Raw genomic sequence first — 57,671 nt, forward strand, 5'->3', positions numbered from 1 at the left:
CCACCTACTCCACCTACTCTGCCATTATTCTCTGGTTACTCCTGCCACACAAGCTCCCTTTCCATTTCCCCCCTCCCTACCGACCAAATAGCAAAAGCCTCCAATCTGCCTAAGCAGATTGAAGGCTTTTCTCAAGGCTTCACCCCATGTGCCTCTGTTGAACCGCTGGCAGTTGCACCTGATTCTCCCGGTACAGCTCACCGGTCTTGCGCGGTGCCTGCGGCACCGTAATAGACGCCTCGCCATCCTCCGTCCGGATCGACGCTGTGACCCACGCACCGCTTGTCTGAATGTCGACCGTCGGCAGCGGACGATCCTCACCGAGCGAAAAGGCAAACACCCAGACCGCTTTCTCCAGCGCGTGGAAATCGAAATCCCGCTCCTCACCCGTTGCGATGACGTAATCGAGGCTAAGCCCCGCCTCGTCTCGCGCCTGCTCGAGCTGGAGCGCGCCGTAATCCGAGCGGTCCAGCACCGCATCCACCTGAAGCGCCGTTTCCCCGATCAGGGTCACAAAACGAGTGCCCGTCTGCGCCGCCGACAGTTCCAGACCCGATGCATCCCCGCCAAGTTGAAGCCGGATTCGCAAGTCTTGGGCCCTGAACCTGCCGTTAATGATGTCCAGGTCCTGGTGCCATCCGCCGTTATCCGTCGCAAGGTTAAAGCTGAACAGCACCTGCTTGCGCGACTGCACTCCGGTGAAGATGGCCGAGCAGAAGTCCTTGCCGTCCTTCAGAAATTGCAGCTGGATCGAGACACTTTTCCCGCTGCCAGCATCCACATACGCTAGTAAATTGCGGCGCTGATTCCACATGCTTCCCGACGTATAGCTGCCGAGCGTCAGCCGCTCATTTTGGTATGTCGTCGCGTAGTTCTGGAAGCCCGCTTCCTCCGCCATCAGCGTCGGTTCGGAATAATACCGCTCGTCCGTCGAACGGAACAAATCGTGGTACTTCTCAGGGCAACGAATATAAGCCGGATCCGATTTCAACCCATTTCCCAGGAAATCTTTTTCATTCGGCCGCAGCTGTGTGCTGTAAGTTCGGCTGTGCGGGCCGCCCCATGCCCCCGTTGCGGGATGGTAGTGCTTCGCAATCATATGCCACGCCAAATCCAGCAGTTGCTCGGCATCGGCGACTGCGCCAGGCGTGCTCGACTCCGTATAAATGGCGTGCAGCTCTTCAATCGCAATCGGCGTGTAACAAGGGCTGTTATATTCCGTGAATGTGCCGATCGCCATGGTGTAATCACGGAACTTCCTTAGCCGCTGCTCGCCATAGGCGCGCAGTTCTTCATTCTCCAACAGCTCGCCGCCAAGCAGCGTAACGAGCGCCCCCATAATGGCAATGTTCGTGTAGTGCGGGCCGACATTGCGAATCATGATCGCCCGACAAGCGTGATACACAGCGCCCCGAAGCTTGTCGACGAGCGCTGGCGGGAGCAGATCCCCATAATTTTTGACAATCAGCACCAGCTTCTTGCCGTGAAAATCCGCCATATTCCAATCCGGCCGATCCATCTCATCCAGTGATTCCTCATAGAAGTACGGCCATATGCCGTAGGTCGAACGGGAAGGATCCTGGTCCTGACGCGATACGATGACCTCCAGGATGTCCGCCGCTCTCCGCGCATAAAGCTCCCCACCGTACTGCAATAGCTCGTAAGCGAAAACAGTCGATGGATATAGCCCATAAACGAAGGGATGCTTATCGGGCTTAAGCGCCGTATGATACGTTGCCGTCAGCGGGGTGCGAACCAGCTTTACGTCACTATTGTAGTTTTTTTCCGTTGCTTGAATCGATGTCAAGAGTTCTGCATTACGCATGCGAGATTTGCTCCTTTTGTAGGTTTTTCGAGAGCAGCATCAGTGCCAGGCCTTGCCCGTACAAAGTCGGATACGTTGGAATATCATCCTGATACGCCTGAACCGACGGCATCACCGGGGTTCCGCCGGATACGCCCGTTACGATGCCGTCTTCCGTAATGTAAGGCACAATGGCCTTAAACGCACGCTCCGCCCGGATTGCATAAACCTCTTCATCCTCCAGCAGCTGTGTGTCCACCGCTTTCAAAAGGCCATAGGCAATGCCCGCGCTGCCCGATACTTCTCTATAAAAATCTGGATGATCCATCACCGTACTCCATAAACCGTCCTGCTGCTGAAAAGCGAGCAGCCCGTTCATCAAGCGGCCGTACCGCTCTTTCAGTTCGTCCGGAACGTCGACCAGTCCGCCAATTTCCTCCACAATCATCGGCACGCCTGCGGCAATCCAGGCATTCGCCCGCGTCCAGCGCGCTGATGACATATGGTCGCCTGAAGCGCAGTTCCAGCCGTGGAACAACACATCCGTCTGCGGGTCCTGCAGTAACCGTAGATGAATCAGCACTTGCTTCAGTGCCTCCTCCGCGTAGGCCCTGCTGCCGATAAGGGAAGCGGTTCGCGCCAGGAACAGCACCGCCATGAAAATGGTGTCCGCCCATACTTGCTCGGAGAATTCCGCATTTTCCGTCACCGTATGTTCAAATGCTTCCTCGCGGGTACGCGGTGTCTCGTGAAGCAGCCATTCCGCGATCCGGACCGCCTCATCTTTATAATGCACATCGCCTGTCAGCCTGTGCAAAGCAGGGAAGATCGCATATGGCGCAATCGCGTTGATGACCAATTTATGTTTCGCTTTCGCCTCGTTCCGCCTCACCCACTCCTGTAAGTACACGATCACTTGCTCATCGCGCGCCGCCTTATAGTATTCCAACAGCGCAATCACGCCAACGCCCGGGACCCAATCCCAGTGATGAATGTCCATTCCCCAATTTCCCGTATGGTCTGCAATCATTTGCCGCCACACTTTTTCAGCACTAGCCCCAACCATGGATGCTCACAGCCCTTCCTATTTTGTCGCTTCTTCTTCTCTAAAGGTAGCATCTTCAAGGCGGTTCAGGCTTGGGGAACTGTCCCGAAAATATGGGGAATCGTCCAGACATTCTGCTCGAATCGCCTGTAAAACTTTCCCACCCACAATGCAACTGCTATACTGGAACAGAAATCATAGACAAGAGGTGGATGCCTGGATGAATTGGTCCGAACTGCAACGCGTGCCCCATGAGTATAGTGATAAGCTGCATCAAATCGACGAAAACCTGATTCGTCTGCTGAATGAGCGCCAGTCCCTTGCACAGGGAAAACGCTGCATGCCGGAACAGGACGTGGTCCAAGCTTGGGCGGCACAGTACGGCATCGACGTCCCGCAAATCAATTGGCTGCTGAGTTGTCTGAATCATTCGCTGCACCCATTCATGCCAAGCGAGCCCGGAGAACTGCTTCAGGTGCTGCCCATTATGAAAAAGACCGTGCTGGCCGGCTACGAATACGCCATTACGCATAGTATGCAGCATGAGAACGGCAGCATGGTGCATCTCGAAATCAAGCAATTGACGACGGAGGAAGCCGTCGCTCACTTTCGCCCTCAGCTCCAGCTCGATATCATTAGCGAAACGCCCTACGCCGTTTTCAGGCACGGAGCAAGCGGAGGCGGAGGGCGTTCCAAGCTGCAATTTCTCGTCACACCGCGGCTGCCGGAGCCGCTTGCGCATGTGCATTTTGCACTGATCCCGTTTGCCGCACCGATGGAACTGCCGCCGAAAGAGATTATCCTCGATCAGGAAGTGCGATTTGATTAAAAAAAGAAAACCTCTCTCTCCTTCGATCGGTTCGACCCAGCGAGGAGGCGGAGGTTTTTATTTCGTTCTGGGGGATCGGCGGCCCTTTTTATCGTTATGGATTACGAATTTCCGCGCTCCACGGCATTTCGGGTTCACTCAATCCGTTTGTGTTGGCAGATGGCTTCTGCTTCACCAGGCCGACACGATTGGCATAGTCGTCCAGCATCTCAAACACCGTAAAGCGATGAAGCTGCGCGTTAAACGAAGGCTCGTTTCTCTCATCCGCCCGGATTGGCCGGAGCGTGACGACAGCGCTGACAACCCCATCGTCATACTGGTTGACGGGGACATCGAACGTCACATTCTCATTATAGCCATCCGCCACCGTGACCAGCGTCACCATCCCCATGTTTTTCTTCGCAAAACGAAGGTCTCTGGGAACAGCAATGTCAGCTTGCCATTCGCCTTGATGATCCGTTAAGCCCTGTGCGAGAATCGCCCCTTCCGCATCGATTGCAATAACCCGGGCCCCTGCAATCGACGCTCTTGCCTCGTCGCTGTAAGGTTTTTCCGGCGTGCCGTAGCCGTCTTTCACATACCCGACCTTCACCTGCAGCGCAGCAGCTACCTGATCGCCGGTTGGCGTCGCTTCGACGGCCTGCTCGGAGCCCGCAAACAGGATCAGCAGCAGAACGCTCATCATTTTCAATATAGGCTGCATGTTCCGTAACGTCCTCCCCTAGAAAAATTCATCCATCAGCTGATAAAAGCTGACTTTCGCTTCATCCAGTTTATCCAGCCCGTACGCCTCCACAAACGTCTGCACGTGCGCGTCGCCAAAGTTATAGCGGATGCTGCGGATCGCCAAAGCCAAGTCCTGATACCGGTCGGCGATGCCGGCGCGTCCCACGTCAATGAAGCCGCTGAGCTCTCCCTCGCTCAGCATAATAATATTCGGCATGCAATAGTCGCCGTGGGTGAACACCAGGTCTTCCTCCGCCGGCACGCTGCCGAGCAGCTGCTCCAGAACCTCCTCCGCACGCAGCCCGAGCCGGCTCTCATCAAAATCCTCCTCATCAACGAGGCCTTGCCGAACGCGTAACATCGCCTCTTCCATTTTTACAGCCAACCGCTGATCGAAAGGACAATCGTCAATCGGCACCTGATGAATCTGCTTCAACCCGCGAGCAAGCGCCCGCAACAATTCAGGCAGTTGATCCTTCCACAAGTCATCCGACGCATTGACACCCGGAAGCTCGGTCACCAATAGAAATTCATGCGCCTCATCCGTGCCATAATAGACAACCTCCGGCACAGGCAGGCGCCCCTTCAGCCAGAGCAGCCTTTCCTTTTCTTCCACCAAGCTTTCAACCGCTTGCAACGACTGGATTTTCAAAAAATACCGGCCCGCTGCCCCGCAAACCTGGTACGTCTGAGAAGCCGAATGGCCAATCGTCTCTCTGCGCCATACGCACCCGGCAAGCAGCGACTCCAAAGGAGCCGGCAGCGGGATAGCGGGAACGCCGTGTGCGTTCTGTGTCATGCTGGATCCCCCGTTCTTTTTTCACAGCTCATTCCGTAAATCATTCCCATTTAATTGTACATACTACAGACGAAATACGACAGCAAGGAGTTGAACGCATGGAAAAAAAGCTGGAAGATGCGCTCGTACAGCACATCGGGCAGCGAGCCCTCCCCCTGAACGGCCCGGATGACCTAGACGTCCTCGTACAAGCGATCGGAGACCGCAAATATGTCCTGCTCGGCGAAGCGTCGCACGGAACATCGGAGTTCTACCAATTGCGCACGGCGCTGACCCGCAAGCTGATCGAGCAAAAAGGCTTTTCGCTGATCGCCGTGGAAGGCGACTGGCCTTCGTGCTTCGAGGTTAACCGCTATGTCAAACGGCTTCCCCAAGCCAAATCGACCGCTCGCGACGTCTTGGCCGACTTTGATCGCTGGCCTTCCTGGATGTGGGCGAACGAAGAAGTCGAGGAGCTCGTCCACTGGCTCCGGGAGCATAATGAGGGAAAAAGCGACGCAGGGCAAGTCGGCTTTTACGGGCTCGACCTGTACAGCCTATGGGAGTCGCTGGAAGCGATCGAGCGCTACTTGCGCGAAGAGGGGACCCCGGAGCAGCTTGCGCTGGCGCAGCAAGCTTTTGCCTGCTTTGACGCCTACGACCGGGAGGGGCAAAATTACGGCGTTTCCGCAGCTTTCTACGGCGAAAGCTGCCAGGATGACGTCGTGAAGCTGCTGAAGGCGCTTCACGACGACCGCGCCCGCCGCGGCGGCGCGAGCGGCGAAGAGGCGTTGAGCGCGGAGCTGAACGCGCTCGCGGCTGTCGGTGCGGAGGACTACTACCGCACCATGGTCCGGCACGACGCGGAATCGTGGAATATCCGCGATCGCCACATGGCCGAGGTGCTGCGCCGCCTCGCCGACCATCACGGCCCAGACGCGAAAATCATCGTCTGGGCACACAACACGCACATCGGCGATGCGCGTGCAACGGATATGGCGGCCGACGGCATGGTCAACGTCGGGCAGCTCGTGCGCGAAGCGCACGGCGAAGCCGATGTGTTCGCCATCGGCTTCGGCACGTACCGCGGCACGGTCATTGCCGCGAGCCGCTGGGGCGCGCCGCTCGCGGCGATGCCCGTTCCCGCTGCCCAGCCGGGCAGCTGGGAGGCGCTCGTGCACCGCGCCGGCGCGCGGGACCAGATCCTCCTGCTCAGCCAGGAGGATCCGGTGCTCGGGCACGAGGTGCTGGGGCACCGTGCCATCGGGGTCGTGTACCGCCCTAGCTATGAACGGGGGAACTACGTTCCCTCCGTGATGGCGCGGCGGTACGACGCTTTTGTGCATGTGGACGAGAGCCATGCGCTCCGTCCGCTGACCATCCAGAGCGCCGCGCCTGAAGCGGAGGCGGCGCCTCAATTTTAAAAAGCGTTCCCTCTAGGTGCACCGCATGATTTCCGACGGAATGGAAATGGTAACAATGAGGCGGAATCATCCGCACATCGGAAAAGGAGGTTCAGCCTATGGATACGCCCCGTGCAGCCGCGATTGCCGCATCGCCGGTCATGGCCAACGTCACTTGCGACGGCGTTCAGGTATATATTCAAAGCGTCGATGAAGAGCGAGGAACATGCCGCATTTTCCCGCTTGATCAGCCCGAACAGGAACAAGTCGTTGCAGCCAGCCAGCTAATGGAGCATTAGAGTCACGTCTAGGATATTCTTGCTGATTTGTATACAAAGAGGAGCCTCCATTCGGAAACTCCTCTCTTCATTCCCCTTATTGAATTCCTTCCAAAAAGTCCCGCAAGCGTCCCGGGTAATCCGTAATGATGCCGCTCACACCGGCCTCTGTCAGCCGCGCGAAATCTTCTTCTTGGTTCACCGTATACGGATAAGTCGCCAGGCCGGCAGTTGCAGCACCTTTCACATCGGAAGCGGCTATCGTCTGATAGTACGGATGCAGCGAGAAGATATCGATGTCCGCCTGACGGGCATAGGCCGCATGATCGAACAGATTGGCCGCATACAGCAGGCCAACCTTCACGTCCGGCTCAGCCAGTTTCAATCGGCGGATGCACTGGTGGTCAAAAGACGAAATCACAACGTCCTCCATCCGACCGCTCTCGCGCAAATAAGCCAGCAGCGCTTGCTCCTGGCGCCCTTCATAGGAATACTTAACCTCCACATTAACCAAGAAGCCTTTCGGCAGCATTTCAAAAACTTCACGAAGCAGCGGCACCCGCTCCCCGCGATAGTTGTCTGCGAACCAAGCCCCCGCATCCAGCTGCCGAATGTCTTGCCAATTGTGCTCGCAGATCAGCCCCGAGCCGTTCGTCGTCCGATCCAGCGTCGGATCGTGACAGACGACAATCTCACCATCCTTCGAGATATGTATATCCAGCTCGATGCCCTCCGCGCCTTGCTCTGCCGCAAGCGCAAAAGAAGCCAGCGTATTCTCAGGCGCTTCGCCCGCCGCTCCGCGGTGTCCGATAATCATAGGTTTTCTTTGATTCACTGTCAGCACTCCTTTAGTAATATTCAGCTACTCCACACATTATAGAGGCAGCCTTCCGCCTTGCCCAGTGCAAGAATGACCAACCCTTTTAAAAATTCCGTAAAGGTCCGGAGCGTCTCAACAAAACAATCACATGAATTTAACACAGGTCAAATAAAAGAGCTATATGCTTGTAAACGTCACAAGGTTCATATTGAAAGATGGAGGTTATCAATGAATACGCTGGACCAAGATTTGCCGCTTGTCCCCGCCGCTGAGCCCGCTGCTGCCATTCGGCGGAACCTGAAGACGAAGTCTACTCAGCTTTGGAAAGAGACGCTGCTTGGCTACTTCTTCTTAGCTCCTTCTTTGGCGCTATTCCTTGTATTTCTCTTTTATCCGCTTCTGCAATCGCTCTATCTAAGCGTGCATGAGACGGATCCGCGCGGCCGGGTGGCCGGCTATGTCGGCTTCGATAACTTTATCGATATATTCACATCGGCGAAGTTTTATAAAAGCCTGGAAGTCACAGGGCTGTTCACGCTGCTGACCGTCCCTACCGGCATCGCGCTTTCCCTGCTGCTTGCGGCCCTGACGCATAACCGACTGCGCGGCATGCGCGTATTTCAATTCATTTTCTCCTTGCCTGTCGTCCTGTCGGTCAGTACTTCCGCCGTCATCTGGATGATGCTCTACCATCCGAGCGTCGGGATGATCAACTACCTGCTCAGCCTGATCGGCATGCAGCCCGTCGCCTGGCTGACCGATCCGAAATGGGCGCTACTCTCCGTGTCCGTCATGACGATTTGGATGAATCTCGGCTTTACGTACATCGTCCTGCTCAGCGGGCTGCAAAATATCTCCGACGATATGTACGACAGTGCTAAAATCGATGGCGCCGGGCCTTTCCGCACCTTCGTGCAGGTCGTGATGCCTTTGCTGTCGCCGACGGTTTTCTTCGTCACGATCGTTTCCATGATCAACGCCTTTCAATCGTTCGGCCAAATTAACATTTTGACCAAGGGCGGTCCGGTTGACGCAACGAATGTACTCGTCTATTCGATCTATCAGGATGCCTTCATCAACTTCCGGTTCGGCACAGGCAGCGCGCAGGCTCTCGTGCTATTCACCTTGATTCTGATCCTAACCTTCGTTCAATTCAAAGCATTTGAAAGGAATGTCCATTACCAATGATCACTCGACTGCAAAATACGGTTATCTATGTGGTGTTGACGATTTTTGCGGCCTTGATTCTTTATCCGCTCTTCTATGCGTTCTCGGCCTCCTTCATGACGCCGGCGGAAGCGTCTGTGTATCCGCCGCGCTTTTGGCCAAGCAGTCTTTATCTCGGCAGTTTTGAGGCCGTATTTAAGCTCGTTCCGATCGAAACGTTCATCAAAAACAGCTTGGTCGTTTCGCTCATCATCATGGTCGGACAACTGATCACCGCCAGCATGGCGGCTTATGCTTTTGCGAATATTCGGTTTAAAGGCAAAGCGCTGTTCTTCGCCCTGTTCATGGCGACGATGATGATTCCGTGGGAAGTTACAATGATTCCAAACTACTTGACCGTTCGCAAATGGGGCTGGCTTGACAGCCTGCAAGGTCTAACTGTGCCGTTCCTGGCCTCGGCGTTCGGCACTTTCTTGCTGCGCCAGTTTTTCCTGCAGCTGCCCCGCGAGCTGTTCGAAGCGTCGAAAATCGACGGCTGCGGTCATATCCGCTATTTTATCCGCATCGTCCTGCCGCTGTCGCGTCCGGCGCTCGCCACCCTTGCCGTCTATGCGTTCTTAAATTCGTGGAACATGTACCTATGGCCGCTGCTGATTACGAACAGCGAGAATATGCGAACCGTCCAAATCGGGATTGCTATGCTGCAATTTGAAGAGCTTACGGTGTGGAACCTCGTTCTGGCCGGGGTCACCCTCGTGCTGCTGCCTTCGCTCCTGCTTTTAGTGCTAGGCCTCAAACAGCTTGTTCGCGGACTCACCGCAGGCAGCGTCAAAGGCTGATCTACCTGTTGGCGCCTTGTTCCGAGCTTCGTATCGGAGCAGTTGACCATATAAATTTTATAGAAAACAAGGGAGAGAAACCAAGCAATGAAAACGTTGAAAATGAGAAGTTCGGCCATCGCCATGACCGCTCTTGCCCTCCTGCTGACCTCCGCATGCGGGAAAGCCGATACAACGGCCACATCGACTTCCGCCTCCACAGCTCCGGCTGCCAGCCCTGCAGCTGCGTCCACGAAGCCGGCCGAGCCTGTGAAAGTGATTTGGTGGCACTCCATGAGCGGTGAGCTCGGCAAAGCCATCGACAAGCTCGTTGCCGACTTCAATGCATCCCATAAAGATGTGCAGGTTGAAGCCGTTTTCCAAGGCACCTATGACGAGAGCTTGAATAAAATGAAAGCCTCCATGGATACGAAAAACGGCCCTTCCCTCATCCAAGTGTATGAGATCGGCAGCCGTTTCATGATCGACTCTAAAGCGATCACCCCGATGCAAACCTTTATCGATGCGGATAAATACGATGTTTCTCAGCTTGAAGAGAATATTCTGAACTACTACCGTGTCGACAATAAGCTTTACTCGATGCCGTTCAACACGTCCAACCCGATCCTTTACTACAACAAGGATATGTTCAAAGCTGCAGGCCTTGATCCCGAGAAACCGCCGACGACGTATGACGAAGTCGCCAAAGCGGCGCAAGCGCTTAGCAAAGACGGCAAGTCCGGCGCGTCCTTCGCCATCTACGGCTGGTTCATGGAGCAATTCTTTGCGAACCAAGGTGCAGAATACTTGAACAACGGTAACGGCCGCACGTCCCCTGCGACGGAATCCCAGGTTAATGCTGATGCTGGCGTCAAAACACTCGAGTGGTGGAAGCAGATGGTGGACAACAAATCCGCAGCCAACCTTGGCCGTAAAACAGATGATACGAAAAAAGCGTTCCTCGCCGGCCAAGTCGCGATGACGCTGGATTCCACCGCTTCCCTGCGCGGCATCGTCAGCGGCGCGGAAGGCAAATTCCAAGTCGGCACCGCCTACCTGCCGAAGCCTGCAGGTGCCGGAGAGGGCGGCGTTGTTGTCGGCGGCGCGAGCTTGTACATCCTGAACAACAAAACCGAAGCGGAGCAAAAAGGCGCTTGGGAATTTATCAAGTACCTGACAACGCCGGACGTGCAAGCTTACTGGTCCGTCAACACGGGCTACTTCCCGATCACGAAAAAAGCGTATGACGAGCAGTTGATGAAAGACAACCTTGTGAAGTATCCGCAATTCAAAACAGCGATTGATCAACTGCACGCTACCAAAGCGAACAAAGCGACGCAAGGCGCGGTTATGGGCGTATTCCCGGAAGCTCGCCAAATCGTTGAAGGCGCAATTGAAGAAACGCTGGCCGGCAAGAAAGCGCCGAAAGATGCGCTGGACGCCGCAGCGAAAAGCATTTCCGAGAAATTGGCAACGTACAATAAGACGGTGAAATAATTTACTTTCCGATATCCGAATAAAAGGTGTCTCCAGCCATGTGCATGGCCTGGGGACACCTTTTTCATTGACACAGCCTGGTCCAGTTCCTGGATAACTTTGCTTCCTACCGGCACCCCGTTCGAAAGCCCTGATGCCTACTGCTCCTCAATCAAACGGGATAGGGTGAGATGCGCTCTCTACTTCTTATTCAGCTTCTCGTAAATCGCTTTCCCTTCCTTCTCAAACCAATCCTGCGAGGCTTTCAGGACATCCTGCCTGCCAGCGGCATCCGCCTTCTTGAAATACTCATCCACAGCGGTAAGCGGCAGCGCGCCGTTAATGATTTTGGCTACGTACTCATTGCGCAGGTCGATGAGGGCTCTGCCTTTGGCAAGCTCAGCATCCGTTTGCGGGCGATACTGGTTAATGTTGAAGGCCGTCATCTGCGGTCCTGCCTGCGCATAGCTTTTCATCGCCGGCTCATATCCGCCTAAGATCGCATTCGGGAGCCAGATATCCGGGGAGTTCCACATTCTGTAGTACAGTTTATAAATGATTTGGTCATAGGCGGGCTTCTTAGGCGTCAATACGTTATTGACCATCTCATAGTGGACACCTTCTTTGCCGTAATTCACAAATTTCTGCAACTCTTTATCTTTTAAGTAAGCATTCAATAAATCAACGGCTTCGTTTGCATTTTTAGCGTTTTTCGGAATGATGTAGAAGTTGGATACCGGCGCCGGCATGGAGTATCCTTTCAGTCCGTTAGCGCCTTCCACAATAGGCAGATAGCTAAGCTTGGCATTCGGATCGGTTTTGTTCAAGCTTGCCAGATAGGTAACCGGATCCCAGTACCCCGTGTAGGTCGAAGCGGCCTTGCCCGACGTTATTTTTTCCGTGACCTGCTGCGATTTATTAAACAAATACTCGTTATCGATGAGGCCCTCTTTATAAAGCTTGTTCAAGTAGGTGAGCATATCCTTGAGATAGACGTCCTGGGCATCCACCAGCTTGCCGTCCTTCACAATAAAGGGCACAGCCAAATTCGTGATGCCGGACATGCCGAATGCTGCTGTAATGACATCCAAACCGTCTAACGGATTGCCATTATTTCCTGCCGCAGCAACGTAAGGAATCGTTCCTTTCCCGCTGGGATCTTTCTCCTTCATGGTTTTAAGAAAGGTGTACAGCTCATCCAGGTTTTTCGGCGCCTTGAGTCCCAGCTTATCCATCCAATCTTGACGGGCCAAGAACCCGGAGCCGAGGTCTACATTTTCATACTTGGAATACGGGGGAACCGGGATCGCCATCTTTTTGCCTTCCACAGTCACCGCCGTCCAGGCATTATCTGTGGTTGCTTTACTGACCTCACTGCCGTATTGCTGGATCAGCGAATCAACCGGCATGAGCGCACCTTGTGCACTGAATCTTTTAAAAATCGTCAAATCGTTCGTATAAATGAGATCATAGACCTCCCCCGAAGCGAACATCAAGTTGTAGGTGTCGAGCTGATTGGCCGCGGGAATGACGTTCCATTCAATATTCGTGTACCCGGTTTTCTCTTTAATCGCATTCAGGAATTGATTCTCATTCGCACTAGCCCCCTGCTCGAAGCCTTTGACACCGGCATTATCGGGCACTGCGATTCGAATCTTAGCCGCCTTATTCAGCTTAGCCCCTTGCGCTGGCGCCGCTGTCCCTGCTGCACTCTGCGCCGGCTTCTCCGTTTCCTTGCTGCATCCGGCTAGTATCATGCTAGCTGTAATCGCTACGATTAAGCCGGACGTCATCCCTACTTTTAATCTCTTCTGCATCTTTTTCCCCTCCATATATTGAGCTATTGCTTAACAGCACCTAGCGTCAAGCCGGTAACAAAGTACTTTTGTAAAAATGGATACACAAGTAAAATCGGAATCGCAGATACGAAAATGGCTGCAGCGCGGAACGTCTCCGAAGCAATGTTGGCTAGCTGCTCGGGATTTTCCATGTTATTTTTATTTGCTGCGGCAACGACGTTTTGTAAAAATAAGGGCAGCACCTGGACATCCTTTTTCGTTAAATACATCAAAGGCTCCATATAATTATTCCAAATGCTTACGGCGCTGAAAATCGCGATTGTCGCCAACAGCGGCTTGGAAATCGGCAGCATGATGCGAAAGAGAACGGTGAGGTTGCCGGCGCCGTCGATTCTGGCGGATTCTTCTAAACTGTGCGGCAGCGACTCGAAATAATTGCGAACAAGTATCAGATTGAATGCGCTTACCATTCCAGGAATAACTAGCACGCCCAGATGATTGATTAATCCTGTTTCTTTCATGACCAGATAGGTCGGAATCATGCCGCCGTTAAACAACATGGTGAACACATACAGAACATTGATGGTCTTGCGTCCCACTAAATCGCCCTTGGCAATCGCATAGCCTACACAAGCCGTGAAAAAGACCTGAACCGCGGTGCCGCAGGCGGCAACCATGACGCTATTTCGGAAGGCTGTACGAAAATCCGCACCTGACAGCAACACTTGATACGCTTTGAGTTGAAAGCCCTTCGGCCATAAGCTCACTTGCCCGCTCACGACATAAGCCTCCTCGCTCACGGATTTTGCCAGCAAGGTCAGGAAAGGCAGCAGGCACAGCAGGCCAATCGCCAGCAAGATGATGTAATTACACACCGTAAACACTTTTTCCCCGGTTGACAGCCTATGATAAGACAATTTTCATTCCTCCTCTGCGCCGTTACCAGATGCCTCTGTCTGAGTATTTTCGGCTTACTTTGTTCGCGATTATCATCAGGGTAAATCCTATGGAGGATATGAACAGCCCGACCGCCGTTGTATAGCTGTAACTGCCGTTTTGAATCCCTTCGCGATACACATAAGTACCGATAATATCTCCAACGCCGTACACCAGCGGATTATAGAGTAACAGCACCTGCTCCGTATCACTGCCCAGTAGACTGGATACGCGAAGAATAATAATGAAGACGATCGTACTTGAAATACCCGGAAGCGTGATGTGCCACGTTTGCCGCCATTTCCCTGCGCCGTCCACACTGGAGGCCGCATACAGATCCGGATCAATGGATGTCAAAGCCGCTAAGTAGATGATGGCGCTCCATCCGGTTTCCTTCCAAGCGGTTGAAGCCACAAGCACACTTCGGAAGTAGCTGTCGTCCCCCAGGAAGGTGATCGGGGAAAACCCCGCAGCTTTAATGACGGTGTTAACGACACCAGTGCTAGGCGAGAGAATATCGACGAAAATGCCGGCGATCACAACCCAGGATAGAAAATGCGGAAGGTACGTGAGCGTTTGCGTCAATCGCTTGACGAAGCCTTTGCGAACTTCATTCAGCAGCAGCGCCAGAATAATCGGCAGCGGAAACTGAAACAAAAACTTGAACAAATTGATCAGAAGGGTATTGCTTAGAACGCTGAAAAACTTTGGATCGGACAACAAAGTTCGAAAATGAGCCAACCCCACCCACTTACTGTCCAGAATGCCGTCAAACACCCGGTAGTTCTTAAATGCAATGATGATCCCGAGCATCGGGACATAACTATAAATCAGAAGCACCAATAGCGGAATCGAGATCAGTACATAAATATCCCAATTACGAACGATTCTGCGCCATAAGCGATTTTTTTGCTTCGGGATCACCTCTGCATCCAAAGACCTGGCCGTGTAGGGTGTCGTTATCTGTGCCATGCCATCACCTCAGCTCCTTGTTGGTATATTCTAATATTACGAAAAGGAGCCTTTCAGCCACAACTGGACAGAAGTAAGATATCTCTGACAATCATACGGATTCTAGGCTTTTTGCCGTCACTTTCAAGCGGGCAACTGCCCGGCACCCCAATCCTGGTTTACTGTCAAAATAAAGACCGCAATCCTTGCCATAATACACTTGGATACGTTGATGAACGTTCTTGACCCCGTAGCCTCTCGTCTCCATCTCAAACAACCGCTGCAATTTGTCTTCGGCTATGCCGACACCGTCGTCAACCACCTCAAACAGCAGATAGCTTTCCTCGCGATAGGCGCGAATCCTAATCGTCCCAGCTTTCCCCGGCTTAGGCCTAATCCCGTGCACAACTGCATTTTCAACGAGCGGCTGTAAAATCATCTTAATAATCGGGAATTCTTCAATGCCTTCCTCGATCTCCGTGATAACCTGTATCGCCCCGCGATAGCGGACGTTGATGATTTCCATATACTTGCTGACTTCCAGCACTTCCTCAGCCACCCGGATATGCTCTTTGCCTTCGTTCAAGCTAAGCCGTAAGAACTTGGCCAAGGCTTCCGTTACCTCAGCGATCTCCTTGGCCTCTATGCGCAGAGCGCTCCAATGAATAATATCTAATGTGTTATACAAAAAATGCGGATTAATTTGCGCATACAGCAGCTTCATTTCCGTCTCTTGCTTGGAAATCTGGGCTTGATACACCTCTTCAATGAGGGCCTTAATCTGCCTGCTCATCTTATTAAAGGAGCGCTGGAGCCTGGCATATTCGTCGTTCCCGCGAATATTATTTTCTGTTTCGAAGCTTCCCATCTCGGCGCGTTTGATCAATTGTACGAGCTTTTTCAACCGTTTCGTAATGCTTCCCGAAATAAAGAAGGCCGTTATAATGGCAATAATGGACACCACACCCGCCAACGCGAGCATGAAATTCTGAATCCATCGGCTGTTCATCCCCAAATGCTTCTTGGTCATCAGCAGCGCAATCTGCCAATTCAGCCCGCTTACTTTGCTATATGCAGCATAATTCGAGCCGCTCCCCGGGCCAAAGCTGACAATGCCTTCTTCATTCGAGGGCGGAGATTTGATATACAAGTCGGATAAACTTGTGCTATTTGTTGTCAATTGATGGATGCCTATGCGCCCGTCTGGCGACATCACGACTTTCTCCGCGCCGGCTGGAAGCTGAATATCGTTGAGAATGTTCCAAATGAACTTTGCGTCCAGTTCCACCATAATGTAGCCGAGAACCGATTGAAATCGGTTAATATCTTTGATCTCTTTGATAAAGACTACCTCATCCGGCTGAACCAGGCTTAATTGACGGCCCTCCCCGCCATAGAACCAAGCTTCCTTTTTCTCTCCGGCCAGAAGCGGCTGTAGACCCGCCTCAAGCTGAAGCTGGTCTACACCGAAGAAATTGGGATTCGCCGCAACAAAAGCCGGATTGCCTTTCATATAGTAGCTCACCTTGAGTACATTGTTGATACCTACGTAGTTATTGACGTTTCGATTTAAAAGGTTGAAAAAATCAATGACTTCCGCAGAGGTCAGCGGGCGTTCCGATACCGTTCTCAGTATTTGCTGCACATCATAGTTACTTTGGGCCAAATTCGCAATGTTATAAGCCGATTCAATGCCGAAGGCGATATTTTTCTCGGCTTGCTTTAATGTTTCCAGATACGCCTTGCCGGTTTGCTCTACCACAGACTTGTGAATGGTGCTATAGGAGAAGTACACGAGAACAACAACCGGAATAATAATTAATATTAAATAGGAGATCACCAGCTTGGTGCGCAAATTAATATTGTAATAGAGGGCGCTCAGCTTACCGATCCATTGGCTCATCGCAATCTCTCCCGATATTCCATGGGATTCATACCCACCATTTTTTTGAAAATTTTCGTAAAATAATACGTGTCCTGATAGCCTACCTGATTCGCCACTTCATAAATTTTGATCCCAGGCTCCTGAAGCAGCTGCTGCGCTTTCTCCAGCCTTACATACGTAATATAATCGTTAATCGTTTGCCCGGTCTCTTTTTTGAACAGCGTCTGGAGATGGCCGGGAGACAGGAATACGTCGGCAGCCAGCTGTTGAATCGTCAAATTCTGATGAAACGTCTTCTGAATGATCCCTTCTACATCCCGAATAATTCTTCTCGATTTGCTGTGACGCGAATCATTCGAGGCCTGCTCCATGAGGAGCAGCTTGTCCAACACGAAGGTTTCCATTTCTTGCGGGCTACGCAAGTGCCTGAACTGCTGAATCGACACTTTTACCTCCTGCACAATCTGGGCTTCAATATGGGCTGAGGCGCTTTTCACCGCTTTAATCAGCAACTCGCTGCACATCGCCGTCAGGAACAGCATGCTGGCCATATTCAACTCCCGGATCACTGCGAATAGCCCTCTCACCTCAGCGATCAACACTTCCGTTTGGCCGGTGCTGCACATGCTGGCGATTTTCTCTACGTTTTCCACAATAACGGGCAAGCCTGCCGAGGAAATACTATCCGAGTAGTAGTGGCTGATCTCGTCCTTCAGCTGCTTTTCCGCTTTTTCCTTGTCCAGCTTAGCCACTGCTTTACTGACGACCTGCTTCAATTCTTCCCGGTTAAACGGCTTCAGAATATAATCAATGGCCTCCAATTTCATGGATGCCTTCACGTATTGAATATCCTGATGCGCGCTGATCATAATGACCATGACTTCAGAGTGTTCCTGCCTCAGCTGTTCGACCAGCTGCATGCCGTCCATCACAGGCATCACCACATCGGTAATGACAATATCCGGCTTAAGCTCGCGGGCAGCCAGCAGTGCCTCAGCGCCATCTTCCGCCTCTCCGATGATTTCGATCTCCAGACTGTCCCAATCAATCAGATCGCGCAGCCCTTCCCTCGAAATGTAATCGTCATCTACCAACAGCATTGTGTACATCGGCAGGCCCCCCTCGGCAGTCTCGTAATCTTATCTACAGCATAACAAAGTCCATGGAAATGACAATGGGAGAAAGGGCGGCTGCGCCCTCTCTCCCCGACAAACCTAGATCTGTTTCTTACAATTTCAAAGCGATAGCTATCAGATCCTGTAAATCAATGATCCCGTCCTGATTCACGTCGCATACTTCGACACTGGGCCAATCCGGACTTGCAGCGGTTTGGCCGTAATGGGCGGCAACCAGGCCCAAATCGCCAACGCTGATGCGGTTATCGCCATTCACATCTTCCGGTTTGCGCGTGATGACAGCTTCCTGGAAGCTGACTATTGCCGTCAGCAAGGTAGCAGTGGCAGCATCCACCCCCGATTGATTCGCACCGCCATCCGACTGCACAAGCTTTGCAGCGGTAATCGCCGTCTGCAGCGCCGCTCGAGCAGTGGCTGGATATTGGCCGATCCCGCTGCCCTCCACGGAGCTCGTGTAGATCGCTTCAGCGCTAGTGATGGCGGTATTCAGCTGCGTTTTGTCAACAAACTGCACATTCACGGTGTACGTGTCTGTGGCCAACGTGGTTTCCGTTCCCTGTCCATCGGAGGTTACGGAAACCGCTTGGATCGCGGCACCGCCTCCGCTGCCGCCTGGCTTGGCTTGGAACGTCAGCGCCAGCACATCGCCTGAAGAAGAGATTGCAGCGGTCGAACCTTGACTAGCCGCAATGATGCGGATTTGTCCCGGCACGTTTGCCTGCGTGGAAACAATGGCAATCCCCGTCTTCAACGGCGCCGCTGAAATAAAATCCAGCAGCTCCGGATCAAACGTCAGTGTCGTATCCAACGCATACACGCTGTCAGTGACGGAGGCAAGGCCATAATGGACGATGAAGTTTTCTCCACTACTTACCGAAGCAGGTCCAGTCAGCTTATGACTCATCGGCTGATGCTGTGCGGGAGGCGCCGGATCGAAGGAAACTTGATCAAACACGACCTTGCCCACGCCGGAAAGAATACCCACATTGACAATTAACGTCTTCGGGGCGGTAACGTCATACATGAACGAATATTTGGCATATTGATTCGTTAGTGTAACAGGAGCGAGCTGATGATCGCTCGTGCCGTCCCATAAATTCAATTCAGGCTGAACATCCGTTCCTTCCAGCTTCTTGATCTGCGCCGAAAGGACGTAAGTTCCCGGCACCGTGACCGTAAACTGTTGGGACATAAACGTTCGATTCCCCGGTGCTCCCGCAGAATTGAATTCCAAAGATTTGTCGCCCTCATAAGGAGCCGTCAGGTTCACATGGGCATTGGTACCATATTCGCCCCGCTGCCAGCCCATGTTCCAATAGGACACAAGCAGGCCCGATGGTCCGCCGGCCGTATCGCCGGTCGTCAATTCAAAATCTCCGTTTTTAATCATAGCCGGATTCACATCGCCCGACACCTTCGTAATTTGTAAGGGTACCTGGCTCACGACAAACAAGCTGTTCGCTTTCAGCAAGCGCTTCGTGCCTGCAAAGTCTTCTACATGCACAGGATTCCCATAAGCATCCTCTGCACTGAGAATTTGCTCGCTATTGGCAATCGTTACGTAGAGCGGCATTTCTTCCTCGCTGGCCAAAATACTCAAATAGTTGTTATCCGCCCGTTTTAAATAATGATTGACCGTCAGTAAATTTCCGTTCTGAATACCCGAATAGGCACCGATATAGGTCTCTGCTTTGCGCAAATGATGCTGCAAGGTAGCCATCGCTTGATAGACTTCGGTAGGCGACTGTGAATGCCGTGTAACGAACATGTCATCCGCCGGCGTTCCCATATTGAAGTATTTGCTCGTGCCTGCAGCCAGGAAATCCATATAGTTCCATACCGTCTGATACACACGCCGAGGGTTCTGGCTGATCTGCAGCGGATACATCTCTGACTGCCATAATTGCAAATTCGGATGCAGCGCCTTAGCTGCGTTATAGGCAGTCAAAACATCCTGAATCCCCTCTGTGCCGGCATAGCCATGAATATTATAATAATCATAATAATTCGGGTTATCTCCGTTCAGCATATCTACGGCGAGCTGCCGATCGGCAGCCGGGGTAGGCGCAGCAAAGCCGCTCGTTGTGACATACAGCTCAAGATCGTGTCCTGTGGCTTCTTTATACTCCGTCTTCACACGCTGCGCTTGCTCATAGGCCAGCTTCTGCATAAGCATATATTCGTCTTTCGTGCCTGAGAATGCAGCGAGTGTAGCCGGCGGGTGAAAGTTTACCTCATTGACGACCTCCCAATACTTCACTTTTCCTGCGTATCGTTTCATCGTCTGGTACACATAATTGGACCAATCCTCACCTGTGCCAGGCACACCGTTTGAAAATTGAATATCCTTCGGTACCCAACGCTCTGCCCGATAGGCAAGGTCATTCATACCAGAAGCGATATCCTGCGGTGAAGGACGTGTTGACGCCCAATCGGATGGATATCCGAGAACAGCAAGCACGTCTAACCCCGCTTCTTGCGCTTTTTCGACATACTCGTCGCTTTTATCCCATACAAAATGGCCTTTGGTTGGCTCTACGACGTTCCACAAAAACTCCATCGCGCCTTCCCATCCCCGCGTAGCGCTTGCATGAATTTTGGTCCACGCGGACATATCATAGTCATAGTTGGCATGCTGGCCATAATAATTGGCATATTTGCCGTCGGCTGCGCCCCCTTCGTCGGCAGGCACTTTGGAAATTCCGCTTTTGTACACAATCGGATCCGATCCAGGGGTGCTAACCGTTGTTTCCAGGTACCAGAAGCCTACTTTATTCATCAACACGGGAAGCGGCAGCTCGACCACATGGTAAACCCCGCCTGGAGCGACTTGGACGGTCGGACTCTCCGTGAATGTCACATGGCCATAGGGATCTGTAGCTTTTATCGAAACGGTGTAGCTCTTTGTACTAGTCCCATAGTTCACAGTCATCACCGGATACACGGCTTCCTCTCCGGCGTAGAACACCTGCTTCTCATTGCGGAACGCCGGTTTGACGACGCTATATTGCGAGGCCGTGTGCCATGGCGTCACAAATTTTTGCGTCTGAATGTCTTGGCCGTAGGTGATGTTCGCAAGCAAGGCCGTGTCTGTGCCAGCCGTGAACGACTCGGCCGTATGCTCCAATTCAGCTGCGCTTAACGCTTTGGTTGAAACCTTCACTTCACTAATATTGTAGGGGTTGCCCCGTTCCACCATAAATTCATAAGGCATAAATTTTTCTAAAATGGCTGCGGCGTTGGTCGGCGAAGAGGCCGAGATTTGAACGCCGTTCATATAAATGGCAGCATAGCCTCCTGCTCCCATCTTCCAGGAAAATGCCAAATTAAACGGCTGCCCGATTGTATATTGCACTTGTTCAGGCTTGGCCGTGGTGTACGCCCCAGAGGATCCCACACCGTTTCGTGCAAAAAACGTTAATGGCTGCTCAAACACCGGATTAGCGCCTGACGGCTTGGCCGTTGGCGGAGGGATATGGGCTTGGATCAGCGTATTTCCGGGGCCGCTTTGCGCTGGAATTAATTTGAATAAAAAGTCCCAGTTGTTGCCGAACTCTTTGTACGGTTTATCTATGCGCAGCTTCAGCTCGATGGTTCCTTCATTGGGATTGAAGATGCCGGGGGCATACTCCCGGTACCACGTTGGTGTATCAGTAAAGTAAACATCCCCTTCTTCTTGTGCGACAGGACTGGGGAGAATCGTCACTGCAATCGGAATGATCGCCGATGACTCTCCGACGCTTAATTTCATGGCAACGTTTTCAACAACACTTGCAGCCGTCTGATTTCGCGCTTTGAGCAGCAGCTTTCCATCTACAACGTGTAAATAGGTTCCATCCTCCGGTGTGAGCGCCGTCACTTGAATCGCGGGATTGCTCACATTGCCCGGTTTTAATTGCAGCACTTGCGCGTACACGTTGGTCCCGACCGTCGTGCTTCCTGAAATCGTGGCTTCAGCCTGATACTTCACCTTCTCCAGATCAACCGCCCACTTGTTCATCGCTGCCGTCATCACCGCATCATTCCCAAGCTTCAGTGCATCGAGCCCCGCTTGATCCGGCAGCGCAGCGACCTTGACCAGCTTGATGCCATCGACAGCTGCAGCGATGGAGCCGTTCGTCCCCGGTGCTGCCGGAGGAAAGAACTGATAGCCTGCACCGCCTGCCATAACCGCATACGTTTGACCGCTTCGAAAAGGAAATGTGCCGTATTTCACCCATTGTTCAGTCCCATTGCCGGCGCTCGGGTTATTTATAACGTTCTCACCGGATGCATGCGTAATCGTATAAGGCACATTCCCGTTATACCAGCGCGTTGTACCCGGCTTACGAACATAGAAATCATATAAGCCGTCTTCCGGCACTTGAGGCGAAAATGTCATGCTTTGAGGGGCGCTTTTGTTCACATTAAAGTACGTAAATTTTTCCTTATAAGCACCGCTTGCGTTCTGAATGAAATTTTGCGTGCTGGGCAGCGGCAAGAGTCCGGTATACGTCACGCCTGGATCCTGGTCATCCATGATGACGCCAATCTCCTGCGCACCGAGCTCATCCCCTGCAGCAGCCAGAACCGATGTCATGCCGAGCGGCAGCATGCTGATAAACAGAACAAGCACCATCAGACCGACTAGGACAGGACGACTCCACCATCTTCCACTTCTTAACCTGTACATGAAATCACTCCTCCATATAGATGAACAACCCCTGCATGAATACGATCATCACCTCAGCTGTATTGGGTTATACACCTATTCTAAGAAAAGAATGATTGCGCTTACAACCAGACAGAAATAAGATAACTCTGACAGAAATACGGAAAATCCTATGGCTTCCGAATGTCGGCATTCATCGCCATAAACAAACTGGGCATGACGCCAACATGCGCTTTGAAAGATCGGCTGAATAAATAGATGCTCGAAAACCCGACCTGGTCTGCAATCGCCGTTAAGGTCAGATCACCGGCCATCATTCGGATTTTGGCTTGTTCAATGCGGGTGTGCGTCAAATATTTGTGAATCGTCATCCCTAATTGATCCTTAAACAAAAAGGAAAGATGATTCGTCGAAATCCCCACGTGACGGCTGATGGTCCCATTACTCAACTCGATATTGGCATAGTTTTCATGCATATAAGTAATTGCCTTTTCAATAAACACCCAGCCCTTGGTGACCCTGCCCTCTCTCACAGCCGCTCCCGCTTGTCCCCGCAGAAAAAACACCAACAACTCTAAACAAATTGCTTTAGTAAGCAAGGTAAACCCAGGCTTCTGGTCGAGAAATTCCTTATGCAGAATCAGAAATCGTCGCTTCAGTTCGATCTGTTCCGGTAAGGCGACATGGACAACGGGAGAAAGGGAGGAGAACTTCATTTCCATCGGCGCTGGACTACGTCGTGCAGCCGTCATCCCTTGGTCGTGCCAGCGGCTCCGCTCGTTCTCATAAAACAAATCAAAATGAACAATATATTGGATCAACGGAGCGTCGGAAGTCGCGCGAATCAAATGCGTCAAAAAAGGGGGCATCAGGATGACGTCCCCTTCCTTGACTTGGTACGTAATGCCGCCCATAAAAAACTCCGCTTCGCCCTGCTCGATATACGTGTACACATGGTCATAGTCCAACCATTCTCCAGCCAACGAAACGGATTTGTGAATCTTGACCACCCTGACCCAAGGGGATAGTTCATTCATCCAATCCTCCATGCCCCTATTCCTGCCTCCCCTCGATCATACTGTCTTACAACGCGTGCTTGTCCTTCGTACAAGAAGTATTGCTCACACGCTATACTGTGCTCCAATCAAATAATACGCCGCTATATCGGTCCTTGTTCTCTTTCAGTCCCCGGTAGGCCTCTTTTGCTTGGCCAGGCTCCAGTACATGGCTGATCAGCGGAGCAATCTGGAGCCGGTTCGTCTTCATCATCTCGAAGACAATCTTCGAATTTCGCACCAAAGAATGCTTCACAAACTCGTTGGGCTCCGTTGGAAATCGCCACTCGTGTGCGCCTTTAAATGTAATACATCCTCGGTTGTACAGATGACAGTAGTTGAGGATATCCGTGACATCCCCATTATACGCCCCGCGAGGGCTTCCCAGGAAAATAATTTCGCCAAGTTTGGCAATATACGCCAGACTCTGTACAGCAACTTGAGGCACGCCCGTCGCCTCGATATGCGTAGAGACGCCTGCGCCGCCGGTGATCTCGGCAAGCTGCTCCTTCACCGCCGTGCCTCCCTGAAGCCGATAAGGCACACCGCATTGCTCGGCAATACGAAGCCGTTCCTCCGACAAATCAAGGCCAATCACGGTCGCTCCTTGCGCCCCAGCCAGCTGGGCTGCCATATTGCCGATGAGCCCCAGCCCCGTTACGCTGACATAATCGCCAAACTCAATCGCCGAGACACGGATCGCCGTCGCCGCCACCGTCGCCATCCGTGTGAAAGGCACCCATTGCCTGTTCAACTCAGCTGGAACCTTCAAAAAAGTTCCGTTTGTCGATACGACCTCATACTGTGCATGGTTCCCATAATGAAACACAATGTCACCCGCCTGAAAATCCTTTACGCCTCTCCCTGCTTTCACAATTTCGCTCACCGCCGCGTACCCCGGAATGCCCGGCATAGCAAACCAAGCCTCATTCCCTGACAGCATGGCCAGCTCCGTCCCTGGGCTAATCAGCGTGTACAGCTTCTTCACCAGGACCTCCTGATCACCAATGTCTTGCGAAAATGACGCCTGAACCGTTTCTACTTGCCATGGTCCTTGAAATACGATCTTTGTATGTTTCACCGCTGCTCAGCTCTCCTTTAAATCCGTCTTTCTTTAACTATAGACGGATACGCCGGTGGGTGTCTTTGACGCAGAGAATGAGTTTTTATCTAAAAGTATGATTTGGGCTGCAACCCTTTTTCTTCCGTAAAACAAAAAAGAGACCCAGCCAACGGGGCCGGGTCTAAAAGTTATATTAAAAAGGGGGTCTTGTTTATTATATTACCCGAGGTACATTATGGAACCATAACAGGAATATTTCATTTGTGTTACAAAATTTAAAGCGCTTTTATTCATGAGCAATTTGCCGACCTACCATGTTTTTTCCAAAAAGCAGTTGCGCTTCCTTATCCATTGGCATATACTGAAGATAACTTAATTAGAATTATTATAAATAAGGAGGTGCCCGATGAGCGTCCAATACGACTACCATCATCTGCATCATGTTAAACAACAAACCACGTCCAAAAAGACATTGTGGGTAACCCTCATACTGACTTCCTTCTTTACACTTGTCGAAATTATCGGCGGGGTGATGTCCAACTCGCTTGCTCTGCTTTCGGATTCCGCGCATATGATTTCCGACGTCATCGCGCTCGGCCTCAGCATGATTGCCCTGCATTTGGCGACACGCGAACCCAATGCCCGCTTTACGTTCGGCTTTCTGCGATTTGAAATTATCGCCTCGTTCTTGAACGGCCTGGCGCTGTGTATCATCGCGATTGGCATTTTCATCGAAGGCGTTCAGCGGATTATTCATCCGCAGCCCATCCAGCTTGGCATGATGCTCGGCATCGCGGTCATCGGTTTCATTGTCAACCTTGTACTGACGCTGGTGCTCCACCACAGTGTCAAAGAAGAAGAAAACCTCAACGTGCAGAGTGCGCTTTGGCACTTCTTCGGGGATCTGCTCAGCTCGGTTGGCGTTATTGTGTCCTCCATTATCATTTTTTATACAGGACTGCTTTGGTTCGACCCCGTCATCTCTATGGTCATCGGAGGCATTATTTTCATCGGCGGGAGCAGAATCATTCGGGAATCGTTCATGATTCTGATGGAATCGGTCCCGGACAAATTCAACCTGGATGAGATTCGCGCAGTCATCGCGCGTGTTGAAGGCGTCGAAGACGTCCACGAGATGCATCTGTGGGCCGTCTCTACCGACCATTACTCGCTAACCGCACATGTATTCATCCGCCAAAATATCCAACCCTTCTGTGTCATTCTGGCGATCAATGAGACGCTGAAAACTCATTTTGGCATCGAGCATGCGACGATTCAAATCGAGCACGCCGAAATCAATCCGCACGGCGAATATGGCAAGGATTTCCTCAGAGGTCGCAAGCAGCTCTCCCACGGCCACTGAGCAAATAACTGGCAAGCGGCAGTCTGCGAAGGATTTATTATCCTGCAGGCTGCCGCTCTTTGTCTTTATGGATGAGAATGAAACGCTCCCTTTTGCGTCGAATTCCGCACAACCATCGTCATCGGAATCAACAGCTCATGGCCCACCGTTTGTGCCAAATACTGCTCCAGCAACGCCTCGTCAGCCTCGTCCAATGCCTCCCCCAACTGCTTGATGAGAAAAGCGGCAACCAGGCTCGTCTGCAAATCCACCGGCATCTCAAACGACGTCAGCGACGGAAAAGCCGCCTTGGCGAACGGCTCATTGTCCATCCCGATCAGCTGCACCTCGTCCGGTACGCGAATGCCGCGCTCGTGGCATTCCGCCAGCAGCTCCAGGGCGAGCGCGTCATTGAACGTGTAAATCCCGACCGGGCCCGCCGAAGCTGAACCGCCAACCGACAGGGCTGCTTCCAGCACCCCCGCCACGCCTAGCTCGCCCGCATCCAACAGTGCGTGAGCGACCTCCGTCCCATGCTCTCCTACGCCGGCGAGAAAGCCCGCAATCCGCTGCTCATTGGCGCCCATGCCGTGACGGCGACCAGCATATACCACGGTGCGGCAACCCCGCGCAAGCAGATATCCGGCAGCTTCCCTGGAAGCTCCGGCAAAATCCAGATTTACGGCCCACTTGACCACATCGCCTGGCCAATTCCAGCCATTGAAAATCACAAGCGGCGTCCCTTCTCCAGCAAGCTGCATCGTCGAAGGGATGCTCATCGCGAGCCCATGCGAGACGAGGCCGTCTACGCGCCGCTGCAGCAAATGCTCCAGGTGGCGCCGTTCGATTTCGGGGTCCATCCCCGCCGCCGAAAAAACAGACAGATGGTAGCCATAGCCATGCACCTTCTGCTCCAGCTTCTCGGCGAATCGGCCGTAATAGCCGCCGAAATGCGGTAAAATCAAGCCGAGCTCATGCGAGCGGCGGCGGCTCAAATTCGTCGCCATCACGTTGCGGCGATAGCCCAGTCGCGTGATGGCCTCCTCGACTCGGCGAATCGTCTCCGGCGACATCGGCACTTTCCGGCGGTTAATCACATTCGATACGGTTGCAATGGACACGCCGGCTTCCGCAGCAACATCAACAATCGTTGGTGGTTTCTCTCTTTTCATGCCATACCTCAATCCCGTTCAATCCTGCTGTGCATCAGCTACATTTCATTGTAGCGGGGACATGACCTCATCGTCAAATGGCAAACGTACGCAGCCTGCGGGCTAAAAAAGAAAAGCCCGACCGCCGCAGCGGCCAAGCTCGCTATTCCTCCTGATGTCCGATCAAGGAGACGATCTGCTTTTTCAACTTCACGAACGCCTCCGAGTCCTTCACATCCGGCATGCTCCGCAGCCCGCTCGGAATCGCAATTTCGCTGCGAATCGTGCCCGGATGCGCCTGCATCACATAGACGCGCTGCGAGAGGAAAATCGCCTCCTCAATATCGTGCGTGATGAACACGACGGTTGTCTTTTCCTTTTCCCAGATCCGCAGCAGCAGCTCTTGCATGCTGTTCTTCGTCTGCGGATCCAGCGCGCCGAACGGTTCATCCATAAGCAGCACATCCGGGTTGTTCGCCAGCGCCCGGGCGATAGCCACACGCTGCTTCATCCCCCCGGAAAGCGCCTTGGGCAGCGACTTTGCAAACTTGCTAAGCCCGACCAGCTCCATAAAATGATCGGAGATTGCACGCTTTTCGAATAACGGCACGCCCTTGAGCGTGAGGCCGAACTCAATATTTTCCCGAACCGTTAACCAAGGAAATAGCGTATAGCTTTGAAACACCATGCCCCGGTCTGCGCCGGGACCCTCAATCTCATGACCGGAGATCGTCAGACTGCCAGATGTAAGCGGCTCAAGCCCTGCTACAATACGCAGCAGTGATGATTTGCCGCAGCCGGACGGTCCGACGAAGGAGACGAACTCATGCGCATCCACGTGAAAAGAGACCTGATCCAGCGCAAGGAACTGCGATTTCTTCGTCGCATACGTTTTGCTGACATCGAAAGCGTTGATTTTTCGTTCCATTGCCTAACGCCCCCCTTCCAACCAAGGGAAAAATCTGCGATGACAGTACGCGAATGTCCGGTCCGTCAGCAGCCCCAGCAGGCCAATCACGATAATGCCCACAAAAATCTGATCCGTATTCAGAAACCGCTGCGCCTTCATAATGGAGAAGCCCAGCCCGCTGCTGGCGGCAACCAGCTCGGCGACAACCAGATACGTCCACGCCCAACCGATGATGAGCCGCAGCGTGTTCATCAGGTCCGGCAGCAAGGCGGGGATGAGCACTTTTTCAATCGCCTGCCAGCGGCTCGCTCCGAGCGTATAAGACGTCTGCAGCAAATCGTTCGAAACGGAGCGCGTATTATCCGCGACCATCAGCATGAGCTGGAAAAAGCAGCCGATAAAAATCACGATGACCTTCGCCCACTCGCCGATTCCCGCCCAAACCATGATCAGCGGAATGAACGCCGTTGCCGGCATGTAGCGGATAAATTCGGTTGGCGGCACAAGCAGCGCTTCGGCAAAGCGGAAAGTCCCCGCCAAAATCCCTAGCGGAATACCGAGCAGACAGGCAAGCAGGAAGCCCGCGCCTACCCGGAAAATACTCATGCCAACATTGTGCCAAAAGACCGCGTTCTGAAGTTGAATGCCAAATTGCTTCACCACCTGCCCCGGCGTCGGTAGAAACGTCGGATTCACGTACCCGCCATAGCTCAGCACACTCCATACGAGCAGCGCGATCACGGTAACCAGCACGATGCCGCCGCTATACGTGGCACGACTGATGTCGCCGCGAATGGCAAACAGGGCGGACTTCTTTCTTTTTTTCACCACAGCCTCCAGCTTTAACTCCACAGCCATCTCCCCTTTCCCGCCAGCTTACTTCTTGCGTTCCTTCATAACTTCTTCTACAAAATGCCCATCCAGGAAGCTCTCCGGCTTCGGAATTGCCGTCAGCATATCCAGCCCCTTCAGGAAGTTCGCCGTTTTATCGGAGGTGAACGCCAGCGATTCCAACGAATCGGCTTTTTGGAACGCCTTGACATTATCTTCAAGTTGGAAAATTTTCACGCTGTCGACCCCGGCTTTGTATTCATCCACCGGCGTTTCCGCCGCCTTCGCCATAATCTGGAGCGCCTCTTCCGGATTCGCCTTCCAGTAGTCCAGCGCGTCAAACCAGGCGTTCAAAATTTTCTTCACGTCCTCCGGGCGGTTCTTCGTGATTTCTTCTTTGAAGACGAGGAGGTCAGGAATGAGGCCAGGCGTATCTTTGGAGGAAAATAACAGCTTGCCCTTGCCCTCTTGAATCGCTTTGCTCAGGAAGGGTTCCCACAGCACCGCAGCGTCCAGATTGCCCGAGATAAAAGCAGGTCCCGCATCATTCACGGTCATATTCGTGTAGGAGACGTCTTTCTCGCCGAGTCCCGCCTTCTCCAGTGCGGTCAGCATGAGCAGATGATCGACGGTGCCCAGTTCGGTCGCTACCTTTTTCCCTTTCAAGTCAGTCAGGGAATTCACGCTTGGCTTCACAACGACGCCGTCGCCACCATTCGAGTTGTCGTTGACCAGCACCGCCTTCAGCTTAATGCCTTTGCTTGCCGGGGCCAGCGTATCGCTTAAGGTTTGGCTGTTCGCATCGACTTTGCCGGACGCCAGTGCCGATAACGAATCGCTGTACACCGGGAACCAGACAAGCTCCACATTCACGCCATTTTTCTCAAAGAAACCTTTTTCTTTGACCAAATACCAGACGAACCAGCCCGGCCATGGGCTAAGCGCCAATTTGATCGGCTCCCCGGACCCGCCGCTGCTTCCTTTCGAAGAGCTTGCCGTATCCGCCCCGCACCCGCTAAGCACACTCACACTCAAGATCAACACCAGTATCAGACTTACGATTCTTTGTCTCATCCCGTTCTCTCCCTCTCTCCTTTTCGTTGTAAAACGAAAAGCCCGGGACGATATCATATCCTGATATCCTCCCGGGCTTTTCTCCCTCCGTGTGCACGATGACGCGCATCGTGTGTCTTCTCTCGGACCTGACCGGCAGCCTTCATCTGCCGCGGAACCCTAGAAAACAAGTTCATATGAGGTTGTGACTAGCTTGACTTGACGCTTCATTTGTTATTATCATACTGAGAACCTTCATTAATGTCAATATATATAACATAAATTAATTATTCTGTTGTCAAACATCGCATTAACGTTATATTATATAACATAAATTACTCCTATCAGGAGGTGTCGATCATGTTCTCCGTTCATTTTCACATTCTCATGTTAGATAAGAAGCCTGCCATCCCCAATCCTCCAGCAAGTAAGAAAAAAGTCCGGCCTCCTGCCTAACGCAGGAAACCGGACTTTGGTTGTATATACAGGCTGTACGCTTCGAATTAAACGCCCAGCCATTTTTTGAACAGATGCTTCGTCGTATCGGCATTGAGCGCCGCGATCGACGTTGTGAGCGGAATGCCTTTTGGACAAGAGCGCACGCAGTTCTGCGAGTTGCCGCAGCCTTCGATACCGCCGTCGGACATCAAGGCATCCAGACGCTCGTCTTTGTGCATTTCACCCGTAGGGTGCGCATTGAACAAGCGAACTTGGGACAGTGCGGACGGCCCGATAAAGGAGTTCTTATCGTTCACGTTCGGACAAGCCTCAAGACATACGCCGCAAGTCATACATTTGGACAGCTCATAAGCCCATTGACGCTTCGACTCGGCCATACGTGGACCAGGACCGAGATCGTACGTGCCGTCGATCGGTACCCATGCCTTTACTTTTTTCAACGCGGTGAACATGCGGCCGCGGTCAATGACCAAGTCACGCATAACCGGGAACGTGCTCATCGGCGCAATGCGCACCGGCTGTTCCAGCTTGTCTATCAGCGCGGAGCAAGCTTGACGCGGCTTGCCGTTGATGACCATGGAGCAGGCGCCGCAAACTTCCTCAAGGCAGTTGGATTCCCAGCATACCGGCGTCGTTTTGTCGCCTTTGGCGTTCTTCGGATTCCGCTGAACTTCCATCAGTCCGGAAATCACGTTCATATTCGGACGGTAGGGAACCTCGAACTCTTCCGTGTACGGTTTCGAATCGGGACTCTCTTGACGAGTCACAATGAACTTCACGGTTTTCTGTGCGGATTGTGTCTCAGCCATGATCAAGCGCCTCCTTTTTTCTTATCCGTGGAGTAGTCGCGTTTACGCGGCTTAATCAACGAAACGTCGATGTCTTCATAAGAAATTTTCGGACCTTCCGGTGTCCAATCCGCAATCGTCGTTTTCATGAAGTTGTCATCATCACGCTCAGGGAAATCCGGCTTGTAGTGCGCGCCGCGGCTTTCGTTACGCAGCAGGGCGCCAAGCGTCATCGCTTCGGCAAGCTCGAACATGTTCCACAGTTGGCGAGTAAACGCCACGCCCTGGTTATTCCAGCGTGCTGTATCCGTGATGTTGATATTGTTGTAACGCTCTTTCAGATCTTTGATCGTGTTAATTGTCGCTTCCAAACGATCGTTATAGCGAACAACCGTCATGTTCGTGTTCATCAAGTCGCCAAGCTCTTTGTGCAACTGATAAGCATTTTCCGTACCGCTGTTCATTTTCAGCAAGCTCTCGTAACGATCCAAGTGACGCTTCTTCTCACGGTCGAACACGATCGAAGAGATGTCGTCAGCATGTTTGGATAAGCCACGGATGTATTCAACTGCTTTAGGTCCAGCCACCATACCATCATAGATCGCCGATACGAGCGAGTTTGCACCGAGACGGTTTGCGCCGTGATGCTGATACTCGCACTCGCCCGCAGCGAACAGACCAGGAACATTCGTCATCATGTTGTAGTCGACCCACATGCCGCCCATGGAGTAGTGAACCGCTGGGAAAATGCGCATCGGAATTTTACGCGGATCGTCGCCCATGAACTTCTCGTAAATTTCCATGATGCCGCCAAGCTTGATGTCCAGCTCTTTCGGGTCTTTATGGGAAAGATCAAGGTAAACCATGTTCTCGCCGTTGATGCCGAGCTTTTGGTCCACGCACACGGAGAAAATCTCGCGCGTCGCGATGTCCCGCGGAACCAGGTTCCCGTAAGCCGGGTATTTTTCTTCAAGGAAGTACCATGGTTTGCCGTCTTTGTACGTCCAGATACGACCGCCTTCACCGCGCGCAGACTCGGACATCAAGCGCAGCTTGTCGTCGCCCGGAATCGCCGTCGGGTGAATTTGAATCATTTCGCCGTTGGCGTATTTCACGCCTTGTTGGTACACTGCGCTCGCAGCCGTACCTGTGTTAATAACAGAGTTCGTCGTTTTCCCGAAAATAATGCCAGGTCCGCCTGTCGCCAGAATCACCGCGTCCGCAGGGAACGTTTGGATCTCCATGGAGCGCAGATCTTGCGCGGCAATACCGCGGCATACGCCGTCTTCATCAATGACCGAACCCAGGAACTCCCAGTGTTCAAATTTGGTTACAAGGCCCGCTGTTTCCCAGCGGCGAACTTGCTCATCCAGCGCATACAGCAGCTGCTGGCCTGTTGTTGCGCCCGCAAATGCCGTACGGTGGTATTTCGTACCCCCGAAACGACGGAAGTCAAGCAAGCCCTCCGGCGTACGGTTGAACATAACGCCCATCCGGTCCATCAAGTGGATGATCCCAGGAGCCGCGTCACACAATGCTTTAACCGGAGGTTGGTTCGCAAGGAAGTCCCCGCCGTATACTGTATCATCAAAGTGCTCCCATGTGGAGTCACCTTCACCTTTCGTATTCACCGCACCGTTAATGCCGCCTTGCGCACAGACGGAGTGGGAACGCTTCACAGGCACCAAGGAGAACAATTGCACATGAACTCCGGCTTCCGCTGCTTTAATCGTCGACATGAGTCCCGCAAGGCCTCCGCCAACCACGATAATTTTCGAATTAGCCACTTTCGTTCACCCTCCCTTATTTCCCCGTAACCGCTTCTGCCGGAAGCTGGAATTGCGCATCTGTAAATGCTGTCAGCGACATAATAAACATGATGGACATAACAACGAACAGCCCCATCGTAACATACGTGGAATAACGTTGAGCGCGAGGCCCGATCGTAATCCCCCAGGAAACGAGGAAAGACCACAGTCCATTGCAGAAGTGGAACGTTGCGGATATAATACCGACGAGGTAAACCACGAAGAGCACCGGATTCGTTGCAATATCGTGCATCGTCTGACCCAAGTCTTCATGCGCGACATTGCCCAGCGCGACTTGCAGTCTGGTCTCGAACAAGTGCCACGCTACGAACAGGAACGTCAAGACGCCCGTCACGCGCTGCAAGAAGAACATTTGGTTACGGAAATAACCGTAGTTCGTTACGTTGTTGCGCGCTTGATAAGCCACGTAAAGGCCGTATACGGCATGATAAAGAAGCGGCAGCCAGATGCCCACGATTTCTAGCAAGAGCACGAGCGGCAATCCGTTCAGCCAATTGATTTGATCCACAAAGGCCGCAGGGCCCTTCGTAGCTTCATAGTTAGTGAGCAAGTGCTCAATAAGGAAGAAGCCCACCGGAATGACGCCTAACAGCGAGTGGATCTTTCGAAAGTAATACGAATTACTCATAATGTAACCCATTCCCCCCTCAACAAATTTCAAATAAATCCGTCTTCCGACAAGTTCTGACAATAAGCCACATATCATTGTACTCTCGCCGCAAACGAGCGTCAACCCATAATCATCCACAGCTATTGCGATTCAGTAGATGATTATTCCCATTTGTACAAATAAATATAGCTAAATTGTGACATGTACATCGTACCTCTTTCACGCTTATAATGGAAGTGCCGTTTTTTTATATCCACTTATAACATGAACGCATAATTAATGAGGTGACCCTCTTGGAATTATTAGATGTTTTCGCGGTAGTTGTCGAACAAGTCAGCTTGAACAAAGCCTCGCAAATCCTCAATCTTTCACAGCCTGCGCTCTCCCGTAAAATCATGAAGCTGGAGGAAGAACTCGGCGCCCAGCTCTTTGTCCGCAAAGGCAAGCGGCTCGAGCTGACGAAGGCCGGCGAGCTGTGCTACGATCATGCGCTGGAGATGCGGCATCTGGAGCGCAAATTCAAGCAGGCGATTCAGCTCTACAAATCCGCCGGCAGCCATGCCTCCATTACGATCGGCGCCTCTCTGACGACGCTGCAATCTACAACGCCGGACCTCATCAACGATTATTTGCAGAACTATCCGTTAACGGAGATTAAGCTGCTCACCGGCAAAACCCACGAAGTTGTCACGATGGTCAAAGACAACAAAGTCGACATCGGCATTGTCGCCTCCCTCATCAACGCGACAAGCTTGCACTGCGAGCCCCTTTTTGACGACCACCTGTGTCTCGTTCTGCCTGCCGGTCATCCGCTCGTTCAGAAATCCGGCATTACGATGAGCGACCTTAATGAACTGCCGATGATTCTTTTCTCAAAAGGAACCTGGTACCGCATCCTGATGGACGAAATGTTCAATCGGTTCACCATTTTCCCGAACGTGCAAATGGAAATCGATTCCTTCGAAGCGATCATGAGGCTCGTCTCCACTTGCAAAACGGCGACGCTCCTGCCCAAATCGTACCTCCGCGAGGATCTGATCCGAAATAACGATCTGGTTCTTCGGCAGCTGACCGAATTGGAGCAGACGAAGCGCACCACCTCCATCATTTACTCCGACCAAGCCGCCGACCATCAGGAATCGATGCGTTTCGTACAGCAAGCGCTGAATTACTTCATCAAGTCGCATTAAACGCCAAAAGAGCAAGCCGGCCCGCAAGCCGCTTGCTCCAATTTACATAGGAATGAATTTATAACCGACGCCCCAAACCGTCCGTATCCATTTCGGCTCTTTCGGATTATCTTCGATTTTCTTGCGCAGATTAGCGATATGTACATCGATGGCCCGCTCCGTGACAAAAGAGTCGATGCCCCGAACCGTCTGTAACAGATCCTCCCGGCTATAGACGCGGCCCGGATGGTTCACAAAGCACTTCATAATCTCGAACTCCGAGTACGTCGTATCCACGTGCTTCCCGTGTACCCGCATCGACCGGGTATTCACATCGAGGCGAATTTTCTCCTCTGCCGGGACTTCCACGGACGCGGCAGGCTTCATAGCAGATACAGGCGCCGCCGCGATTGCGGACACAGACAGCGTCGGTGCGTTGAAGTCCGCATCCGTACCGATGGACAGCTTGGACCTGCGAATCAGCGCGTTCGCACGTGCGATCAGCTCATGCATGCTGAACGGCTTACTCATGAAATCGTCCGCCCCGGCCACCAGCGCATCGACGCGTTCGGCGACTTTATTTTTCATAGAGACAATCATAATCGGCACTTGCGAGACGCGCCGAATTTCTCTGCATACGGAGAGGCCGTCCATGTCCGGAAGTACCCAATCCAGCAAAATCAAATCGGGGTTGAACCGGGAAAGAGCCTCGATGCCGTCCGCGCCATTTGTTTTCCGGGTGACGATAAAGCCCTCTTCCTTTAAAAACATTTTCACCATATCGCCGATCAGCGCATCGTCCTCAATCATAAGTACCTTAAACATTCGGCTCCACCTTTATTTTGTCAGTCTGGATGCAAAAGCTGCCTCTATCCGATCGTAATTTTCCCTTCCGGGTATCGAAACAGCTCTTTATCCCTCTTCGGCTGCAAAGCATAGGCCAGCGTGATCATGCCCAAACGCCCTGCAAACATCGTAAGGCAGATCATGACCTTGCCGACAATCGAAAGATCCGGCGTAATTCCTGTCGATAGACCGACTGTTCCAAATGCAGACGTCACCTCAAATAAAATTTTCAAAAACTGGGCATCTTCCGTTGCCGTCAAAATCATCGTTACGGCGATAACTAGGAATAAAGCCAGCATAGATAACGTAATAGCTTTCAGAATCCGATCCTGGGCCAGACGATAACGAAAAATAACAATGTCCTCTTTGCCTCTGATCATTGTAACAACTGCGCTTAGCAAGATCGCAAACGTTGTCGTTTTAATCCCGCCTGCCGTCGATCCCGGTGATGCCCCGATAAACATCAGGACAATCATGACGAACTGCGTTGCTTGCCGCAGCGAGCCAATATCAACGGTATTCGGTCCTGCTGTTCTCGTTGCTGCCGATTGGAAAAAGGCAGAAAGCACCTTACCTCCAAAATTCATTGACCCCAATGTGTGCGTATTGGTAAATTCAAAAATGAAAATAACCAAGGTACCCACTACAAGCAGCACAGCACTCATCGACAGTACAACCTTCGTATGCAGTGACAGTTTCCGTTTGTCGCGGTAGTCGATAAGATCGGAAATCACAATGAAGCCGATGCCTCCGAGCGTAATGAGCGCAACAGCAACAACATTGACTACGACATCGTTAACATATCCGGTGAATGAGACAAATGGTGCATCTACGGTTCCAAATAGATCAAAACCCGCATTGTTGAACATGGAAACTGCATGCCAGATGCCAAAGTACAGCGCCTTGGGGAAGCCTAAATCAAAGCTCCAGCGCACCGTGAAAAATAGCGCTCCGATCGCCTCAATCGTTAAGGAGTAGAGGATAACTTTACGGATCAAACGGACGATCCCTTCCATACTGCCTTGATTGAACGCTTCCTGAAGCAGCAGCCGCTCTCTTAGCGTAATCTTCTTCCGAATGGCAAAAGCAAATATTGTCGCCATCGTCATAAACCCCAGACCGCCGATCTGTATCAGAACGGCAATAACGACCTGGCCAAACACCGTAAACGCGCTGCCTGTATCCACCACGACCAGACCGGTTACGCAAGTTGCGGAAACGGATGTAAAAAAAGCATCCAAAAAGCCTATCGACTCTCCTGCAGCCGAAGCCAGTGGCAATGACAAAAGGCAGGAGCCAATAAGAATAATCAATCCGAAGCCAATGACTAGAATTTGCGGAGGTGTCAACTGCCAAATGCTAAATTTATTCTTCATTCTCTCACCCCGGCATATACATAATTGCGGATTCTTGATCCGCAACCAATGGAACCAGTTTCGGAGCAAAAACTCGGCAAGCCATACAAATACAGGTATTATATAATTGTTTAGAACTCTTTACCAGTCCAAACTTAAAGAAAGGAAGTCGCCATGCCTTCTATTCGTCTCAATCGTTTTCTTCTTACGCTATCCGTAATAGGCCTTCTCTTGTACAGCGCAATCTCTTTTCTATACAGCCGGGGAACCGAGCCTGAACTGCCGACGGACAACCCCGCGATTACCAAGAAGCAGGCCGCAGACAGCGCACTCGCCTTTCTGAAAGAACGTTACCGCGTCCATCAAGCCGATACCTACGTCGTCTATCAGTCGAAGAAAGAGCGCAGCGGCTACTTGCAAAAAGAAAATCTCATCAGCGCTTACCTGAGCGCTTACAACGAACGCTACCCGATCGATTATTACGAGGTCAGCGCTAAAGAAGGCTCAACCGGTCGGCGTTTTACAGTCGACATCAATTACATGAACAGCGCCGTCATCGGTTGGCGCGAGCAGTCGGGTTCAACCGGCGAAGCCCCCATGAACGCAGGCAAAGCGGACACGCTTGCTAAAGTGGAGATGCGGCAGCAGGGGCTGGACCCCGCAGACTTTGCGCCGGTGGAGCGCGCAAGCACGGAGGATCGGGCAGCGGGGCAGACGACGCGCTATTATGAGAAACAGTCGCAGCCGCTCGGAGAGGCCAAGCTGCAGCTGCAGTTTGATTTTGACGGGACGCAGCTAACGGGTTACACAGCCGGCTTCTCCCTGCCCGCTTCCTACACCGCTTGGTTAGAGAAGCAAGACGCCTCCGCGAGCAGGATGACGTGGGTTTCGTTAGGCTTCTCGCTCATCATGACACTCGCGGCGATCTTTTACGTCATTCGTTACCGCAAGGCGATGCGCTTCTCGCGAGGGCTGCTGCTGACAGCGATCTACTTGCTTATCTACATCGGCAACAACTTCAACATGTATCCAGCGTTCCGATCCGTCAGCGGCGACATGGAACCCAATCTTGCCGCATGGGCGTCCATCATCATCATGAACATCGTCACCGTGCTGATGGCAATCTCCCTCTACCTCGCTCTGGTTGCCGGGGAAGGTCTGTGGCGGCTAAAAGGTCAGCCGAAATGGCCGTTCTGGAAAGAAAGAACATTCGGGCATGAAGTCTTCTACGCCATGGGACGCGGCTACTTGCTCGCGCTGTTCATCCTCGGCATCCAGCAAGTGCTCTTCTATGCCGGAGCGATGCGCTTCGACGTGTGGTCGGTCAACGATCCGACGGATTCCGTACTCAACATGGTGAAGCCGCAGCTGTTCCCGACGATGGCCTGGGTGGCGGCAATTTCCGAAGAAGCGACTTATCGCCTTCTAGGCGTCATCTTTTTTAAAAAGCTGTTCCGCTCGAACTTCATCGCCGTGCTGCTGCCGAGCGTCATTTGGGCGGCGAGCCATACGCAATATCCGATCTACCCGGTATATACACGACTCATCGAGGTTACCATCATCGGAATTATTCTAGGCTACGTCTTTCTAAACTATGGCTTCATCACCGCGCTGTTCGCGCACGCCTGCATGGACAGCATCCTTATGGGGTTGTCGCTCTTCTCGCTCGGCGGGACGTTCGATTGGATGATCGGACTCATATACATCGTACTGCCCGGACTGGTCGGCTGGGGCCTCGCCTGGCTGCATGGAAAAAGACGTCCCCCCTTCACTCGTGGGGAGCCGCCTCGCCTTGAAGGGCTTTAAGAATTTCGCCCGCTAATTTTTCACCGATACCGAGAGGCTTGAAGTCCGCGACTTCGGCCTCTTTCATTTTGCGCACCGAGCCAAAATGCTTCAACAGCGCCTTGCGCCGCTTCTCGCCGATGCCCGGAATCGCGTCGAGCTGCGACACGACCATCGACTTCGCGCGCGTCTCGCGATGGAACGTGATCGCGAAGCGATGCACCTCATCCTGAATGCGCTGCAGCAAATAAAACTCCTGGCTGTCCCGCTTCAGGGGCACAATCTCCGCCGGATCGCCCATCATGAGCTGGGCGGTTTTATGCTTGTCGTCCTTAACGAGGCCGCAGACGGGGATATACAGGCCAAGCTCATTCTCCAGCACGTCAACCGCAGCGGAGATTTGACCCTTGCCGCCGTCGACGACGATCAGGTCCGGCATGGTGAGATTTTCCTTCAGCACCCGTTCGTATCTGCGGCGGATGACTTCACGCATCGTTTCGTAGTCATCGGGCCCGACGACGGTTTTCACCTTGAACTTCCGGTACTCCTTCTTGTCCGGACGGCCGTCCACAAACACGACCATCGCAGATACCGGGTTCGTCCCTTGAATATTGGAGTTATCGAACGCTTCAATCCGATGCACTTTGCCAAGGCCGAGCCACTCGCCCAAGTTCTCGACCGCCTTCGACGTCCGGCTCTGATCCCGCTCGAGCAGGAGGAATTTCTCTTCCAGCGCGTTGCGTGCATTGTCCTTCGCCATGTCGACCATTTGCTTCTTGAGCCCGCGTTGCGGAATATGGACTTTGACCTTCAGCCAGTCCTCCAGCGCTTCGCGGATCTCCCGTTCTTCGGTCGCCTCGCCGCGCGGCACGACGGTTTCAGCGTCGACCGGCTGCGCAGGCTCAGATGCAGGCGCATCCGCCGCCGCGGGCATCTGCGGCAGGAAAATCTCCTTCGGCAGCGCCGGATTATCGCTGTACACTTGGGTCACATAGGTGATGAAGTCATTGTACTCATCACCGTAATACGGAAAGAGCGACACGTGCCGCTCGATGAGCTTGCCTTTGCGCATATACTGGATATGTACAGCCATCCAGCCCTTGTCGACCGCGTAGCCGAACACATCGCGGTCCAGCGCGTCCGACGTCGTGATCTTCTGCTTCTCCATCAGCGCGTCGATGCTCAGGATATGATCGCGCAGCTCCTTCGCGCGCTCAAAATTCAATTCCTCGGAAGCTGCCAGCATCTTGACAGTCAGATCCTCTTTAATGGCTTCGTGCCCCCCGTTCAGGAAACGGGTGATCTCCTGCACCATCCGCTCGTTCGTCTCGGCGGATACATCCAGCGCGCAAGGCGCCAGACACTGCCCCATATGATAGTAGAGGCATACTTTATCGGGCATGGTCTTGCACTTGCGCAGCGGATAAAGCCGATCCAGCAGCTTCTTCGTCTGCTGGGCCGCAAACGCATTCGGATAAGGACCGAAGTACTTGCCCTTATCCTTGTAGACCCGCCGCGTGACTTCGAGACGCGGCTGCGCTTCGTGCGTTATTTTGATATACGGAAACGTTTTATCGTCTTTCAAAAGCACGTTGTAGCGCGGGTGATGCTGCTTGATCAAGTTGCACTCCAGAATGAGCGCTTCCACGTTCGAAGAAGTGATAATATATTCAAAGTCGCGGATTTCGCTGACTAATTTCTGCGTCTTGGCGCTGTGGCTTCCTGTAAAATAGGAACGCACGCGGTTTTTCAATACCTTTGCCTTTCCCACGTATATAATCGTACCCTGATGGTTCTTCATCAAATAACAGCCAGGCTTATCAGGCAGCAGCGAAAGCTTATGCTTGATCAGTTCCAGGCTTCGTTCGCGGCTCCCCGCATCTTCAACAAACTCGACGCTGTCCGACATTCGAGGCGGCGCCTCCTTTCCCCATAGAAAAAAGCTCTTTTTCAGCATAGCAGAAAAAGAGCTTTTTTTCACGAACAATTGTTTCTAATCCGCGGCAATTATTGATGGCGGGTAACAACGTTTTTCAGTGCGTCTTTGGATTGGAAGCCCACGACTTTGTCCACCGGTTGACCGTCTTTGAATACGATCAGCGTTGGAATGCTCATGACGCCGAAGCGAGCAGCGGATTCCGGATTGTCATCCACGTTCACTTTTGCGATTTTCAAAGCGTCAACTTCTTTATCAAGCTCTTCAAGAACAGGAGCGATCATTTTGCAAGGTCCGCACCAAGGTGCCCAGAAGTCTACAAGTACTGTACCTTCGCTTTCAACTTCCGCTTTAAAGCTGCTGTCAGAAACATTCACGATTGCCATGATAGTTCCTCCTCCTAAATGTAAATGTAATTTATAGTTGAAAGTATACCACAGACAAGGGAGTTTTCAACCGAACCATTAGTTAGCAGCAGGCTCAGCTATTGGCGGTGTGACGATACCGGGAGGCAATCTGACCGGAAGGCCTTGACTTCGCTGCTCTTCAATATAAGCAATCCGGTCCTTCAAATTGGCTTGCAGCATTTGCAGCATGTCAATTTGCTTCTCGATCTCTTGCAGCTTCTCCGTGTAGAGTGGCAGCAAGTCATCGCACTGCGACTCCTGATTTTTCATCACACAGTTTAAAAATCCCTCGATTTGCTCTGTTGTAAACCCCAGACTCAAGTAAAATTGGATTGTCTTAACGCGTTCGACAACCATTTGATTGTAGACCCGGTAGCCGTTCTCTTCACGCTGCGTTGCAATGAGTCCCTTGGATTCATAGTAGCGGAGAGAGCGGATGCTGGCACCGGTAAGTTTGGACAACTCACTTATGCGCATGGGCTTCACCTTCTCTTTGGAGATTTTCCGGAATACCGTACAGCTTAGTTTCCGAAAGCTCCATTTGTCCTTTTCCTTGATCAAGTAAGGATACCTCTATTGTAAACCATGACACTAATGTCAGAGTCAAGAAGTATTTTGCCTTTTTTCAGCTTCTCCTGTAGTGTTTGCATAATTGTCACTTTTGATTTGCTTTACAACTTTCGGCGAAGTTGGGTATACTAGGCTTACATTACGAATGTCCAACGTAGGGGGTATTTCACATGAGCGATCCTAAACACCCTGAGCTTCACGTGTATGAAGAGCCGCGCAACGATCTCATGGATGTCGGCATGGGCTTTGGCGTATTCTTTGGAATTTTGTTCGTCATCGCGATCATTGCGACCATCATTGAAGTAGCGAATAAGTAAGACGTATGGAAAAAAGCCGTACAAACGCCTCTGCGTTTGTACGGTTTTTTTCGTTTATGGGCTTTGGTGCCCCAGCTGCTAGACCCGCCGCTTTGACATGAACTGGAACGTCTCCGTTCTAGCGCGAACGGGCGTGACAGCGGCTATTTGATGAAAATCGTTCGTTCCAAATTGTAACGGCCGCCACGGAGCTTATTTGCATGAAATCGGTTCGATTTCACCGGATTTTCCCGAAATAGGCGCTGCTGCGCATGTTAAAATCCAAATTGATAGATTTTCAGGGGCAATAGGCGCTGTGTCACCCGTTACAGTACGAGTTGGGTGGCGGGTGGCCACGCCTGTTCACCTCGTAGATCAGCACGTTTCTGTTTAGCGGAACTACACGCCGCTATTTCGAAGAATTTCACCTGATTCGAGCTGTAGCGGAACGAGAGGCCTCTATTCGAGACAAAAACCATCATATTTGCTTAAAATGGCGCAAATAAGGTCTCCTCGTTCCCCAAATCGCATAAATCCGCCGTTTTTTTTAAAAATAGCGTCATCTCACTCCTCTTCTCACTCGCTTCAAGCAGAATACGAGGCTCTCCGGCCTCTATTCCTTTCTCTTATAGCGAATCCTGGGAGCTCACACGCTTCTCGCCTACCGCATAGCGTCGGTCAAACCCGCACCCTCCAGTCCTGCCGCATGGCGTCGGTCTAACCCGCCACCTACAGCCCTGCCCCGGGCAACAAACCTGCAAATCTGCAGGAATTTTCATCCGGGATCGCCCCTTACCAAAAAATGCCCCTTTTTGCGAAAAAACCTGCCATTTCGCAGGTTTTTCCCTTCAATATAGCTCGCAGCGCTCTCTATCCAGAGCTGCGCCCCTCCTGCTCGAGGGCCGTGTCTCGCCGTCTTTTCAATCCACGCGCTAATCCAAGGGCAAGCTGCTTCGTAGGCGCTATGCGCCGCCCCCTTATTTCCCTCGCTTATTCGTCCCCGTCACGTGCACGACTTCCACAAACGGGCGGATGCGGTCCATAATCCGCTGCCCTTTGAACTCCTCGTCTCCGTCTTTATTCGTGAACGAGAAATGCTTCTCCAGGTCGTCCAGCGCATAGTTGGACGTAAAGAAGGTCGGCTTGCGGTTCATCCGGTGATTTACAATCGCGCCGATGACATGGTCCCGCAGCCACGGGTTCAAGTTCTCCGCCCCAATGTCGTCGAACACGAGTAGATCGGTTTCTTTGAGGAGATCGATCGTCTCCTTCAATTTGGTCGGCTCCGAGAACATCCCCTTCAGATCCTCCGCAAAATCCGGCATATACACGATCGCCCCGGTCATGCCAACCTTTGCGAGCTGATGAAGCATATATCCCATGAGGAACGTTTTGCCCGTGCCGAACGTCCCCGTCAAATACAGGCCGCGCGGTTGCAGCCCCTGTTCGATCGTCTTGCCTACGTAGTCGTTGATCTGCATGACGGCCTTCGCCCGGTCGAGATCGGTTTCCAGAATGTCACCGAACGAGAAGCTCCGCGAGACGATGCGCGGATCGACGTGGAATGTGCGAATCCGGTTGGAGATTGCGTCTTGCTGCTGCTTCGCAAGGAACTTTTTGCAGGCGACCTTCTCCTCGTGAACAAACACGTGGTCTTTGGTCTGCTCCGCAAGCAGTATCGTATAATGCCCCGTCATATCGTTGGGGCAGTTTTCCAGCCCCGGGCAGTTCGAGCACGTCTTGTACTCCGTCACATGTTGGTACAGCTTGTTCATATTGATACGAATCGTATAATCATCGACAAACGGATACTTCTCGCGGAACTTGCCGACCAGCGGGTCGGCCAACACGCCTTGAATTTTCGCCTCTGCCTTGCGCTTCCACTCCGTATCCGGCAGCGACTTCAAAATCTGCGATAAAGATTCCATACCTCCCGCACCTCCCGTTTCCTATTTGCGGCCCTCGGAGCATTCAGACTCGCCCTAGCCTTTGCGGTTAAGCCGCTCGTCCAGCTTCTGCGCCATGCGCCGCGCTGCTTCCAGCTCCTCCGCGGTCAACCGGGTAGCAGCCGCCGTCTCGGCGTTCTGCGTAACCATCGGAATCCGCGGCTTCTGCGTCTTCCCTTGCCGCCCGCGCGTCGCCGCACCGCCGCCGGACTTGGCTTCCTCGACTTTGGAGGCAGCCTTTTGCCTGAAGCTCATTTTCTCCCGGACGTAGTCCACGGCTTGCTCATACGTTTGAATCTGCTTGCCCAGCATATCGGAAGCAACAGCTTCGATCGACGATTTCGCCCAAGAGCGGCGGTCGATATGTAGAAAATGAATGAGTACGTTAATGACTTCTTCGCTCAGCTTATAGTTCAAATCGATTTTTTCAAAAATGTTCAGCACACCGTCCGGGATCGAACCTTGAGTGAAAAACATTTTCAGCACAACCGTATACGGCTCATTCCGCAAAATGTAGTTATATTGATGGTCCGTACATTCCCCCCGCAGCTGCAGCGGCACTTCCAAATAGTACGCCATCTCCACGGATTTCTCTTCGGACGGCTCTGCCTCCTGCCCCTCCGTTCGGGCTGACGACCGCTCCCGCTCTTCTTCCCGCTTCTTTGTCTGCCGATAGAACAGGTTCGCGTTGTACTGCAGGAGATCCATGTGCAGCTCGCCTTCCTCCGTGAACACGCCGTCTTCATCGAGCAGGCGGCACGTTTCCTGCAAGCTTAAGTTATATTTCTTCGCCACGATATTGATCGCCGCGAGCTGGTCCGGCTTATGCTTGAGGGCTTCCACGAAGACGCGATTCCCAGAACCCCGCGGAAAGCGCATAATAATATCCGCATACTGGAAGCCCTTCGTCGTCACATCCAGCTTCGCCTCGCCCTGCTTGCTGGCCGACGCCTCATAGAGTGCCTGCTCCAGCTCGTAATCCACCACCTGCGTGTTCAAGCGGAACAACTCATAGAACGGCACCGACAAATTCTCCTCGCTCGCCCCCCGGCATTCCTCCGGCTCCGGCATCAGCAGCTCCTCGCGCAGGGACAGCAGCGTAAACTTCCCGACCTTATCCCGCAGCAGCAGCGTTAAATGCTGATTCCTGAAAAATTCGTTCGGCGACAGCGGCGGAAACAGCGTGTACACGAACACGTAATCCTCTTCCTCCGGCAGAAACTTCCGGGTCGTCTGCAATAAGCCGATCGCCTCCAGCTTCGAGGACGTCTCGATCAAATACTTGCGCCCCCGTTCGTTCTGCTCCAAATCCAGCAGCAAGAACAGCCTTCGCTGCTGCTCCAGCGGAGAGAAACCTATCTTTTCCGCGCTGAGCTGCTGATAGAGCACTTGGTAGAACGAAACCGCAAGGCCGCCGATCATCGGCTGGTACATCATCGCCAGCATTTTATAATCAAGCGAACTCAAAGAAAACTCACGGGAGACGCTAAACCTGTGGTTTTCCGTAAAATGCAGCATATTCGTCATTCTCATTATCGTTCCAGCACCATCCTGCCTCTGCTCAATCGAAAATCGCGGGGTGCTCGCATCCCGACAAGCTCTTCGATTCTCTTCTATTAGTCTACCACAAAAATCGACAAGCTTGGAATGCGCGAGAGGAAGATAATTTTTACCTGCTGCTTAACATAAAAAAGATTCCATGTCCGGCGCAGTTAGGCCCGTCATGAAATCTTGGTGTACACTTCATTTATTCATGCGCGTAGATGGAGGAAAGCTGCTCCGGGGGTGCAGGCTCGCCATACAAAGCTGGGTTCATCTGCTGCGCAATGGCCAAATCCAGCTTCGTGCGCGCGGTCTCTTGATCCGCCAAACTCGGAATCCAGAGCCGGATCAGCTCGTTCATTTTGTCCGGGCTTTGCAGCGGAATCGGGTGTTTCGCGCCCTTGAGGTAATAGAGCGAGCTCCTCGGCAGCTTCTCGTGCAGCAGCTCCCCGTACTGGTGGAAGACCGGATCTTCCTGACCGTAGATCAACAGCATCGGCTGCTGGATGAACGGGAGCCGGTCCGTACAGTTATACAGCAGACTCTGCTCAAAATAGGACCGCACGTTCACCGTCGCATCATCCGATGCTCTCCGGCTGAGCAGCCGGTACGTCGCGGGCTTGTCGCTGTTCCCGTACGTGATCGCGCCGGTCAGCAGCTTCATCCAGCCGCTTGGCTTCGCCAACCGAACAGCCAGCTGCACCCGCATGCGGTTATAGCGGTCCGTCATCTGCGACATGCCGCTTACGATGATCCCGCCAAGAAAGCGGCTCGAGTAGGTCAGCAGCGCCTCTAGCACCACGGAGCCGCCCGTGGAGTAGCCGCACAGATAGGCCTGCTCGATGCCAAGGGCGTCCAGCAGCTCCGTGATGTCCTGCGCGATCAGCGCATAGGTCAAGGGCTGCGAAGTGCAATCGCTCTCGCCATGGCCCCTGACGTCGAACGTGATGACGCGAAAGCGGTCGCTCAGTCCCTCTTTTTGATACCGAAACGTATCCAACGTAAGCAGTGGAGGCGGGATGAACACAATCGCGTCCCCGTCCGCCGGTCCGGTAATTTCAACGTGCAGCTTCGTTCCATTCACATGTACATATGACAACATCGGGCCCTCCTCAGATCAAGTTATTCCTTGCTCTTAGGCTGACCCGATGTTTGGGCTTTCATCCAACTTAAAACATTTTGAAGCCGCGAATCCGCAGCGCCTTGATGGCCGAGCCGCTTAGCACCGCCCCAACGAGGCCGCCGATCGCCGGAATAATGTCGACAATCGTAAAGCTTGTGCTGTCGGACATAAACGACGAGGACCCCGTCATACCGTAAATCACCAGCCCGATCATTAAGGCGATAAACGCATAGAGCGGGAACCACGTCGTTTTCATCAGCATATTCAGAATAAAACCGATGCCAAAAAATAACACCATCATCAGGACGGTGGCTATAATCATTTGCAGCACGTCATTCTTCCCCCTTATTGAGTTACAGCTCGTACTTGTTGCTACCACTATTTTAATCGACTGGAAGTTGCCCGTAAAGTGTACACAAATTGAACAATTGGGGTTTCACGTTTTGTTCATTTGCCCTTTCTCCATCAATTGGATACAATGTAGGGGATCATGAACCCTTGAATGGAGGAATAACCGATGAGTGAAGCCGTACAAACGTTGGAAGGCTGGTATGCGCTCCATGACTTTCGTCTGATGGATTGGAACGCATGGCATGCCGCAACACCACAAGAGCGCAAGCTTGCTGTGGACGAGCTGAATACATTTCTTACCGACTGGCAGCAGTTTGAAAACGATAAACTCGGCAGCACTGCCGTCTATAGCATCGTAGGGCAAAAAGCCGACTTCGTCTTCATGCACCTGCGTGAAACGCTGGAAGACCTTAATGAACTGGAGAACGCGTTCAACAAATCGAGTTTTGCCGCGTACACGATCCCTGTATACTCCTACGTGTCCGTCGTGGAACTGAGCGCTTACCTCGCGAAACCGGGCACGGATCCGATGCAAGATCCGGACATTCTCGCCCGCTTGAAGCCGACGCTTCCGAAAGCGAAGCACATCTGCTTCTATCCGATGAACAAGAAGCGCGACGGTGGCGACAACTGGTACATGCTGCCTAGCGAGGACCGCAAGAACATGATGCGCAGCCACGGTATGATCGGCCGTTCCTATGCAGGCAAAGTGAAACAAATTATTACCGGCTCCGTCGGTCTCGACGATTGGGAATGGGGCGTTACGCTCTTCTCCGACGACCCGCTGCAATTCAAGAAGCTCGTCTACGAAATGCGGTTTGACGAAGTCAGCGCGCGCTACGGCGAGTTCGGCGATTTCTACGTCGGCAACATCCTATCCCCGGATAAATTCAAATCTTTCATTCAAATTTAGATTAGATTAGAGCAGAGGAAGCGATTCCTCTGCTCTTTTTTAGTGTAGACAAGTCCGACGGGCGATAATCATTAGAAAAAAGCGACCCCCGAGCCATCGCCCGGAAGCCGCTTATTCTGATCTATCGCTTACTCGTCCTCATCGTCGTCGCGCAACGCCGCGGCAAGCTCCGCTTCCATTTGCGCTTTGCGTGCCAGATACTCTTCCGTCTCTCTGTCGCGCTGACGGCTCTTCTCCTTCAACCTTTCGATCGCCGGAAGAATGAGAATGTCGATTTCCTTTTGCACAACCGCTACGTGGTCGTAACGCTTCGCACTTTCCAGAAAATGCCCAACCTCGATCAACGCATTGTAACGTTCCAATTCTTCCCGTGTAAGAAGTCCTCTTACCTGGACACTGCAGTGCCGCATGGCAATCCCTCCGTTACCGAGCTAATCTAGAAGCGTCCTTTGCGAATCACCAGTGGAATGCCGCCGATAATGTACAGGTAGCGCATGTCGACAACCTTCTTCATCAGCGCCGCGACGTTGCCTTTCAGCTTGCGGGAGCCGACGATACCGATCGCTTGCCCTTTCCCAAGAGAAGCTACCGTACCTTTATTGGAGAATTTAAAAGTTTTCATTTCCGAACCGCGAATGGCTGCGATCAGGTTGTGCGCTACGGCTTCCCCTTGCTGCATCGCGATTTGCGCTGTCGGCGGGAACGGTCTGCCTTCCGCATTCATTACGATGGAACAGTCGCCAACAACATAAATGTTGTCGAAGCCAGGCGCACGCAGATAATCGTCAACTTTGATTCTGCCGCGCATCGTCTCAAAGCCTGCTTCATCCAGCATGTGGTTACCGCGGATACCGCCTGTCCATACGACTGTCGCCGCTTTGATGAACTCATCGCCGGCAATCAGAACGCCTTCCGGTGTGCATTCCTTGATCGCTGTACCGATTTTGAACGTAATGCCTTTATCCGTCAGTACTTTCATCGCATACTCAACCAGTTCTGGGTCGAAACCAGGGAGCGCGGTTGGTGCTGCTTCAATATTATAAATTTTCACGAGTGCCGGATCGACGTCGAATTCTTTGCATAGCGACGGAATACGATCCGCCAACTCGCCGATAAACTCGATGCCTGTAAATCCTGCCCCGCCGATTACGAAGGTCAAATAATCTTTGCGGTCCGGTTCGCGCTTGTATTTCGCAAATTGATATTCAATGTGCTCGCGGATGAAACGCACGCTGTTAATACTGCGGATGTTCAGCGCGTTTTCTTTCAGGCCCGGAATGCCGAACGTTTCGGATTCTCCGCCAAGTCCGATGACGAGATAATCATAAGAAAGCGTACCGTCTTCAAGAATAACTTTCTTCTCGTGTGGTCTGATTTGTGTAACCGTCGATTTCACGAAATCCACTTTGAATTCATCAATCAGCTTCAGAATGTTCACGCGTGCATTTTCAGGATTGTCCGTTCCTGCCGCAGGCATATGAAGGTGTGTGGTAATGTAATGATAATCGTGCTTGTTTACCAAAGTCACATCAGCTTCATTATAATTCAATTCTTTCTGCAAACGAATTGCAGCCAGGATCCCACCGTAGCCGGCACCCAAAATGACGATTCTTGGTATTCTACTCATGCCTCTCTCACTTCCATATCCGTATTTTTCCCCAAAGTCCTATGGTTTCTCTATTTTGTGAAAAATTACACAAACGCTTTCGAATTAGTATGCTGCTCCTAGTTTGCTCGAATCTACAAGAAATATGAAACAGCTTGACATTTGTCATAGTCCCAATACAAAACCGATTCTCATGATATGATATAATTTTCATACCTAAATATCAAGTGTAATTTTGCATGAAAAAATCGGGCATTTTAGCCACTTTTCCGCTTTCTTTCGCTAGCTTGGAGCATGATTTTTTCATGCCGGAAAATAAAACGGGGCATTCTAAACCTAATCGCCAGATTAGGAGGAATACCCCTTGTCATCTATTTGTCCCATTTGCAATGGCATGCAGGAACTGCATTCCGAATGCCCCCGATGTTCCGCTCAGATGAACGACTGCGGCAGGCCCAGCGACTTGCTCGGTCCCTACTCTCCTTACCAGGAAAGTGAGGACGTCTTGGTATCTCTCGAAGAAAGCGCCTCTGCGTCGTCAGCTTGTCTTCATCTGATGAATTGCCCCGGCTGCGATTCCAACTTCACCATTGCAATCGGTCTCCTCAGGTGATTAATTTAACGGCTCATCATTTTTAATAACGACTTGCAGCTTCAGCTTCCGTCTATGAATTTCTGCGAGCAACAGTTCAACGAAATCGGATTCCAATCTCAAATCAAGCGCTTTGTAATAAGAATCAATCAGGGTTTCATCGCTAATTTGTCTCACTTAAATCACCTATATTCTTAAAATTCTATAATTTAACATTATAGTAGCATGGGTGATTTTTTAGAACAAGCGTTCTGTTATCCACAGCGAAGTGTGTATAATCTGTGGGTATTTTGTTGATATGTCCCGAAAACTCTCATTTTACGAGGGGGATAATGTGTATAAACTTATACACAAGCTAGCGAGCTAAATAACCGATAAAAAAAAATGATCACAAAATTAATTTTAACTACCGGAATGTTAACATTACCAAAACGATTTTCACAAATTTGAAAACAATTTTTAATCACCACTTAATAAACATAGGCTAGAATAGAACTATCACATCAGCAAAGGAGAAATGAACATGATCGTCTATGACATTGTTGTAAACGGCGAACTCAAAGAAACGATTCAGCCTCGCAAAAACAGATTGAAAGAAATCTACGCATACATGCTCGAGCAAACACGCCTCATGAAAGCCAAATACGGCGAAAACGTCGTTATTACAGGCCGTATCGTCTACTAATTGGATCTATGACGGCCCCTCCCTCTCAAAATATCATCCTTCCGTGTTTTCAGATGATTCCTTTCCGATGCAAGACCGTTAGCAAACGATAGAAATCATAGCTTCCATTTTGCGGCGTATCGATTAATCCTGCTTTGACCGCGGCGTCCACCGACGCTCTTGCCCAAGACGGAATAGCCGGCAGCGCATCCAGCTCCTCTAACGCTTGAACCCGATTCTGCAAAACTTCGATTTGCTGCTTCAATTGTTCCAGCATTCGCATGACCTCCTCATCGTATTGAAATAATTGATCCCCATTGATGATGGCATTCAGCTTGCTCGCATAGGCGAGATCTGTCGCATAGCCGCTGTTTTGGAGCGCTGCTGTCTGTTCTGCAGGCGTTACAGCGGAACGTACGGCGGCATAGCGTGCAGATTGAAACAGCAAATCCTGATCCCGGAAACCATCTTCAATGCTTTCATACGCCCGAAAATCGCCCGGCACATTCACCATTTGTATGCCGTTGAGATATTCCCACGTCGTTTTGGATACACGATCTCCGCGCCAGTAAGGGGTAAGCGTGCCGCTGCCCACCTTGTAGCCCGTCAAATTATTCCACGTATGCAGCACCCCTCCCGTCTCCAGCAGCGCCTGCGCAATGCGAACAGACGGAAAGATCGGCGAACCTTCCAACCGAAGCTTAACCGCAATCGGCGCCACCGCATCGATAAATTGTTGTCTCGTATTCATAACAGAACCTCCTCCTTCCTCATCGGAATCTAGTTCGTAGTTACTATTTTATTCATCCTAGTAACCGAAGGCGGCGGCTAATTCCCATTTATATCCTACCTTCTGCTTAAAAACTATAGTAGAATTAGATGTAAGATATAACTTACGAGAGGGCACGGGATATGAACATTTTCAAATTAGGTAAACAGCTGACTATAGGTTTTACCCTATTCGCTCTACTATCCGCATGCTCATCTGCGGGGACCTCGCAAGCACCTGTCCAACATGACAAAGCCGCCGCTGTGCAACCTGCTGCAACGACGGGCGATGCTGCCGCGAAAGAAGCGACACCGGCACCTGTGACAACGATCACACCTGTTTCAGTTCAAGTATCTGCAGCCGCGACAACTGTGCCGACAGCAGCAGCAACAGCGGCAGCGGCAACAGCAACGCCAACACCTACATCTGTCACACCGTCTGCTGCCAAAGTAACGCCTGACGTCGCTCCCCCATCACCTACTCCTGCTGCGACAAAGCCAACAAGCCTCCCTGCAAAAGAAGAAGCGGCCTCCGTCCAGATTGTCTCCGTCACCTCACCCGCGGCGCGCAACGCTACCGCAACACTAAAAGCTAAAGTGGCTCCCGGCGCAACTGCATCGATCGTCGTTCATTATAAAAGCGGTCCTAGCACCGCTGCAGGCCTTGAGACGAAACAAGCAGACATCAACGGCAACGGCAATGTAAGCTGGTCATGGAAAGTCGGCGGAAATACATCGTTCGGCAGTTGGCCGATTACGGTAAGATCGGGGAATGCGAGTGCGGAGACGAGTTTTGAGGTTGTGCGTTGAAACTGGGTTCTGGGCTAACGGGTGCCAGAGCGCTTATTCGAGCTCAAAACGCCCCGAAAACGAACTTAACGGTTACAACAGCGGCTATTTGGCGCAAAACTATCCCAGAATTGCCATCTCTGAGCCTATAGCCTCGCTGGCAACCATTAACTACGCATGCCCCCCCGTTTTCCCTGATATAGCCGCTCCTACAACCGTTAGACGGTCGATCATGGAGAAAGCGAGTATGCAAAGCCTTCCTTCTGGAAATTCCCATACATATAACTACTAAAATAATTATTTAACTACTATTATTACCTTTGCTCCATCCTCAAACTTCTCTAACTGATGCTAGCACCTGCCACTTACCACTGCTCGCCGTTCCCGCTTCTTGATGCATAATAAAAACCTCCTGAACAAGTGTATTTTCGTCATACACAAGTTCAGAAGGCTTCAATTAATAGTCCGTAACCCCAAACGACTTACGGAACCTTCAATCCTCGCAAGGCTGCGCCAGCACCGCATCCTCTTCCTTCGTGCGGAACGACTGGCCGCATCCGCAGGAAGCTACAGCATTAGGGTTATTGATCGTGAAACCGCCGCCCATGCCTTTATCCTCGAAGTCGATCTCGACGCCGTACAGGTACTTCGAGCTATCTTCATCCACAACGACTTTCAGGCCGTGAATATTGTATTCTTTATCAGATGTCTTCTGTTCATCATCGAAGCCCATGCCATACGAGAAACCGCTGCAACCGCCGGCCTTCACGCCTAGACGCAAGAACAGGTTCGGTGATTCCTCAGAGGCCAAAAGCTCTTTTATTTTATCTGCCGCAGACTCACTGATTTTAATCATAAGGAATTCCCTCCTAGATGTTTCCCGCATTAGGTCAAACAAGATCTAATCCTTGCTTACCTCATTTAAGTATACTCCTATTCCCTGAGATGCTCAAGGGCGGTTGCAATGACTTAGCAGGAAGAGAATGCGGGCCTCGGCCGATGAATCAAATGGTACTGCACAAGCAGCAAGTCCAGATCGCGGCTGCATTGCTGCACATCCGGGTGAAGCAGTCCGTGTGCGGTGCCCAAGCTGACCATTTGATGGCGAAGCTGTTCGATTTGGTAACAAAGATGGTCTTGCGTATGCGAATCGGAATTCATTAACGGTAGCACGATGTTTTCTCACCTTTAGCTCTTTTCGTAATCACATTGTAGTAGTATACAGGAATTTGATAATATTGGGAATAACTTTTAATGGGGTTTGCAAAAAAATTACAACCAAACAATTTACACGGTTTAAGATTGTCATGGGATCTCCATGACTCGGATGTTGCCCCTCCTACGGGAGAGGTTTATAATAGGAGGGATAGATTTACGGGAGGTATGAAACTGTGAGCATAATGACAACTGACGCGGCTAAACGGATGGCAGAAATTGCAGACAAAGTGGAGCGTGGCGAACGGCTTTCGATGGAGGACGGCATTTTCCTATATGAATCGGACGACCTGTTAACCATCGGTCAATTAGCTAATAAAGTGAACACGCGCCTGAACGGGAACAAGGTTTATTTTGTGCAAAATATGAGCCTCTACTTTACGAATGTGTGCGAGGAGCACTGCGCATTCTGCAGCTTCCGCAAAGATGAAGGCGAAGAAGGAGCTTACACGCTGACGCCAGCGCAAATGCTGGATTACATCGCTGAAAATTATAATCCGGAAATTCGCGAATTCCATATCAGCCAGGGGCATAATCCGCATTTGCCTTTTGAGTATTATGTGGATTGCATTCGCCAATTGAAGCAAGCCTACCCGGATGTCACGATCAAGGCGCACACGGCGGCGGAAATTGAATTTTTCTCCCGCATTTCGGGGCTCAGCTACCGCGATGTGCTCAAAACGCTGATGGACGCAGGACTTTCAACGCTGCCAGGCGGCGGGGCGGAAATTTTGACGGAACGGTACCGCGCAAAAATGAAAGTCGAGAAAGCGTCGTCCGAGGAGTGGCTGGACGTTCACCGCAACGCGCATCAGCTCGGCATGAAAACCCATGCGACGATGCTGTACGGCTCCATTGAGACAAAAGAAGAGCGTATTCGCCACATGATGCTGCTCCGCGAGCTGCAAGACGAAACGAACGGCTTCCTTGTGTTCATTCCCAACTCGATTCAACCTTCGAGCAAAAATGCAGGGCTCAAGCGCCGCGTACCGGCGTGGGACGAGCTTAAAACGATTGCCATTTCCCGCTTGATGCTGGACAATTTCCCGCACATCAAAGCTTACTTCATTAATATCGGCACGAAGCTGACCCAATTATCCTTTACCTTCGGGGCATCCGACGCCCACGGCACGATCGTGAAAGAAAAAATTTCGCATGCAGCCGGCGCGCTTTCTCCGGAAGGATTGACCCGCGACGAGCTTGTGTGGCTGATTCAAGGGGCAGGACGGACCGCGGTGGAACGCGACACCTTTTATAATGAAATCAAAGTGTATTAGAAATACTAGAGATTAGATATTGTTCAGAAGGGATATTGGTCGGCTTATGAAAAAGTGTGTGATTCTCGGAGGCGGTTATGGCGGACTAACCATAGCGCTGAATTTGTTGGAAAAGGATATGCCCAGCGATGTTGAGCTGGTGATGATCGACCGGATTCCGTTTCAAGGCTTGAAGACGGAATATTACGCTTTGGCGTCTGGAACGATTGCAGAAACGCATATTCGCGTCGCGTACCCTGACGATCCGCGGCTTACGCTGACGTTCGGCGAAGTGACGAGCGTGGATTTGGAAGCGAAGCTGATTCATTTTGAAGAGAAAGATCCGCTGCGCTATGACTGGCTCATTATCGGTCTCGGCTGTGTGGATGCCTATCACGGCATTGAAGGCGCCCAAGAGCACTCGCTCAGCATTCAGACGCTGACTCAAACACGCGCCACTTATCAGCGCATCAACGACATTGCGCCGTACGGCCAGGTGTCCATTATCGGCGGCGGGCTCAGCGGCGTAGAGATGGCGTCCGAGCTGCGCGAGAGCCGTCCGGACCTGAATATCCGCTTGATTGACCGCGGGCCGAGCTTGCTGTCTTCTTTTCCAAGCAACCTGCAGCAGTACGTGCGGGCATGGATGAGCGAGCATCATATTGAGCAGCGCACGCTCGTAACTTTGGTACGTTTGGACGGTGGGGACTTGTACAACAAGGAAGAGCTCATTCGTACCGATGCGACCATCTGGACGGCCGGTATACAGCCAAGCCCGATCGTCGAAGCGCTGAACGTCATTAAAGATCGTCAAGGGCGCATCGTTCTCAATGATTGCCATCAAATTCCGACGCACAACGAAGTTTACGTAGTAGGCGACTGCGCTTCCCTGCCGTTCTCTCCAAGCGCACAAGCCGCGCAAGCACAAGGCAAGCAGATTGCCGAGGTGCTGCAAGCGATCTGGAAAGGCGACACTCCGCGTCTTGGCCCCATCAAGCTTAGAGGCACGCTGGGCTCGCTTGGGAAAAAAGCTGGCTTTGGCATTATGGGCAAGCGCACACTTATGACCGGCAAAATCGCACGTATCCTGAAGAGCGGCGTGCTGTGGAAATCCAAGCGCCACTTCGGCTAAACCGCGTAAGATTCAGCTGCGCCGATTATTCGCCAAGCACATCATACATGGCTTCCAGCTCTTCGATGCGTTGGATGATACGGGCAAGCAGGCTGTCCGCATCCTCAGCGGCAATGATTTCGCCGTTAACCAGGGCGTAAGGCTCCATATAACACTGCCCGCAATTGCCGAGACAGCCGTACTCCATCACGTCATAGTCGGGATTTTGCTCGAGCTGCTTCATCACTTTGTCCGTCCCGTTATGCATGTTGCTGGCACAGAATTCAATAATAGGTCTCATCTTAAATTTCCACCTTGTAATGTTTAGATTCATGTTGAAAACCATTTTCATTTAATACGTATTGTAATATAATAAAGGGAAGAAAGGAGATGATTCAAGTGTCTGAAAAAACGAAAGAAGCGATTTATGATGAAGTTCTTGAAGTTTTAGATAAACTTCGTCCTTTCCTGCAACGCGATGGCGGCGACGTCGATTTGGTTGATGTAGAAGACGGTATCGTTAAACTCAAACTGATGGGTGCCTGCGGCAGCTGCCCAAGCTCGACAATCACACTCAAAGCCGGTATCGAGCGCGCGTTGATTGAAGAAGTGGAAGGCATCACCGAAGTTGTACAGGTATTCTAAGACTATACCATAAGAAAGAGCTTGCCACTAGGAGGACCTAGGGTAAGCTCTTTTTGTGTGCACAGCTATTCATGCTTGCGCTGGTTGAGCAGCGGCAGCGTCTGAATCGGATCGAGCCCGCCGGAAATCTCCATGATATTGCCCGTTATAAAATCCGAAGCCGGCAGGCAGAGGAAGTCGATCACCCGGGCGATATCCTCGCCTGTACCGGGCCGCCCGACCGGCGTCTCGCCGTCGTGCTCCGCGCGCACGTCATCCATCGTGCGCTCTTTGTTCGCGCCGCGAATGTCACCGGGACAGATCATGTTCACGGTGATCCCGTTCGCGGCTTCTTCCTCGGCCAGGGTCTTCGTGAACGAGACCAGGCCGACCTTCGCCGCCGCGTACACAGCGCGGTGTGTCCAGCCTCTGGCTTCCATGGCTTTGCCGAAGCCGAAATGAATGATGCGGCCCCAGCGCCGCTCGCGCATCATGGGCAGGACCAGCCGATCCAGCTCCATGACGCCGAGCAGATTGCCGCGCAGCAAATAATCGATCTCATCGAGGTGGTAATCGGCAAAAAAGCGGCGCTCCCGCTGAAACGGACCGGCATTATTCACAAGAATGTCGATCGGCCCCAGCGCCGAAACGGTTTGATCTACGATGCGGATGACGTCCTCCCGCTTCGCGACATCCCCTTGCACGGCCACGCTGCGCACGCCCATCGCTTCAAGCTGCTGAACGAGCGCGGCAGCCTCTTCTTCGCTTTTCACATAATTCACAGCGACCTGACAGCCCCGAGCGGCAAGCGTTTTGGCCGTCATTTTGCCCAATCCCTTGGCACTGCCAGTCACTAAAACGGTTTTGCCTGTTAGATTCACGGTCGTCCTACCCCTTTGCCCTGCTCACGCTAAAATAAGAAAACGCTACAGATAAGGTTCGGCACACCATCTCAAATCCCTTCTGGATGTCATCCAGATTGGCCTGCACGTTCTCGATATGGATGCGGCCGCCGAAGAGCGGCTCTTTCTGCATCAAATCGTCGAGCATTTCGGCGTTGATATAATGAATCTCCATGTTCCGCAAGTTGCGCAGCCGGTCCATCGCGGGTTTGTAGTCCATTTTGAGCCCATACAGCTGCGTCTCCAGCGCTCCGTGATGATGCCGGTCGTGCATCAGACGCAGCACGGTAAAGTAGGAATAGCGTGACTTGT

54 protein-coding genes and 1 riboswitch (1 of these 55 running past the window's edge) are annotated in these 57,671 nt (G+C 52.0%); of the genes, 16 read left to right on the top strand and 38 right to left on the bottom strand.

Annotated features, from left to right (window positions below):
- Positions 1-139: 139 nt before the first annotated feature.
- Both EJQ19_RS14720 and EJQ19_RS14725 read right to left on the bottom strand, forming a co-directional pair.
- Positions 140-1,825 (bottom strand): hypothetical protein, encoded by a 1,686-nt coding sequence (locus EJQ19_RS14720; RefSeq protein ID WP_126141995.1) that lies wholly within the window; start codon positions 1,823-1,825, stop codon positions 140-142.
- Complete coding sequence (locus tag EJQ19_RS14725; protein WP_126141996.1) at positions 1,818-2,870, bottom strand: glycoside hydrolase family 88/105 protein; 1,053 nt, start codon at positions 2,868-2,870, stop codon at positions 1,818-1,820. The genes EJQ19_RS14720 and EJQ19_RS14725 overlap by 8 nt, the downstream gene beginning before the upstream one ends.
- 199 nt (positions 2,871-3,069) lie before the next feature.
- On the opposite strand from EJQ19_RS14725, the gene EJQ19_RS14730 reads away from it, so the two are divergent.
- Positions 3,070-3,678, top strand: a complete 609-nt coding sequence (locus EJQ19_RS14730; protein ID WP_126141997.1) for a hypothetical protein — start codon at positions 3,070-3,072, stop codon at positions 3,676-3,678.
- 94 nt (positions 3,679-3,772) lie between these two features.
- On the opposite strand, the gene EJQ19_RS14735 is transcribed toward EJQ19_RS14730, so the two are convergent.
- Entirely contained in the window at positions 3,773-4,381 is a 609-nt protein-coding gene (locus EJQ19_RS14735; protein WP_126141998.1) for a hypothetical protein, read from the bottom strand.
- A gap of 18 nt (positions 4,382-4,399) precedes the next feature.
- A complete protein-coding gene (locus tag EJQ19_RS14740) occupies positions 4,400-5,203 on the bottom strand; it encodes an APH(3') family aminoglycoside O-phosphotransferase (protein WP_126141999.1) in 804 nt (267 codons plus the stop codon).
- Between the two features lie 98 nt (positions 5,204-5,301).
- Between EJQ19_RS14740 and EJQ19_RS14745 the strand changes: the two genes are divergently transcribed.
- Together EJQ19_RS14745 and EJQ19_RS14750 are read left to right on the top strand one after the other, a co-directional pair.
- A complete protein-coding gene (locus tag EJQ19_RS14745; protein WP_126142000.1) occupies positions 5,302-6,606 on the top strand; it encodes an erythromycin esterase family protein in 1,305 nt (434 codons plus the stop codon).
- Between the two features lie 98 nt (positions 6,607-6,704).
- Positions 6,705-6,884: an H-type small acid-soluble spore protein gene (locus EJQ19_RS14750; RefSeq protein WP_126142001.1), complete on the top strand. Its 180-nt coding sequence runs from the start codon at positions 6,705-6,707 to the stop codon at positions 6,882-6,884.
- 76 nt (positions 6,885-6,960) lie between these two features.
- Here the strand turns inward: EJQ19_RS14750 and EJQ19_RS14755 are convergent, their stop codons facing one another.
- Positions 6,961-7,698 carry a glycerophosphodiester phosphodiesterase gene (locus tag EJQ19_RS14755; RefSeq protein WP_338143333.1) on the bottom strand — a complete coding sequence of 246 codons (738 nt, stop codon included), beginning with the start codon at positions 7,696-7,698 and terminating at the stop codon, positions 6,961-6,963.
- 213 nt (positions 7,699-7,911) lie between these two features.
- Between EJQ19_RS14755 and EJQ19_RS14760 the strand changes: the two genes are divergently transcribed.
- The 3 genes from EJQ19_RS14760 to EJQ19_RS14770 all read left to right on the top strand — a co-directional run bounded on the left by EJQ19_RS14760 (position 7,912) and on the right by EJQ19_RS14770 (position 11,165).
- Entirely contained in the window at positions 7,912-8,871 is a 960-nt protein-coding gene (locus tag EJQ19_RS14760) for a carbohydrate ABC transporter permease (protein ID WP_126142002.1), read from the top strand.
- Positions 8,868-9,689 (top strand): carbohydrate ABC transporter permease, encoded by an 822-nt coding sequence (locus EJQ19_RS14765; RefSeq protein WP_126142003.1) that lies wholly within the window; start codon positions 8,868-8,870, stop codon positions 9,687-9,689. Before EJQ19_RS14760 ends, EJQ19_RS14765 begins: the two co-directional genes overlap by 4 nt.
- An 87-nt stretch (positions 9,690-9,776) precedes the next feature.
- The gene (locus EJQ19_RS14770; protein ID WP_126142004.1) at positions 9,777-11,165 is read left to right on the top strand and encodes an ABC transporter substrate-binding protein; all 1,389 of its coding nucleotides are present in this window, start codon (positions 9,777-9,779) and stop codon (positions 11,163-11,165) included.
- 179 nt (positions 11,166-11,344) lie between these two features.
- Here EJQ19_RS14770 and EJQ19_RS14775 read toward each other — a convergent pair whose 3' ends face one another.
- The 8 genes from EJQ19_RS14775 to EJQ19_RS14810 all read right to left on the bottom strand — a co-directional run bounded on the left by EJQ19_RS14775 (position 11,345) and on the right by EJQ19_RS14810 (position 24,638).
- Positions 11,345-12,961: an extracellular solute-binding protein gene (locus tag EJQ19_RS14775; RefSeq protein ID WP_164716558.1), complete on the bottom strand. Its 1,617-nt coding sequence runs from the start codon at positions 12,959-12,961 to the stop codon at positions 11,345-11,347.
- A gap of 23 nt (positions 12,962-12,984) precedes the next feature.
- Entirely contained in the window at positions 12,985-13,860 is an 876-nt protein-coding gene (locus EJQ19_RS14780; protein ID WP_126142006.1) for a carbohydrate ABC transporter permease, read from the bottom strand.
- Positions 13,861-13,882: 22 nt separating this feature from the next.
- Entirely contained in the window at positions 13,883-14,851 is a 969-nt protein-coding gene (locus EJQ19_RS14785; protein ID WP_126142007.1) for an ABC transporter permease, read from the bottom strand.
- A 91-nt stretch (positions 14,852-14,942) separates the two neighbouring features.
- Positions 14,943-16,733, bottom strand: a complete 1,791-nt coding sequence (locus EJQ19_RS14790) for a cache domain-containing sensor histidine kinase (protein WP_126142008.1) — start codon at positions 16,731-16,733, stop codon at positions 14,943-14,945.
- Entirely contained in the window at positions 16,730-17,824 is a 1,095-nt protein-coding gene (locus EJQ19_RS14795) for a response regulator transcription factor (protein ID WP_126142009.1), read from the bottom strand. Before EJQ19_RS14795 ends, EJQ19_RS14790 begins: the two co-directional genes overlap by 4 nt.
- Before the next feature lie 118 nt (positions 17,825-17,942).
- Positions 17,943-22,523 (bottom strand): cohesin domain-containing protein, encoded by a 4,581-nt coding sequence (locus EJQ19_RS14800; RefSeq protein ID WP_126142010.1) that lies wholly within the window; start codon positions 22,521-22,523, stop codon positions 17,943-17,945.
- 149 nt (positions 22,524-22,672) lie between these two features.
- Positions 22,673-23,539 (bottom strand): AraC family transcriptional regulator, encoded by an 867-nt coding sequence (locus tag EJQ19_RS14805; protein WP_206438424.1) that lies wholly within the window; start codon positions 23,537-23,539, stop codon positions 22,673-22,675.
- Between the two features lie 91 nt (positions 23,540-23,630).
- Positions 23,631-24,638: a zinc-dependent alcohol dehydrogenase gene (locus EJQ19_RS14810; RefSeq protein ID WP_126142012.1), complete on the bottom strand. Its 1,008-nt coding sequence runs from the start codon at positions 24,636-24,638 to the stop codon at positions 23,631-23,633.
- 388 nt (positions 24,639-25,026) lie between these two features.
- On the opposite strand from EJQ19_RS14810, the gene EJQ19_RS14815 reads away from it, so the two are divergent.
- Complete coding sequence (locus EJQ19_RS14815) at positions 25,027-25,983, top strand: cation diffusion facilitator family transporter (protein WP_126142013.1); 957 nt, start codon at positions 25,027-25,029, stop codon at positions 25,981-25,983.
- Positions 25,984-26,048: 65 nt separating this feature from the next.
- Here the strand turns inward: EJQ19_RS14815 and EJQ19_RS14820 are convergent, their stop codons facing one another.
- From EJQ19_RS14820 to EJQ19_RS14850, 7 genes are all read right to left on the bottom strand, one after another.
- Positions 26,049-27,134: a LacI family DNA-binding transcriptional regulator gene (locus EJQ19_RS14820; RefSeq protein WP_126142014.1), complete on the bottom strand. Its 1,086-nt coding sequence runs from the start codon at positions 27,132-27,134 to the stop codon at positions 26,049-26,051.
- Between the two features lie 142 nt (positions 27,135-27,276).
- Positions 27,277-28,041, bottom strand: coding sequence for an ABC transporter ATP-binding protein (locus EJQ19_RS14825; RefSeq protein WP_126142015.1), 765 nt, complete (start codon positions 28,039-28,041; stop codon positions 27,277-27,279).
- Positions 28,042-28,044: 3 nt separating this feature from the next.
- Positions 28,045-28,881: an ABC transporter permease gene (locus EJQ19_RS14830; protein ID WP_126142016.1), complete on the bottom strand. Its 837-nt coding sequence runs from the start codon at positions 28,879-28,881 to the stop codon at positions 28,045-28,047.
- An 18-nt stretch (positions 28,882-28,899) separates the two neighbouring features.
- A complete protein-coding gene (locus EJQ19_RS14835) occupies positions 28,900-29,928 on the bottom strand; it encodes an ABC transporter substrate-binding protein (RefSeq protein WP_126142017.1) in 1,029 nt (342 codons plus the stop codon).
- Between the two features lie 66 nt (positions 29,929-29,994).
- Positions 29,995-30,102: riboswitch (guanidine-I (ykkC/yxkD leader) on the bottom strand.
- 308 nt (positions 30,103-30,410) lie between these two features.
- Positions 30,411-31,175 (bottom strand): succinate dehydrogenase iron-sulfur subunit, encoded by a 765-nt coding sequence (gene sdhB / locus EJQ19_RS14840; RefSeq protein ID WP_126142018.1) that lies wholly within the window; start codon positions 31,173-31,175, stop codon positions 30,411-30,413.
- A 2-nt stretch (positions 31,176-31,177) separates the two neighbouring features.
- Positions 31,178-32,941: a succinate dehydrogenase flavoprotein subunit gene (gene sdhA / locus EJQ19_RS14845; protein WP_126142019.1), complete on the bottom strand. Its 1,764-nt coding sequence runs from the start codon at positions 32,939-32,941 to the stop codon at positions 31,178-31,180.
- A 16-nt stretch (positions 32,942-32,957) separates the two neighbouring features.
- Positions 32,958-33,614 carry a succinate dehydrogenase cytochrome b558 subunit gene (locus EJQ19_RS14850; protein WP_126142162.1) on the bottom strand — a complete coding sequence of 219 codons (657 nt, stop codon included), beginning with the start codon at positions 33,612-33,614 and terminating at the stop codon, positions 32,958-32,960.
- 272 nt (positions 33,615-33,886) lie between these two features.
- Here EJQ19_RS14850 and EJQ19_RS14855 point away from each other — a divergent pair, with 272 nt between their 5' ends.
- Positions 33,887-34,783 (top strand): LysR family transcriptional regulator, encoded by an 897-nt coding sequence (locus EJQ19_RS14855; protein WP_126142020.1) that lies wholly within the window; start codon positions 33,887-33,889, stop codon positions 34,781-34,783.
- 42 nt (positions 34,784-34,825) lie between these two features.
- Here the strand turns inward: EJQ19_RS14855 and EJQ19_RS14860 are convergent, their stop codons facing one another.
- Both EJQ19_RS14860 and EJQ19_RS14865 read right to left on the bottom strand, forming a co-directional pair.
- On the bottom strand, positions 34,826-35,587 hold the full coding sequence (locus EJQ19_RS14860) for a response regulator transcription factor (protein ID WP_126142021.1): 762 nt from the start codon (positions 35,585-35,587) through the stop codon (positions 34,826-34,828).
- 44 nt (positions 35,588-35,631) lie between these two features.
- Positions 35,632-36,984 (bottom strand): TrkH family potassium uptake protein, encoded by a 1,353-nt coding sequence (locus EJQ19_RS14865; protein ID WP_126142022.1) that lies wholly within the window; start codon positions 36,982-36,984, stop codon positions 35,632-35,634.
- Between the two features lie 153 nt (positions 36,985-37,137).
- On the opposite strand from EJQ19_RS14865, the gene EJQ19_RS14870 reads away from it, so the two are divergent.
- Complete coding sequence (locus EJQ19_RS14870; protein WP_126142023.1) at positions 37,138-38,769, top strand: CPBP family intramembrane glutamic endopeptidase; 1,632 nt, start codon at positions 37,138-37,140, stop codon at positions 38,767-38,769.
- Here EJQ19_RS14870 and uvrC read toward each other — a convergent pair.
- The 3 genes from uvrC to EJQ19_RS14885 form a co-directional block, all read right to left on the bottom strand.
- Positions 38,732-40,657 (bottom strand): excinuclease ABC subunit UvrC, encoded by a 1,926-nt coding sequence (gene uvrC / locus EJQ19_RS14875; protein ID WP_126142024.1) that lies wholly within the window; start codon positions 40,655-40,657, stop codon positions 38,732-38,734. The genes EJQ19_RS14870 and uvrC overlap by 38 nt on opposite strands.
- A gap of 98 nt (positions 40,658-40,755) precedes the next feature.
- Positions 40,756-41,070, bottom strand: coding sequence for a thioredoxin (gene trxA, locus EJQ19_RS14880; RefSeq protein ID WP_126142025.1), 315 nt, complete (start codon positions 41,068-41,070; stop codon positions 40,756-40,758).
- Between the two features lie 78 nt (positions 41,071-41,148).
- Positions 41,149-41,568 carry a MerR family transcriptional regulator gene (locus EJQ19_RS14885; RefSeq protein ID WP_126142026.1) on the bottom strand — a complete coding sequence of 140 codons (420 nt, stop codon included), beginning with the start codon at positions 41,566-41,568 and terminating at the stop codon, positions 41,149-41,151.
- Between the two features lie 263 nt (positions 41,569-41,831).
- On the opposite strand from EJQ19_RS14885, the gene EJQ19_RS14890 reads away from it, so the two are divergent.
- Positions 41,832-41,978: a YqzM family protein gene (locus tag EJQ19_RS14890; protein WP_126142027.1), complete on the top strand. Its 147-nt coding sequence runs from the start codon at positions 41,832-41,834 to the stop codon at positions 41,976-41,978.
- 956 nt (positions 41,979-42,934) lie between these two features.
- Here EJQ19_RS14890 and dnaI read toward each other — a convergent pair.
- The 4 genes from dnaI to EJQ19_RS14910 form a co-directional block, all read right to left on the bottom strand.
- Positions 42,935-43,885 (bottom strand): primosomal protein DnaI, encoded by a 951-nt coding sequence (dnaI, locus tag EJQ19_RS14895; protein ID WP_126142028.1) that lies wholly within the window; start codon positions 43,883-43,885, stop codon positions 42,935-42,937.
- Positions 43,886-43,939: 54 nt separating this feature from the next.
- Positions 43,940-45,436, bottom strand: a complete 1,497-nt coding sequence (locus tag EJQ19_RS14900; RefSeq protein WP_126142029.1) for a replication initiation and membrane attachment family protein — start codon at positions 45,434-45,436, stop codon at positions 43,940-43,942.
- A gap of 214 nt (positions 45,437-45,650) precedes the next feature.
- The gene (locus EJQ19_RS14905) at positions 45,651-46,547 is read right to left on the bottom strand and encodes an alpha/beta fold hydrolase (RefSeq protein WP_126142030.1); all 897 of its coding nucleotides are present in this window, start codon (positions 46,545-46,547) and stop codon (positions 45,651-45,653) included.
- A 67-nt stretch (positions 46,548-46,614) separates the two neighbouring features.
- The gene (locus EJQ19_RS14910; protein WP_126142031.1) at positions 46,615-46,899 is read right to left on the bottom strand and encodes a YuiB family protein; all 285 of its coding nucleotides are present in this window, start codon (positions 46,897-46,899) and stop codon (positions 46,615-46,617) included.
- Between the two features lie 186 nt (positions 46,900-47,085).
- Here EJQ19_RS14910 and hemQ point away from each other — a divergent pair, with 186 nt between their 5' ends.
- The gene (gene hemQ, locus EJQ19_RS14915) at positions 47,086-47,832 is read left to right on the top strand and encodes a hydrogen peroxide-dependent heme synthase (protein ID WP_126142032.1); all 747 of its coding nucleotides are present in this window, start codon (positions 47,086-47,088) and stop codon (positions 47,830-47,832) included.
- Positions 47,833-47,960: 128 nt separating this feature from the next.
- On the opposite strand, the gene EJQ19_RS14920 is transcribed toward hemQ, so the two are convergent.
- From EJQ19_RS14920 to sda, 3 genes are all read right to left on the bottom strand, one after another.
- Complete coding sequence (locus EJQ19_RS14920) at positions 47,961-48,242, bottom strand: hypothetical protein (protein ID WP_126142033.1); 282 nt, start codon at positions 48,240-48,242, stop codon at positions 47,961-47,963.
- A 26-nt stretch (positions 48,243-48,268) separates the two neighbouring features.
- Positions 48,269-49,459, bottom strand: a complete 1,191-nt coding sequence (locus EJQ19_RS14925) for an NAD(P)/FAD-dependent oxidoreductase (protein ID WP_126142034.1) — start codon at positions 49,457-49,459, stop codon at positions 48,269-48,271.
- Positions 49,460-50,051: 592 nt separating this feature from the next.
- Complete coding sequence (gene sda, locus EJQ19_RS14930) at positions 50,052-50,207, bottom strand: sporulation histidine kinase inhibitor Sda (RefSeq protein ID WP_126142035.1); 156 nt, start codon at positions 50,205-50,207, stop codon at positions 50,052-50,054.
- 346 nt (positions 50,208-50,553) lie between these two features.
- On the opposite strand from sda, the gene EJQ19_RS14935 reads away from it, so the two are divergent.
- On the top strand, positions 50,554-50,715 hold the full coding sequence (locus EJQ19_RS14935) for a mechanosensitive ion channel protein MscL (protein WP_126142036.1): 162 nt from the start codon (positions 50,554-50,556) through the stop codon (positions 50,713-50,715).
- A 49-nt stretch (positions 50,716-50,764) separates the two neighbouring features.
- On the opposite strand, the gene EJQ19_RS14940 is transcribed toward EJQ19_RS14935, so the two are convergent.
- Entirely contained in the window at positions 50,765-51,445 is a 681-nt protein-coding gene (locus EJQ19_RS14940) for a glycoside hydrolase family 73 protein (RefSeq protein WP_126142037.1), read from the bottom strand.
- Positions 51,446-51,606: 161 nt separating this feature from the next.
- On the opposite strand from EJQ19_RS14940, the gene EJQ19_RS14945 reads away from it, so the two are divergent.
- Positions 51,607-52,272: a hypothetical protein gene (locus tag EJQ19_RS14945; RefSeq protein WP_126142038.1), complete on the top strand. Its 666-nt coding sequence runs from the start codon at positions 51,607-51,609 to the stop codon at positions 52,270-52,272.
- Positions 52,273-52,744: 472 nt separating this feature from the next.
- Here the strand turns inward: EJQ19_RS14945 and EJQ19_RS14950 are convergent, their stop codons facing one another.
- On the bottom strand, positions 52,745-53,107 hold the full coding sequence (locus tag EJQ19_RS14950; RefSeq protein ID WP_126142039.1) for a HesB/IscA family protein: 363 nt from the start codon (positions 53,105-53,107) through the stop codon (positions 52,745-52,747).
- 113 nt (positions 53,108-53,220) lie between these two features.
- Positions 53,221-53,412 (bottom strand): aspartyl-phosphate phosphatase Spo0E family protein, encoded by a 192-nt coding sequence (locus EJQ19_RS32965; RefSeq protein WP_126142163.1) that lies wholly within the window; start codon positions 53,410-53,412, stop codon positions 53,221-53,223.
- 239 nt (positions 53,413-53,651) lie between these two features.
- Between EJQ19_RS32965 and mqnE the strand changes: the two genes are divergently transcribed.
- Complete coding sequence (gene mqnE / locus EJQ19_RS14960; RefSeq protein WP_126142164.1) at positions 53,652-54,743, top strand: aminofutalosine synthase MqnE; 1,092 nt, start codon at positions 53,652-53,654, stop codon at positions 54,741-54,743.
- Positions 54,744-54,789: 46 nt separating this feature from the next.
- Positions 54,790-55,854, top strand: a complete 1,065-nt coding sequence (locus EJQ19_RS14965) for an NAD(P)/FAD-dependent oxidoreductase (protein ID WP_126142040.1) — start codon at positions 54,790-54,792, stop codon at positions 55,852-55,854.
- 25 nt (positions 55,855-55,879) lie between these two features.
- Here EJQ19_RS14965 and EJQ19_RS14970 read toward each other — a convergent pair whose 3' ends face one another.
- Positions 55,880-56,134 (bottom strand): YuzB family protein, encoded by a 255-nt coding sequence (locus EJQ19_RS14970; RefSeq protein ID WP_126142041.1) that lies wholly within the window; start codon positions 56,132-56,134, stop codon positions 55,880-55,882.
- An 89-nt stretch (positions 56,135-56,223) separates the two neighbouring features.
- On the opposite strand from EJQ19_RS14970, the gene EJQ19_RS14975 reads away from it, so the two are divergent.
- Entirely contained in the window at positions 56,224-56,478 is a 255-nt protein-coding gene (locus EJQ19_RS14975) for a NifU family protein (RefSeq protein ID WP_420901681.1), read from the top strand.
- Between the two features lie 65 nt (positions 56,479-56,543).
- Here the strand turns inward: EJQ19_RS14975 and EJQ19_RS14980 are convergent, their stop codons facing one another.
- Complete coding sequence (locus EJQ19_RS14980; protein WP_277600947.1) at positions 56,544-57,338, bottom strand: SDR family oxidoreductase; 795 nt, start codon at positions 57,336-57,338, stop codon at positions 56,544-56,546.
- Between the two features lie 7 nt (positions 57,339-57,345).
- A protein-coding gene (locus tag EJQ19_RS14985; protein WP_126142043.1) for a Cthe_2314 family HEPN domain-containing protein crosses the window boundary here: on the bottom strand, positions 57,346-57,671 show its 3' portion. It continues 388 nt past the right edge of the window; the window shows 326 of its 714 coding nt (coding positions 389-714); its start codon lies beyond the right edge, outside the window; it ends in the stop codon at positions 57,346-57,348.

It is taken from the genome of Paenibacillus whitsoniae (genome assembly GCF_003955665.1).
GTDB lineage: Bacteria > Bacillota > Bacilli > Paenibacillales > NBRC-103111 > Paenibacillus_E > Paenibacillus_E whitsoniae.

Bases quoted from the DNA above. Each gene is read 5' to 3' on its own strand.
- EJQ19_RS14935 (WP_126142036.1), top strand. From the start codon at position 50,554: ATGATCGTCTATGACATTGTTGTAAACGGCGAACTCAAAGAAACGATT.
- sdhB (WP_126142018.1), bottom strand. From the start codon at position 31,175: ATGGCTGAGACACAATCCGCACAGAAAACCGTGAAGTTCATTGTGACT.
- EJQ19_RS14745 (WP_126142000.1), top strand. From the start codon at position 5,302: ATGGAAAAAAAGCTGGAAGATGCGCTCGTACAGCACATCGGGCAGCGA.
- EJQ19_RS14965 (WP_126142040.1), top strand. From the start codon at position 54,790: ATGAAAAAGTGTGTGATTCTCGGAGGCGGTTATGGCGGACTAACCATA.
- EJQ19_RS14770 (WP_126142004.1), top strand. From the start codon at position 9,777: ATGAAAACGTTGAAAATGAGAAGTTCGGCCATCGCCATGACCGCTCTT.
- EJQ19_RS14785 (WP_126142007.1), bottom strand. From the start codon at position 14,851: ATGGCACAGATAACGACACCCTACACGGCCAGGTCTTTGGATGCAGAG.
- EJQ19_RS14790 (WP_126142008.1), bottom strand. From the start codon at position 16,733: ATGAGCCAATGGATCGGTAAGCTGAGCGCCCTCTATTACAATATTAAT.
- EJQ19_RS14975 (WP_420901681.1), top strand. From the start codon at position 56,224: ATGATTCAAGTGTCTGAAAAAACGAAAGAAGCGATTTATGATGAAGTT.
- EJQ19_RS14890 (WP_126142027.1), top strand. From the start codon at position 41,832: ATGAGCGATCCTAAACACCCTGAGCTTCACGTGTATGAAGAGCCGCGC.
- EJQ19_RS14865 (WP_126142022.1), bottom strand. From the start codon at position 36,984: ATGAAGAATAAATTTAGCATTTGGCAGTTGACACCTCCGCAAATTCTA.
- EJQ19_RS14925 (WP_126142034.1), bottom strand. From the start codon at position 49,459: ATGAGTAGAATACCAAGAATCGTCATTTTGGGTGCCGGCTACGGTGGG.
- EJQ19_RS14735 (WP_126141998.1), bottom strand. From the start codon at position 4,381: ATGCAGCCTATATTGAAAATGATGAGCGTTCTGCTGCTGATCCTGTTT.
- EJQ19_RS14860 (WP_126142021.1), bottom strand. From the start codon at position 35,587: ATGTTTAAGGTACTTATGATTGAGGACGATGCGCTGATCGGCGATATG.
- EJQ19_RS14765 (WP_126142003.1), top strand. From the start codon at position 8,868: ATGATCACTCGACTGCAAAATACGGTTATCTATGTGGTGTTGACGATT.
- EJQ19_RS14730 (WP_126141997.1), top strand. From the start codon at position 3,070: ATGAATTGGTCCGAACTGCAACGCGTGCCCCATGAGTATAGTGATAAG.
- EJQ19_RS14835 (WP_126142017.1), bottom strand. From the start codon at position 29,928: ATGAGACAAAGAATCGTAAGTCTGATACTGGTGTTGATCTTGAGTGTG.
- EJQ19_RS14945 (WP_126142038.1), top strand. From the start codon at position 51,607: ATGAACATTTTCAAATTAGGTAAACAGCTGACTATAGGTTTTACCCTA.
- EJQ19_RS32965 (WP_126142163.1), bottom strand. From the start codon at position 53,412: ATGAATTCCGATTCGCATACGCAAGACCATCTTTGTTACCAAATCGAA.
- EJQ19_RS14900 (WP_126142029.1), bottom strand. From the start codon at position 45,436: ATGAGAATGACGAATATGCTGCATTTTACGGAAAACCACAGGTTTAGC.
- hemQ (WP_126142032.1), top strand. From the start codon at position 47,086: ATGAGTGAAGCCGTACAAACGTTGGAAGGCTGGTATGCGCTCCATGAC.
- EJQ19_RS14760 (WP_126142002.1), top strand. From the start codon at position 7,912: ATGAATACGCTGGACCAAGATTTGCCGCTTGTCCCCGCCGCTGAGCCC.
- EJQ19_RS14800 (WP_126142010.1), bottom strand. From the start codon at position 22,523: ATGTACAGGTTAAGAAGTGGAAGATGGTGGAGTCGTCCTGTCCTAGTC.
- EJQ19_RS14720 (WP_126141995.1), bottom strand. From the start codon at position 1,825: ATGCGTAATGCAGAACTCTTGACATCGATTCAAGCAACGGAAAAAAAC.
- EJQ19_RS14970 (WP_126142041.1), bottom strand. From the start codon at position 56,134: ATGAGACCTATTATTGAATTCTGTGCCAGCAACATGCATAACGGGACG.
- EJQ19_RS14830 (WP_126142016.1), bottom strand. From the start codon at position 28,881: ATGGCTGTGGAGTTAAAGCTGGAGGCTGTGGTGAAAAAAAGAAAGAAG.
- EJQ19_RS14750 (WP_126142001.1), top strand. From the start codon at position 6,705: ATGGATACGCCCCGTGCAGCCGCGATTGCCGCATCGCCGGTCATGGCC.
- EJQ19_RS14805 (WP_206438424.1), bottom strand. From the start codon at position 23,539: ATGAATGAACTATCCCCTTGGGTCAGGGTGGTCAAGATTCACAAATCC.
- EJQ19_RS14825 (WP_126142015.1), bottom strand. From the start codon at position 28,041: ATGGAACGAAAAATCAACGCTTTCGATGTCAGCAAAACGTATGCGACG.
- EJQ19_RS14725 (WP_126141996.1), bottom strand. From the start codon at position 2,870: ATGGTTGGGGCTAGTGCTGAAAAAGTGTGGCGGCAAATGATTGCAGAC.
- trxA (WP_126142025.1), bottom strand. From the start codon at position 41,070: ATGGCAATCGTGAATGTTTCTGACAGCAGCTTTAAAGCGGAAGTTGAA.
- mqnE (WP_126142164.1), top strand. From the start codon at position 53,652: ATGACAACTGACGCGGCTAAACGGATGGCAGAAATTGCAGACAAAGTG.
- EJQ19_RS14815 (WP_126142013.1), top strand. From the start codon at position 25,027: ATGAGCGTCCAATACGACTACCATCATCTGCATCATGTTAAACAACAA.
- EJQ19_RS14885 (WP_126142026.1), bottom strand. From the start codon at position 41,568: ATGCGCATAAGTGAGTTGTCCAAACTTACCGGTGCCAGCATCCGCTCT.
- EJQ19_RS14795 (WP_126142009.1), bottom strand. From the start codon at position 17,824: ATGTACACAATGCTGTTGGTAGATGACGATTACATTTCGAGGGAAGGG.
- EJQ19_RS14870 (WP_126142023.1), top strand. From the start codon at position 37,138: ATGCCTTCTATTCGTCTCAATCGTTTTCTTCTTACGCTATCCGTAATA.
- EJQ19_RS14905 (WP_126142030.1), bottom strand. From the start codon at position 46,547: ATGTTGTCATATGTACATGTGAATGGAACGAAGCTGCACGTTGAAATT.
- EJQ19_RS14940 (WP_126142037.1), bottom strand. From the start codon at position 51,445: ATGAATACGAGACAACAATTTATCGATGCGGTGGCGCCGATTGCGGTT.
- EJQ19_RS14740 (WP_126141999.1), bottom strand. From the start codon at position 5,203: ATGACACAGAACGCACACGGCGTTCCCGCTATCCCGCTGCCGGCTCCT.
- EJQ19_RS14775 (WP_164716558.1), bottom strand. From the start codon at position 12,961: ATGCAGAAGAGATTAAAAGTAGGGATGACGTCCGGCTTAATCGTAGCG.
- EJQ19_RS14820 (WP_126142014.1), bottom strand. From the start codon at position 27,134: ATGAAAAGAGAGAAACCACCAACGATTGTTGATGTTGCTGCGGAAGCC.
- dnaI (WP_126142028.1), bottom strand. From the start codon at position 43,885: ATGGAATCTTTATCGCAGATTTTGAAGTCGCTGCCGGATACGGAGTGG.
- uvrC (WP_126142024.1), bottom strand. From the start codon at position 40,657: ATGTCGGACAGCGTCGAGTTTGTTGAAGATGCGGGGAGCCGCGAACGA.
- EJQ19_RS14950 (WP_126142039.1), bottom strand. From the start codon at position 53,107: ATGATTAAAATCAGTGAGTCTGCGGCAGATAAAATAAAAGAGCTTTTG.
- EJQ19_RS14920 (WP_126142033.1), bottom strand. From the start codon at position 48,242: ATGCGGCACTGCAGTGTCCAGGTAAGAGGACTTCTTACACGGGAAGAA.